Origin of the sequence: Pseudoduganella sp. OTU4001 (assembly GCF_038440195.1) — a bacterium.
GTDB lineage: Bacteria > Pseudomonadota > Gammaproteobacteria > Burkholderiales > Burkholderiaceae_D > Rugamonas.
This window is the reverse complement of sequence record NZ_JASATG010000027.1, coordinates 1-56954: the sequence shown is the minus strand read 5'-3', so window position 1 is coordinate 56954 and position 56954 is coordinate 1. Positions and strand designations below refer to the sequence as shown.

Annotated in this window: 54 protein-coding genes (1 of these 54 running past the window's edge); 21 read left to right on the top strand and 33 right to left on the bottom strand. The window is 59.5% G+C overall.

Annotation, left to right across the window (positions count from 1 at the left end):
• A protein-coding gene (locus tag AAHE99_RS20500; RefSeq protein WP_342119214.1) for an aldo/keto reductase crosses the window boundary here: on the top strand, positions 1 to 192 show its 3' portion. The gene continues 684 nt to the left of window position 1, outside the view; the window shows 192 of its 876 coding nt (coding positions 685–876); its start codon lies off the left edge, out of view; the stop codon is at positions 190 to 192.
• A gap of 50 nt (positions 193 to 242) precedes the next feature.
• Here the strand turns inward: AAHE99_RS20500 and pssA are convergent, their stop codons facing one another.
• Positions 243 to 1001 (bottom strand): CDP-diacylglycerol--serine O-phosphatidyltransferase, encoded by a 759-nt coding sequence (pssA, locus tag AAHE99_RS20495; RefSeq protein ID WP_342119223.1) that lies wholly within the window; start codon positions 999 to 1001, stop codon positions 243 to 245.
• A 127-nt stretch (positions 1002 to 1128) separates the two neighbouring features.
• Between pssA and AAHE99_RS20490 the strand changes: the two genes are divergently transcribed.
• On the top strand, positions 1129 to 2061 hold the full coding sequence (locus AAHE99_RS20490; RefSeq protein WP_342119213.1) for a CAP domain-containing protein: 933 nt from the start codon (positions 1129 to 1131) through the stop codon (positions 2059 to 2061).
• Between the two features lie 48 nt (positions 2062 to 2109).
• Positions 2110 to 2709, top strand: coding sequence for an Hpt domain-containing protein (locus AAHE99_RS20485; RefSeq protein ID WP_342119212.1), 600 nt, complete (start codon positions 2110 to 2112; stop codon positions 2707 to 2709).
• Positions 2710 to 2718: 9 nt separating this feature from the next.
• Here the strand turns inward: AAHE99_RS20485 and AAHE99_RS20480 are convergent, their stop codons facing one another.
• From AAHE99_RS20480 to rpmH, 6 genes are all read right to left on the bottom strand, one after another.
• Entirely contained in the window at positions 2719 to 2907 is a 189-nt protein-coding gene (locus AAHE99_RS20480; RefSeq protein WP_342119211.1) for a hypothetical protein, read from the bottom strand.
• Between the two features lie 206 nt (positions 2908 to 3113).
• The gene (gene mnmE, locus AAHE99_RS20475) at positions 3114 to 4493 is read right to left on the bottom strand and encodes a tRNA uridine-5-carboxymethylaminomethyl(34) synthesis GTPase MnmE (protein ID WP_342119210.1); all 1380 of its coding nucleotides are present in this window, start codon (positions 4491 to 4493) and stop codon (positions 3114 to 3116) included.
• A gap of 152 nt (positions 4494 to 4645) precedes the next feature.
• On the bottom strand, positions 4646 to 6331 hold the full coding sequence (gene yidC / locus AAHE99_RS20470) for a membrane protein insertase YidC (RefSeq protein WP_342119209.1): 1686 nt from the start codon (positions 6329 to 6331) through the stop codon (positions 4646 to 4648).
• Positions 6332 to 6339: 8 nt separating this feature from the next.
• The gene (yidD, locus tag AAHE99_RS20465; protein WP_342119208.1) at positions 6340 to 6570 is read right to left on the bottom strand and encodes a membrane protein insertion efficiency factor YidD; all 231 of its coding nucleotides are present in this window, start codon (positions 6568 to 6570) and stop codon (positions 6340 to 6342) included.
• Positions 6567 to 6977, bottom strand: coding sequence for a ribonuclease P protein component (gene rnpA / locus AAHE99_RS20460; RefSeq protein WP_342119207.1), 411 nt, complete (start codon positions 6975 to 6977; stop codon positions 6567 to 6569). The genes yidD and rnpA overlap by 4 nt, the downstream gene beginning before the upstream one ends.
• A gap of 22 nt (positions 6978 to 6999) precedes the next feature.
• A complete protein-coding gene (rpmH, locus tag AAHE99_RS20455; RefSeq protein WP_040378179.1) occupies positions 7000 to 7134 on the bottom strand; it encodes a 50S ribosomal protein L34 in 135 nt (44 codons plus the stop codon).
• A gap of 431 nt (positions 7135 to 7565) precedes the next feature.
• Here rpmH and dnaA point away from each other — a divergent pair, with 431 nt between their 5' ends.
• From dnaA to AAHE99_RS20405, 10 genes are all read left to right on the top strand, one after another.
• Positions 7566 to 8957, top strand: coding sequence for a chromosomal replication initiator protein DnaA (dnaA, locus tag AAHE99_RS20450; RefSeq protein WP_342119206.1), 1392 nt, complete (start codon positions 7566 to 7568; stop codon positions 8955 to 8957).
• A 160-nt stretch (positions 8958 to 9117) separates the two neighbouring features.
• Positions 9118 to 10224, top strand: coding sequence for a DNA polymerase III subunit beta (dnaN, locus tag AAHE99_RS20445; RefSeq protein WP_342119205.1), 1107 nt, complete (start codon positions 9118 to 9120; stop codon positions 10222 to 10224).
• 118 nt (positions 10225 to 10342) lie between these two features.
• Entirely contained in the window at positions 10343 to 12838 is a 2496-nt protein-coding gene (gene gyrB / locus AAHE99_RS20440; RefSeq protein WP_342119204.1) for a DNA topoisomerase (ATP-hydrolyzing) subunit B, read from the top strand.
• A gap of 285 nt (positions 12839 to 13123) precedes the next feature.
• Positions 13124 to 14452: a DNA (cytosine-5-)-methyltransferase gene (gene dcm, locus AAHE99_RS20435; RefSeq protein ID WP_342119203.1), complete on the top strand. Its 1329-nt coding sequence runs from the start codon at positions 13124 to 13126 to the stop codon at positions 14450 to 14452.
• A gap of 15 nt (positions 14453 to 14467) precedes the next feature.
• Positions 14468 to 16060: an ATP-binding protein gene (locus AAHE99_RS20430; RefSeq protein ID WP_342119202.1), complete on the top strand. Its 1593-nt coding sequence runs from the start codon at positions 14468 to 14470 to the stop codon at positions 16058 to 16060.
• Entirely contained in the window at positions 16061 to 18325 is a 2265-nt protein-coding gene (locus AAHE99_RS20425) for a Z1 domain-containing protein (protein ID WP_342119201.1), read from the top strand. It begins immediately after the preceding gene.
• 4 nt (positions 18326 to 18329) lie between these two features.
• Entirely contained in the window at positions 18330 to 19283 is a 954-nt protein-coding gene (locus tag AAHE99_RS20420; RefSeq protein ID WP_342119200.1) for a PD-(D/E)XK motif protein, read from the top strand.
• A 435-nt stretch (positions 19284 to 19718) separates the two neighbouring features.
• A complete protein-coding gene (locus AAHE99_RS20415; RefSeq protein ID WP_342119199.1) occupies positions 19719 to 21299 on the top strand; it encodes a TonB C-terminal domain-containing protein in 1581 nt (526 codons plus the stop codon).
• Positions 21300 to 21395: 96 nt separating this feature from the next.
• Positions 21396 to 21668 (top strand): type II toxin-antitoxin system Phd/YefM family antitoxin, encoded by a 273-nt coding sequence (locus AAHE99_RS20410; protein ID WP_342119198.1) that lies wholly within the window; start codon positions 21396 to 21398, stop codon positions 21666 to 21668.
• Complete coding sequence (locus AAHE99_RS20405; RefSeq protein ID WP_342119197.1) at positions 21665 to 21988, top strand: type II toxin-antitoxin system RelE/ParE family toxin; 324 nt, start codon at positions 21665 to 21667, stop codon at positions 21986 to 21988. Before AAHE99_RS20410 ends, AAHE99_RS20405 begins: the two co-directional genes overlap by 4 nt.
• A 131-nt stretch (positions 21989 to 22119) precedes the next feature.
• On the opposite strand, the gene AAHE99_RS20400 is transcribed toward AAHE99_RS20405, so the two are convergent.
• The 16 genes from AAHE99_RS20400 to AAHE99_RS20325 all read right to left on the bottom strand — a co-directional run bounded on the left by AAHE99_RS20400 (position 22120) and on the right by AAHE99_RS20325 (position 39934).
• Complete coding sequence (locus tag AAHE99_RS20400; RefSeq protein ID WP_342119196.1) at positions 22120 to 23652, bottom strand: hypothetical protein; 1533 nt, start codon at positions 23650 to 23652, stop codon at positions 22120 to 22122.
• Between the two features lie 234 nt (positions 23653 to 23886).
• Complete coding sequence (locus tag AAHE99_RS20395; protein ID WP_342119195.1) at positions 23887 to 24156, bottom strand: PAAR domain-containing protein; 270 nt, start codon at positions 24154 to 24156, stop codon at positions 23887 to 23889.
• Positions 24157 to 24215: 59 nt separating this feature from the next.
• A complete protein-coding gene (locus AAHE99_RS20390; protein ID WP_342119194.1) occupies positions 24216 to 25196 on the bottom strand; it encodes a T6SS immunity protein Tli4 family protein in 981 nt (326 codons plus the stop codon).
• Between the two features lie 89 nt (positions 25197 to 25285).
• Entirely contained in the window at positions 25286 to 26971 is a 1686-nt protein-coding gene (locus tag AAHE99_RS20385) for an esterase/lipase family protein (RefSeq protein ID WP_342119193.1), read from the bottom strand.
• 8 nt (positions 26972 to 26979) lie between these two features.
• Positions 26980 to 29712, bottom strand: a complete 2733-nt coding sequence (locus AAHE99_RS20380; protein WP_342119192.1) for a type VI secretion system Vgr family protein — start codon at positions 29710 to 29712, stop codon at positions 26980 to 26982.
• 93 nt (positions 29713 to 29805) lie between these two features.
• Positions 29806 to 31059, bottom strand: a complete 1254-nt coding sequence (locus tag AAHE99_RS20375; protein ID WP_342119191.1) for a hypothetical protein — start codon at positions 31057 to 31059, stop codon at positions 29806 to 29808.
• Between the two features lie 49 nt (positions 31060 to 31108).
• The gene (gene tssF / locus AAHE99_RS20370) at positions 31109 to 32785 is read right to left on the bottom strand and encodes a type VI secretion system baseplate subunit TssF (RefSeq protein WP_342119190.1); all 1677 of its coding nucleotides are present in this window, start codon (positions 32783 to 32785) and stop codon (positions 31109 to 31111) included.
• A 2-nt stretch (positions 32786 to 32787) separates the two neighbouring features.
• Entirely contained in the window at positions 32788 to 33540 is a 753-nt protein-coding gene (locus AAHE99_RS20365) for a hypothetical protein (RefSeq protein ID WP_342119189.1), read from the bottom strand.
• 143 nt (positions 33541 to 33683) lie between these two features.
• Positions 33684 to 34949, bottom strand: a complete 1266-nt coding sequence (locus AAHE99_RS20360; RefSeq protein ID WP_342119188.1) for an NAD(P)/FAD-dependent oxidoreductase — start codon at positions 34947 to 34949, stop codon at positions 33684 to 33686.
• The gene (locus tag AAHE99_RS20355) at positions 34946 to 35284 is read right to left on the bottom strand and encodes a c-type cytochrome (RefSeq protein WP_342119187.1); all 339 of its coding nucleotides are present in this window, start codon (positions 35282 to 35284) and stop codon (positions 34946 to 34948) included. Before AAHE99_RS20355 ends, AAHE99_RS20360 begins: the two co-directional genes overlap by 4 nt.
• Positions 35281 to 36057, bottom strand: coding sequence for a sulfur oxidation c-type cytochrome SoxA (gene soxA, locus AAHE99_RS20350; protein WP_342119186.1), 777 nt, complete (start codon positions 36055 to 36057; stop codon positions 35281 to 35283). Before soxA ends, AAHE99_RS20355 begins: the two co-directional genes overlap by 4 nt.
• Positions 36054 to 36377 (bottom strand): thiosulfate oxidation carrier complex protein SoxZ, encoded by a 324-nt coding sequence (gene soxZ / locus AAHE99_RS20345; protein ID WP_342119185.1) that lies wholly within the window; start codon positions 36375 to 36377, stop codon positions 36054 to 36056. Before soxZ ends, soxA begins: the two co-directional genes overlap by 4 nt.
• Before the next feature lies 1 nt (position 36378).
• Complete coding sequence (locus AAHE99_RS20340) at positions 36379 to 36822, bottom strand: SoxY-related AACIE arm protein (protein WP_342119184.1); 444 nt, start codon at positions 36820 to 36822, stop codon at positions 36379 to 36381.
• Positions 36819 to 37214 (bottom strand): sulfur oxidation c-type cytochrome SoxX, encoded by a 396-nt coding sequence (gene soxX / locus AAHE99_RS20335; RefSeq protein WP_342119183.1) that lies wholly within the window; start codon positions 37212 to 37214, stop codon positions 36819 to 36821. The genes AAHE99_RS20340 and soxX overlap by 4 nt, the downstream gene beginning before the upstream one ends.
• Positions 37215 to 37262: 48 nt before the next feature.
• Positions 37263 to 39443, bottom strand: a complete 2181-nt coding sequence (locus AAHE99_RS20330; RefSeq protein ID WP_342119182.1) for a xanthine dehydrogenase family protein molybdopterin-binding subunit — start codon at positions 39441 to 39443, stop codon at positions 37263 to 37265.
• Complete coding sequence (locus AAHE99_RS20325) at positions 39440 to 39934, bottom strand: (2Fe-2S)-binding protein (protein WP_342119181.1); 495 nt, start codon at positions 39932 to 39934, stop codon at positions 39440 to 39442. The genes AAHE99_RS20330 and AAHE99_RS20325 overlap by 4 nt, the downstream gene beginning before the upstream one ends.
• Before the next feature lie 167 nt (positions 39935 to 40101).
• On the opposite strand from AAHE99_RS20325, the gene AAHE99_RS20320 reads away from it, so the two are divergent.
• Entirely contained in the window at positions 40102 to 40704 is a 603-nt protein-coding gene (locus AAHE99_RS20320) for an OmpW/AlkL family protein (RefSeq protein ID WP_342119180.1), read from the top strand.
• Here AAHE99_RS20320 and AAHE99_RS20315 read toward each other — a convergent pair.
• Both AAHE99_RS20315 and AAHE99_RS20310 read right to left on the bottom strand, forming a co-directional pair.
• Positions 40701 to 41171, bottom strand: coding sequence for a DUF2244 domain-containing protein (locus tag AAHE99_RS20315; RefSeq protein WP_342119179.1), 471 nt, complete (start codon positions 41169 to 41171; stop codon positions 40701 to 40703). The genes AAHE99_RS20320 and AAHE99_RS20315 overlap by 4 nt on opposite strands.
• A gap of 15 nt (positions 41172 to 41186) precedes the next feature.
• On the bottom strand, positions 41187 to 42110 hold the full coding sequence (locus AAHE99_RS20310) for a LysR family transcriptional regulator (protein ID WP_342119178.1): 924 nt from the start codon (positions 42108 to 42110) through the stop codon (positions 41187 to 41189).
• A gap of 115 nt (positions 42111 to 42225) precedes the next feature.
• Between AAHE99_RS20310 and AAHE99_RS20305 the strand changes: the two genes are divergently transcribed.
• On the top strand, positions 42226 to 42957 hold the full coding sequence (locus AAHE99_RS20305; RefSeq protein ID WP_342119177.1) for a 3-oxoacyl-ACP reductase family protein: 732 nt from the start codon (positions 42226 to 42228) through the stop codon (positions 42955 to 42957).
• Positions 42954 to 43541, top strand: coding sequence for an NADPH-dependent F420 reductase (locus tag AAHE99_RS20300; protein ID WP_342119176.1), 588 nt, complete (start codon positions 42954 to 42956; stop codon positions 43539 to 43541). The genes AAHE99_RS20305 and AAHE99_RS20300 overlap by 4 nt, the downstream gene beginning before the upstream one ends.
• On the opposite strand, the gene AAHE99_RS20295 is transcribed toward AAHE99_RS20300, so the two are convergent.
• Genes AAHE99_RS20295 through AAHE99_RS20280 form a run of 4 tightly spaced genes read right to left on the bottom strand, consistent with a single transcriptional unit; the run spans position 43521 to position 49664 of the window.
• Complete coding sequence (locus AAHE99_RS20295; RefSeq protein ID WP_342119175.1) at positions 43521 to 44750, bottom strand: hybrid sensor histidine kinase/response regulator; 1230 nt, start codon at positions 44748 to 44750, stop codon at positions 43521 to 43523. The genes AAHE99_RS20300 and AAHE99_RS20295 overlap by 21 nt on opposite strands.
• Complete coding sequence (locus AAHE99_RS20290) at positions 44750 to 45355, bottom strand: chemotaxis protein CheB (RefSeq protein WP_342119174.1); 606 nt, start codon at positions 45353 to 45355, stop codon at positions 44750 to 44752. The genes AAHE99_RS20295 and AAHE99_RS20290 overlap by 1 nt, the downstream gene beginning before the upstream one ends.
• Positions 45355 to 46185: a CheR family methyltransferase gene (locus AAHE99_RS20285; RefSeq protein WP_342119173.1), complete on the bottom strand. Its 831-nt coding sequence runs from the start codon at positions 46183 to 46185 to the stop codon at positions 45355 to 45357. Before AAHE99_RS20285 ends, AAHE99_RS20290 begins: the two co-directional genes overlap by 1 nt.
• On the bottom strand, positions 46185 to 49664 hold the full coding sequence (locus AAHE99_RS20280; RefSeq protein ID WP_342119172.1) for a response regulator: 3480 nt from the start codon (positions 49662 to 49664) through the stop codon (positions 46185 to 46187). Before AAHE99_RS20280 ends, AAHE99_RS20285 begins: the two co-directional genes overlap by 1 nt.
• Positions 49665 to 49752: 88 nt before the next feature.
• Between AAHE99_RS20280 and AAHE99_RS20275 the strand changes: the two genes are divergently transcribed.
• Complete coding sequence (locus AAHE99_RS20275; protein WP_342119171.1) at positions 49753 to 50202, top strand: hypothetical protein; 450 nt, start codon at positions 49753 to 49755, stop codon at positions 50200 to 50202.
• Between the two features lies 1 nt (position 50203).
• On the opposite strand, the gene AAHE99_RS20270 is transcribed toward AAHE99_RS20275, so the two are convergent.
• Positions 50204 to 51151, bottom strand: a complete 948-nt coding sequence (locus tag AAHE99_RS20270) for a zinc-dependent alcohol dehydrogenase family protein (RefSeq protein ID WP_342119170.1) — start codon at positions 51149 to 51151, stop codon at positions 50204 to 50206.
• Positions 51152 to 51259: 108 nt separating this feature from the next.
• Here AAHE99_RS20270 and AAHE99_RS20265 point away from each other — a divergent pair, with 108 nt between their 5' ends.
• On the top strand, positions 51260 to 52144 hold the full coding sequence (locus tag AAHE99_RS20265) for a LysR family transcriptional regulator (RefSeq protein WP_342119169.1): 885 nt from the start codon (positions 51260 to 51262) through the stop codon (positions 52142 to 52144).
• Here the strand turns inward: AAHE99_RS20265 and AAHE99_RS20260 are convergent.
• Positions 52141 to 53142: an aldo/keto reductase gene (locus tag AAHE99_RS20260; RefSeq protein ID WP_342119168.1), complete on the bottom strand. Its 1002-nt coding sequence runs from the start codon at positions 53140 to 53142 to the stop codon at positions 52141 to 52143. The genes AAHE99_RS20265 and AAHE99_RS20260 overlap by 4 nt on opposite strands.
• 102 nt (positions 53143 to 53244) lie before the next feature.
• Here AAHE99_RS20260 and AAHE99_RS20255 point away from each other — a divergent pair, with 102 nt between their 5' ends.
• From AAHE99_RS20255 to AAHE99_RS20250, 3 genes are read left to right on the top strand one after another with little or no spacing between them, the layout of a single operon-like run.
• The gene (locus AAHE99_RS20255) at positions 53245 to 54138 is read left to right on the top strand and encodes a LysR family transcriptional regulator (RefSeq protein WP_342119167.1); all 894 of its coding nucleotides are present in this window, start codon (positions 53245 to 53247) and stop codon (positions 54136 to 54138) included.
• A gap of 15 nt (positions 54139 to 54153) precedes the next feature.
• Complete coding sequence (locus tag AAHE99_RS26815; protein WP_446728944.1) at positions 54154 to 54468, top strand: STY0301 family protein; 315 nt, start codon at positions 54154 to 54156, stop codon at positions 54466 to 54468.
• Complete coding sequence (locus AAHE99_RS20250) at positions 54461 to 54943, top strand: acyltransferase (protein ID WP_342119166.1); 483 nt, start codon at positions 54461 to 54463, stop codon at positions 54941 to 54943. Before AAHE99_RS26815 ends, AAHE99_RS20250 begins: the two co-directional genes overlap by 8 nt.
• A gap of 6 nt (positions 54944 to 54949) precedes the next feature.
• Here the strand turns inward: AAHE99_RS20250 and AAHE99_RS20245 are convergent, their stop codons facing one another.
• Together AAHE99_RS20245 and folE are read right to left on the bottom strand one after the other, a co-directional pair.
• Entirely contained in the window at positions 54950 to 56314 is a 1365-nt protein-coding gene (locus AAHE99_RS20245; RefSeq protein ID WP_342119165.1) for a thioredoxin family protein, read from the bottom strand.
• A 3-nt stretch (positions 56315 to 56317) separates the two neighbouring features.
• A complete protein-coding gene (gene folE, locus AAHE99_RS20240; RefSeq protein ID WP_342119164.1) occupies positions 56318 to 56884 on the bottom strand; it encodes a GTP cyclohydrolase I FolE in 567 nt (188 codons plus the stop codon).
• Between the last annotated feature and the right edge of the window lie 70 nt (positions 56885 to 56954).

The window sequence follows — 56954 nt, the reverse complement described above, 5'->3', positions numbered from 1 at the left end:
GACGAACTGAATCGTCCGTTTGCGAGCGTGGTGTTTGCTTGGATTATGCAGCTGCCATGCAAGCCGGTGCCGCTGACAGGCTCGGGGCGCATCGAGTCGATCAAGGTCGCTGTCGAAGCGACCGAGTTCCAGCTTAGCAAACCGCAGTGGTTTGAAATCCTGCGTGCAGCGCGGGGGCATGAAGTCGCCTAAAACCGGTAAACCGATGTCAGACCCAAGGGTCTGACACCGGTTTACCGGTCTTAATCCTCGTCAAACACCTGCGGCGTCGCAATCCCCCTCCAACCAGCGCGCCAAGCCAGATTCAGCGCCACGGTAAACGCGATATACACCACAAAGAACAGCACAAAGTAATAAGCCCGCAGCCACACCAGCAAGCCCACATTCAAAGCCAGCACCACCAGCGCCGCCGCACTCTTCTTCTGCTTCGAGCTCGGGAAGCGGATAGTGGAGACCATCAAACTCCCCACCACAAACAGCAGCGCCACCACCAGATAGCCCTCCAGCCGCGTATCCGGAAACTCCGGCCACGCCACCACCACCGAAGCCACGCAAGCCGCCCCCGCGGTAATCGGCATACCGACGAAATACTTCGGATCCGTACGCCCCACGTTCACATTAAAGCGCGCCAGGCGCAAAGCGCCGCAAGCCACAAAGAAGAACGAAGCAATACCCCCAATCCGCAGCAGCGTAGGATCGGCAGGCCCCATCTGCACAAAGCCGTAGCAATACAGCAGCACCGCCGGCGCGCAGCCGAAATTCATCACGTCCGCAATCGAATCCAGTTGCACGCCGAACTCCGAGCTGGTGCCCGTGGCGCGCGCCACGAAGCCATCCAGCGCATCGAAAATCCCCGCCAGCACCAGCAGGAAAGCCGCCAGGCGGTAATCCTGCGCAAAGCCGTAATGCGCGTTATCGACGGAGATCACAATGCTGGCGAAACCGCAGGCGATCGACAGCAGCGTCACCGAACTTGGTAACGCAAATTTGGCACGCTGCAGGCGCTGTTGACGTGGAGTATTCAAATTCTGGCAATGATAGAGAAAAGGTACGGCTATTTTAACCCGCCCTAAAAGAAACGCATCCCGCTGGAAATTGGCATAGAATCGGCCCATGGAGGAGTCAATCATGCGCTCGCTCATACTCATTCCGGCCGCCTCACTGGCCGCCTTGTTGGCAGCTTGCGGCGGCGGCGGCGGTGGTTCCACCACGGTCACTCCGCCCCCGGTGGCGCCCCCCATCACCGCGCCCGGCGCACCCGCCGCCACCGGCGACACCGCGCTGGACGGCTTCAATTGGTTCAACTACCGGCGCACCAGCATCGGCCTCGCAGCGCTGTCGCGCAATACGCGGCTAGACACGGCGGCCGCCGGACATTCGAATTACCTGCGCCTGAATAACACCGTGTCGCACGACCAGGTTGCTGGCAACCCCGGCTTCACCGGCGCCACGCTGCAGAACCGCATTACGGCGGCCGGCTACACGCTGTCCAACCCTTACGCATTCGGCGAAGTGATTTCCGCCGCCGGCGACAAGTCCGGCTTCTACCACGCGGAAGAACTGATCACGGCGATCTACCACCGCTTCGTGGTGCTGGAGCCGGTGTTCAAGGAAATGGGCACAGGCGCCGCAACGTCCGCCAGCAATTACACCTACTTCACCGCCGACTTTGCGGCCAGCGGCGGCTATGGTCCCGGCCTGGGGCGCGGCCGCATCGCCACCTATCCCGGCGACGGCCAGACCATGGTGGCCACCACCTTCCTGAGCGATACCGAATCGCCCGACCCGGTGCCCAACCAGAATGCGGTGGGCTACCCGGTGAGCGTGCATGCCGATATCTCGTCCAGCATCAGCGTGACAAGCTTCACCATCCGTCCGCGCAACGGCGCGGTCATGAATGCGCGCCTGCTTTCCAGCGCCACGGACTCGCACACCAAGGCGCAGGTAGCGGCCATTGTTCCGCTGACAACGCTCAGCGCCGGCACCACCTACGACGTCAGTTTCGCCGGCACGGTGGATGGCGTGAGCGTGTCGCGAAACTGGTCTTTTACGACAAAATAGAGGCCTTCCCCTAGCCCGCATCAGGACAGAGTGCTAAATTCTGTCCTGATGAGCAACCATGTTTCCAGCACGCCAATACGCCAGCGCCTCGATGTCGAGGAGGGTTTGGATCGCCTGATGGGCGAGCGTGCGCTCTACCTGCAGATCCTGCGCCGATTCGTACAGGACCACCGCGATTCCTGCGAACGCATCGACGTCCTGCTGGCGCGCAAGCTGGAAAGCAAGGCGCAGCTAACCGCGCATTCGCTGAAAGGATCGGCAGGCCTGATCGGCGCGCAGCTGGTGCACGACCAGGCGGTGCAGGTTGAAAACGCCATCGCCGCGGGCACCGACGTGGCGCCGCTGCTGCCACAACTGGACCTGCTGCTGAACGAAGCATGCGCCAGCATCGACAGCTTGTTACTTGAACATGGCGACACGATCGCACCGGGCGGCACACCGGCTATCGACCCAGCGCAATTGCGCGCACTGATCGAAGAACTGGTGGAGCTGCTGCGGGATGGCGACGGTGCGGCTATCGACCTGGTGGAGAAATCGGCGCCGGTACTGGCCGCTGCGCTGGGTGTGCCGACCTACCAGATGCTGGCGGCAGCGACACACGCTTTCGATTTCGAGACAGCGCTGGATGCGCTGGAGATGGAACTCTGATTCCTGGTATTAGCCGGTGTAGTTAGCCTCTTCGTCAAAGGCATCGGCGCATTCCTTGCCGCAGAAGCGGCGCACGGCATCCAATGGTTTTTCGCAGTACCAGCATGAGCCCTTGGGCGGCAAGGACTGGCGCACGGCGCTCGGGCGCGGGGCCGTCGCGACACTCTCACCGGGTGGGATTTCCTGTTGCGTCTCCACGATTTTCCCCCTTTACAGACAAGCCTTGGTAAAACAAGGTTACTGCATTGCCAGGACAGGAGCATGACCTGCCTCAACAAAATAATAGCAGGATTAAATCAGTGGCATAGGTGACGCAACGTGCGCCAGCGCACCAAATGAAACAAAAAAATTCCAATGGATTACGCTGGCGCGATAGGGCTTAGTTCGGCGACATCATCGCCGCATCATTTGCCGATGCAGAAGCGCGAGAAGATCACGCCCAGCAGGTCATCGGACGAGAATTCACCGGTGATGGTGGACAACTGCACCTGCGCCAGGCGCAGCTCCTCTGCAAAGAGATCCAGCGACTGGTCGGTCTGCGCGGCGTGCTGGCCGGCGTAATCGAGGTGTTTGGCGGCGTTGCGCAACGCGATCAGGTGACGTTCGCGCGCGAGGTAGAGCGACTCGCCGGTCTGCTGCCAGCCGGCGATGCGCAGCAGCTCCGCGCGCAGCAGGTCGATGCCAGTCTTCTCGTTGGCGGACAGGTAGATATGGGTGGCGTCTTCCATCGCATCGACCGATGGCTTGTGGCCGGACAGGTCGATCTTGTTCCAGATGCGCAGCACCGGCACGCCTTGCGGGAAGTTGGCGACGATGGCTTCGTCGGCGCGGGTCGGGCCGTGGTCGGCGTCCAGCAAGTGCAGGATGACGTCGGCCTTTTCAATCTCGCCCCAGGTGCGTTCGATGCCGATGCGCTCCACCACATCCACCGCTTCGTCGTGGCCGCGGATGCCGGCGGTGTCGATGATGTTGAGGGGGATGCCTTCGATCTGGATGGTCTCGCTCACCTTGTCGCGCGTGGTGCCGGCGATCGGGGTGACGATGGCGACTTCGGCGCCGGCCAGTGCGTTCAGCAGGGAGGACTTGCCGACGTTCGGCTGGCCGGCCAGCACCACGTTCAGGCCTTCGCGCAGCAGCGCGCCTTGCGAGGCTTGCTTGAACACGTGGTCGAGTGCTTCGACGATGCCTTTCAGCTGGCCGCGCGCGTCGGATTTTTCCAGGAAGTCGATTTCTTCTTCCGGGAAGTCGAGCGTAGCTTCCACCAGCATGCGCAGGTGGGTGACGCGCTCCACCAGGGCGTGGATGGTTTGCGAGAAGGCGCCGCTCAGGCTCGCGCTGGCCGACTTGGCGGCGGCTTCGGTGGAGGCGTCGATCAGGTCGGCCACGGCTTCGGCCTGGGCCAGGTCCAGCTTGTCGTTCAGGTAGGCGCGGCGGGTGAATTCGCCTGGCTCGGCGAGGCGCAGGCCGAGGTCATGGCCGGCTTCCAGCACGCGCTGCAACAGCATTTGCAGCACGATCGGGCCGCCGTGGCCCTGCAGCTCGATGACGTCTTCGCCGGTGTAGGAGTGCGGTGCCTTGAACCAGATTGCAATGCCCTGGTCGATGATGCTGCCGTCGGCCTGGGTGAAGGGGATGTAGGTTGCGTGGCGCGGTTTCAGTTCGGCGCCCTTGAACAGGGCTGCTGCCAGCGCCTGCAGGTTCTTGCCGGACGCGCGCACCACGCCGATGCCGCCGCGGCCGGGGGCGGTGGCGATTGCTGCGATGGGGGAGGAGTCGAGGTTCATTTGCTGATCTTGTTCTTTAAAACCGGTAAACCGGGGTCAGACCCCGTCTGCACCACGGCCTGTGGCTCCGGCATGCTGGGGGCCGACCCTTGGGTCGTACCCCGGTTTACCGGTTTAAAAAAAAGCCCGCGTCTGGCGCGGGCTTTTAAGAATTACTTGGCTTCGCCAGTTTCAAACTTCTTGGTAATCACCCACTGCTGCGCAATCGACAGCAGGTTGTTCACCACCCAGTACAGCACCAGGCCGGATGGGAAGAAGAAGAACATGACCGAGAATGCGATCGGCATGAACATCATCATCTTAGCCTGCATTGGATCGGCTGGCTGAGGATTCAGGCGGGTGGTGATGTACATCGAGATCGCGTACAGCACCGGCAGCACGAAGTATGGGTCTGGCTTGGTCAGGTCGTGGATCCACAGCGCCCATGGAGCACCGCGCATTTCAACCGACGCGTTCAGCACCCAGTACAGGGCGATAAACACCGGCATCTGCACCAGGATCGGCAGGCAGCCGCCGAGAGGATTGATCTTCTCGGTCTTGTACAGCTCCATCATGGCCTGGTTCATCTTCTGCGGGTCGCCTTTGTGGCGCTCGCGGATGGCGGTCATCTTTGGAGTGACGGTCTTCATCTTCGCCATGGAGCGGAAGGAAGCAGCCGACAGCGGGAAGAACAGCAGCTTGATCGCCACGGTGAAGGCGATGATGGTCCAGCCCCAGTTACCCACCACGGAGTGGATCGCATCCATCGCAGCCCACATTGGACGTGCCACGATAGCCAGCCAGCCGTAATCCTTGACCAGGTCCAGGCCTTCGGAAACCTTCTTCAGGGTGTCGGTATCTTGCGGGCCGGTGTACAGCTTGGCGTTGTTGGTCACGGTGGCGCCTGGCGCCAGGGTGCCCAGCGGCTGCACTACGCCGATCGAGTACAGGTTGTCGCCTTCCTTCTTGGTGAAGACGTCGCGCGCCAGCTTATCCTGGGGCACGAAGGCCGACACGAAGAAGTGCTGCGAGATCGCGATCCAGCCATCGCTGGCCTTCTTCACGTGGTCTGCCGGCGATTCCTTGCCTGGGTTCTCGGACATCCACTTGGCGTCCTTCTCGATGTGCTTGAACTCGTACTTCTTATACTTCGAATCCGAGGTGTACATGGTCGGCGCGATGAACGAAGGGTTCATCCACGACGAACCTTCCGGCTCCCAGCCGTCATGCTTCAGCTGCAGGTACAGCTGCGGCGACAGCGGCGCAGCGCTGGTGTTGGTGACGGCGTGCTGCACGTCCACCGTGTAGTCGCCCTTCTTGAAGGTGAAGGTCTTGGTCAGCTTGACGCCGCCCTGCTCTGCTTCCAGCACCAGCTGCACCTTGTCGCCGCCGTTCAGCATGCGCGCGCCAGGCTGCGCCACGAACGCGGTCTGGTGGGTTGGCAGGCCAGGAGCGCCTACCAGGCCGGTTTCACCCAGGTAGGTGTGCTTGCCTTCCTTACGGAACAGGACCTGGTTCTTGGCCGTGTCGGTACCGTCCTTATGCTGCAGCAGTTCCAGGCGCTGGATCACACCGCCCAGGGTGTTGATGTCGACGCGCATCACGTCGGTGGTGATGGTGACCACTTCGGTCTTGATCGGTGCAGGTGCAGCGGCCTCGCCGGCGGCAGGCGCCGCAGCGGCCACGGTGGCAGCTGCCGGCACACCGCCGGCAGTGGCGGATGCCGCAGCCACGGCTGGCTTGGCAGGAGCCGGGGCAAACATGGACGGCTTACCCGTCGATACCATCCAGTTATTCCACAGAATAACCAGCGATACGGCGAAGACGATCCACAGGATTGAGCGTTTATTGATATCCATTCGGTTCTTCAGGAGTGGTTGAAGTGCTTGGGCGGCACGGGATCGACCCCGCCCGCATTCCAGGGATGGCAGCGGCATACCCGGCGCGCGGCCAGGTAACTGCCTTTAGCCGCACCGTGTACGCGCAGGGCTTCCAGCGCATAGTTGGAGCAGCTAGGGTAAAAACGGCAACGTGGGCCCATCAGCGGGCTGATGGCCACCTGGTAGAAGCGCAGCAGGAACGAGAGCAGCGTTTTCATTTCGCCGGCCTGGTGGGCTTGTTGGCGGAGGCGAACAGGCGCGTGAGTTCCTGGCGCAGTTCGGCCTTCAGCTTGGCGTTGGTGGCCGGACCGTCCTTGCTATTCACAGGGCGCGACAAACGCACCACGCAATCGATGGACGGCAGGGAGGTAACGCGGAACAGTTCGCGCGTAACGCGCTTGATGGTGTTGCGGGTGACCGCGCGCGGTGCAAAGCGTTTGGCAACGACGATGCCCAGCCGCGCATTCGGCAGCTGATTCTGGCGGGTATAGAGCACGAAGTGCGCGCTCTTGTGCGTTGGGCGCAAACTAAAAACGGATGAAAATTCATCCGTTTTTATGATGCGCCGAGCGCGAGCGAAGTCGTGTCTGCCTTCGCCTGTCGAGCTGTTTGTGCAGCTTTCCACGCGATCAGCTTACAAGCGTGACTTATACAGCCAGACGCTTGCGGCCTTTTGCACGACGTGCGTTCAGGACTTGACGGCCGCCACGGGTAGCCATACGGGCACGGAAGCCGTGGGTGCGCTTGCGACGCACAACGGAAGGTTGGTAAGTACGTTTCATGTTGGTCTCGCTAAAAATTACAAAATCGGGACGGGAAAGGTGTCCCTAAAAATGTTGGTGCCAATGACATTTCGCGCACTGCGCCAATCTCACTGCCCGCTAAAATCCGCGCATCGTATCTGCGAAAACACGGACTACGGGCGGGGAACCCAGAATTATCAGGATTTTTGGGTCCGGTGTCAACCACCAAAACCGGGAAACCAGGGTCTGACCCACGGGTCAGGCCCGAGCCTGCGGCAGCCGCGTATATGGGTCTGACCCTTGGGTCAGACCCTGGGTTACCGGTTTGGTTGCAAAAAAGCCAACCATAGCACGCTTGTGCAAAAATTCCGGTTAACCTGTGGATAACTTCCGACTTAGCGGCTAGAATAGCGCGTTACGTGTGGCGATTCGAACGCCCTCCCACACTTTTTTGCATATAGAACGGATTCATGGAAACTTTCTGGCAGACCTGCTCCGCGCAGTTGGAGCTTGAGCTGACGCCGCAACAATTCAGTGCCTGGATTAAGCCGCTTGTGCCTCTCGACTTCGAGAACAACAAGCTGCGCGTTGCCGCGCCTAACCGGTTCAAGCTGGATTGGGTAAAAACCCAATTCGCGAGCCGCATTACGGCCCTGGCCTGCCAGTACTGGGAAACCACCATCGAGGTGCAGTTCGTGCTGGACCCACGCACCCACGCGCCGAAAAAGCCCGCCGCACCGGCTGTTGTCACCGGCCCGCTGACCGACCTGCGCCCGGAGACCCCGGCCGCCGCCGCTGCGCCAACCGCCGCCGCCGAATACTCGAACCCGAAAGGCCGCGAAAACAGCCGCATCAACCCAGACCTGACTTTCGAATCGTTCGTTACCGGTAAGGCCAACCAGCTGGCGCGTGCTGCGGCTATCCAGGTAGCGAACAACCCCGGCGTTTCCTACAACCCGCTGTTCTTCTACGGCGGCGTAGGCCTGGGTAAGACCCACTTGATCCACGCGATCGGCAACCAGGTGATGGCCGACCAGCCAGGCGCCCGCATCCGCTACATCCACGCCGAGCAGTACGTGCGCGACGTGGTGACCGCCTACCAGCGCAAAGGCTTCGACGACTTCAAGCACTATTACCACTCGCTGGACATGCTGCTGATCGACGATATTCAATTCTTCGGCGGGAAATCCCGCACGCAGGAAGAATTCTTCTACGCGTTTGAAGCGCTGATCGCAGCCAAGAAGCAGATCATCATCACCTCGGATACGTATCCGAAAGAGATCACCGGCATGGATGACCGCCTGATCTCGCGCTTCGACTCAGGCCTGACGGTGGCGATCGAGCCGCCGGAGCTGGAAATGCGCGTCGCGATCCTGCTGAAGAAAGCCAAGTCCGAAGGCGTGACCCTGAACGACGACGTCGCCTTCTTCGTCGCCAAGCACCTGCGCTCCAACGTGCGTGAGCTGGAAGGCGCGCTGCGCAAGATCCTGGCGTACTCGCGCTTCCACGGCAAGGACATCTCGATCGACATCGTGAAAGAGGCCCTGAAAGACCTGCTGTCGGTACAGAACCGCCAGATCTCGGTGGAGAACATCCAGAAGACCGTGGCCGACTTCTTCAACATCAAGGTCGCCGACATGTATTCGAAGCGCCGCCCGGCGAATATCGCCCGCCCGCGCCAGATCGCCATGTACCTGGCCAAGGAGTTGACCCAGAAATCGCTGCCGGAGATCGGCGAACTGTTTGGTGGCCGCGACCACACCACCGTGCTGCACGCGGTGCGCAAGATCGCCATGGACCGTACCAAGAACCCGGAGTGCAACCACGAATTGCACGTTTTGGAGCAGACACTGAAAGGCTAAACCGGTAACCCTGGGTCCGACCCAAGGGTCGGACCCGCCCCGCGACCGTCGCGTATTGGGGTCAGACCCTTGGGTCTGACCCCGGTTTACCGGTTCCAGACTGATATACTGTCGAGTTAACAAAAGAACTAACGTAACAACCCATTAACTGAGGATATTTATGCAACTGGTCAAAACCACCCGAGACACGCTTCTCCGGCCACTGCAGATTGTGAGTGGTATTGTCGAGCGTCGGCACACTATGCCGATTCTGGCCAATATCCTCATCCGCAAGGAAGGCGAAAGCGTCTCTTTCCTCTCCACCGACACGGAAGTCCAGATCACCACGCACGCAGACATCGGCTCGGGTGCCGACGTCACCGGCACCACCGTAGCCGCGCGTAAGCTGCTGGACATCCTGCGCGCGCTGCCGGAAGCCGGCGACGTGACCATGACCCTGCTGAACAAGCGCCTGACCGTCCAAAGCGGCAAATCGCGCTTCGCCCTGCAAACCCTGGCCGCCGAAGAATTCCCAACGGTCCAACAAGCCGACAGCTTCACCGCAAGCTTCCAGTTGCCGCAAAAGACCCTGAAGCACCTGTTCAACATGGTGCACTTCTCGATGGCGCAGCAGGACATCCGCTACTACCTGAACGGCCTGCTGCTGGTATTGGACGGCAACAAGGTTATCGCCGTAGCGACCGACGGCCACCGCCTGGCCTTCTGCCAGGTAGAGACCGACCAGAACTTCGCCCGCGAAGAAGTGATCATCCCGCGCAAGACCATCATCGAACTGCAACGCCTGCTGGAAGAATCGGACGATGCGGTATCGCTGGACATCGCCGCGAGCCAGGTCAAGCTGACCTTCGCCGACATCGAGCTGATTTCCAAGCTGGTGGAAGGCAAGTTCCCTGACTACACCCGCGTGATCCCGAAGGGTTACACCAACAACTTCACCATCGGCCGCGAAGAGCTGCTGCGTTCCCTGCAGCGCGCCGCGATCATGACCAGCGATAAGTTCAAGGGCGTACGCTGCATCATCACCCCTGGCTCGCTGAAGATTTCTTCCACCAATGCGGACCAGGAAGAAGCAGTCGAAGAACTGGAAATCGACTACGGCGGCGACAGCGTAGACATCGGCTTCAACGTGACCTACCTGCTGGACGTGCTGAACAACCTGAAGTGCGAACAAGTGAACGTAGCCCTGGGCGACAGCAACTCGTCGGCCCTGATCTCGATTCCCGAGAACGCAGACTTCAAATACGTCGTAATGCCAATGCGCATTTAAAACCGGTAAGGCTGGGTCTGACCCAAGGGTCAGACCCGCATGTGCCGAAGCCGCGTATTTGGGTCTGACCCAGGTTTACCGGTTTAAAGAAGAAATTCGTTAAAAGAGAAAGCAGTCCATGTCCGAAAGCCACAACGAACAACCAAAGGCCAAAGCAGAAGAATACGGCGCCTCCTCGATCCAGATCCTGGAAGGCCTGGAAGCAGTGCGCAAGCGTCCCGGCATGTACATCGGCGACACGTCCGACGGCACCGGCCTGCACCACCTGGTATTCGAGGTGCTGGACAACTCGATTGACGAAGCCCTGGCCGGCCACTGCTCCGAGATCCACGTCACCATCCACAGCGACAACTCGATCTCCATCACCGACAACGGCCGCGGCATTCCAGTCGGCCTGAAGATGGACGACAAACACGAGCCAAAACGCTCCGCTGCCGAAATCGTGCTGACCGAGCTGCACGCAGGCGGCAAGTTCGACCAGAACGCCTACAAAGTCTCCGGCGGCCTGCACGGCGTGGGTGTCAGCTGCGTGAACGCACTGTCCAAGCTGCTGCGCGTGACCATCCGCCGCGACGGCAAAGTGCACCAGATGGAATTCGTCAAAGGCGTCGCCCAAAACCGCGAAATCGAAATGATCGACGGCGTCGCGACCTCCCCGATCAAAGTAATCGGCGAAACCGACAAGCGCGGCACCGACGTGCACTTCTGGGCCGACGAAGAGATCTTCACCCACGTGGAATTCCACTACGAGATCCTGGCCAAGCGTATCCGCGAACTGTCCTTCCTGAACAACGGCGTCAACATCAAGCTGACCGACCAGCGCAACGGTAAGGAAGAAGTGTTTGCATTCGAAGGCGGCACCCGCGGCTTCGTTGAATACATCAACAAAGCCAAGACCGTGCTGCACCCGACCGTGTTCCAGGCCACCGGCGAACGCCAGTCCGACCAGAACACCACGATCTCTGTGGACGTGTCGATGCAATGGAACGACGCCTTCAACGAACAGGTACTCTGCTTCACCAACAACATTCCGCAGCGCGACGGCGGCACCCACCTGACCGGCCTGCGCGCGGCAATGACCCGCGTGATCAACAAGTACATCGACGAGAACGACTTCGCCAAGAAAGCCAAAGTCGAAATCAGCGGCGACGACATGCGCGAAGGCCTGACCTGCGTGCTGTCCGTAAAAGTGCCGGAGCCAAAGTTCTCGTCCCAGACCAAAGACAAGCTGGTGTCCTCCGAAGTGCGCGGCCCGGTCGAAGAGATCGTCGCCAAGACGCTGACCGACTTCCTGATGGAAAAGCCGAACGACGCCAAGATCATCTGCGGCAAGATCGTGGAAGCAGCACGCGCCCGTGAAGCGGCCCGTAAAGCCCGCGACCTGACCCGCCGCAAAGGCATCATGGACGGCCTGGGCCTGAGCGCCAAGCTGGCCGACTGCCAGGAAAAAGACCCAGCCCTGTCCGAACTGTACATCGTCGAGGGTGACTCCGCAGGCGGCTCCGCCAAGCAGGGCCGCGACCGTAAGTTCCAGGCCATCTTGCCTCTGCGCGGTAAGGTGCTGAACGTGGAGAAGGCCCGCTTCGAAAAGATGCTGTCCTCCGAGCAGATCACCACCCTGATCGCCACCCTGGGCACCAGCATCGGCGCCGACGAATTCAATATCGAAAAGCTGCGCTACCACCGCATCATCATCATGACCGACGCGGACGTCGACGGCGCCCACATCCGCACCTTGCTGCTGACCCTGTTCTACCGCCAGATGCCGCAGCTGGTCGAGCGCGGCCACATCTACATTGCACAGCCACCGCTGTACAAAGTGAAGGCCGGCCGCGATGAACGCTACCTGAAGGACGACCTCGAAGAAGCCGGCTACATGATGAACGTAGCGCTGAACACCGCCGTGCTGACCCCACGCGAAGGCGCAGACGTCATCCAGGGCGAAGCGCTGGGCGAACTGGCCCGCACCTACAACATGGCCAACGCCATCATGACCCGCCTGACCCGCGTAATCGACCGCGCCGCGCTGACCGCCATCATGACCGGCGTAACGCTGGACCTGGGCACCCTGGACAGCGCCCACGCATCGGCCAAGGCACTGGAAGCCAACATCAACGACAGCGCCGTGAAAGTCACCGTCACCACCGACGAGCTGACCGACAAGCACACCCTGCGCATCGAACGCCTGCACCACGGTAACGTCAAGGTATCCTTGATCGACGCCGACTTCGTGCAAGGCGCCGACTACAAAGTGCTGGCCGACGCCGCCGCCACCTTCACCGGCCTGATCGGCGAAGGCGCCGTGATCCGCCGCGGCGAAGGCGAGCGCACCAAGGAAAGCGCCGTGGTCGACTTCCACCACGCGATGAACTGGCTGCGCGAAGAAGCCGAACGCACCGTCAGCAAGCAGCGCTATAAGGGTCTGGGCGAGATGAATCCAGAGCAGCTGTGGGAAACCACCATGGACCCAACCGTCCGCCGCCTGCTGAAGGTGCAGATTGAAGACGCGATTGCTGCGGACCAGATCTTCACTACGCTGATGGGGGATGATGTGGAACCGCGACGGAACTTCATTGAAACCAATGCGCTGCGCGCAGGTAACATCGACGTGTAAAAGCCGATGTTCTGCAACCGAGGCGCCCGGCCATGCCGGGCGTTTTCTTTATACACGCTTGATCCAGTAACAAGCTAAACACACTGCTCTGCCATAGAGTTCGTTTGACGGCCAAACATTGCTAGGATAGCAGGTGGTTGCCTGCGTTTAAGTTTTTCATTCTGGCATTGACATTTAGCGAGTTGCACTTTAGTTTCGCCTAATCCGTAATTCGCAATCATATTATTCACACAACTGTACAAATATACAGTATAGTTGTACCAACATGCGCTACTAGGTATGTCGATGCACACCACCAAAAATACAGCTCAGACACAACAGAGCTTCCGATTTATTGACTTGTTCGCTGGACTTGGTGGATTCCATGTTGCCCTTAAAAACTTGGGTGGCGAATGCGTGTTTGCTGCCGAATGGAAGGAACATTTACGCAAACTCTACGAGACAAACCACGGGATTCTTCCAGCTGGTGATATCACACAAGTGCCTTTAGATGACATTCCGGAACATGACGTTCTAACAGCAGGATTTCCATGCCAGCCTTTTTCGAAGGCGGGGGAGCAACTTGGCTTCGAATGCACAAAGCAGGGCGATTTGTTCTTCAATGTTGTAGAGATTCTTGACGCAAAAAAGCCTCGCTATTTCATACTCGAGAATGTTCCTAACCTCCTGAAGCATGACGACGGAGAGACGTGGAAGAAAATCCAAGAGGAATTGGGGCTTGCTGGCCTTGGGTACCACATCACGGCAACAAAATTATCCCCTCACAATTTTGGCATTCCGCAAATTCGTGAACGCGTCTATATCCTCGGTTCAAAAGAGCCGCTCGTTGACTTCAAATGGCCCGACCACTTTCCTTTAGCTACTTCAATAACATCGGTACTAGATGACAACCCAAGTGACGCAAAGCGCTTGAGTCCTCAATTCCAGAAGTGTATCGAAGTTTGGGACGCCTTTATCATGGCTTGTCCAAAAGAAGTCGAACTTCCATCATTCCCTTTGTGGTCAATGGAGTGGGGGGCGACATATCCCTACGAAGAGGAGACACCTCACGCACGTGTTAAGAAGCTCGACGCTGACGGGCTTCTAGGTATGAAAGGCAGCCACGGAAAACCACTTGGGCATCTGCGCGGGCTAGATGCTCGTTGGGCTGCGTTACCTAGTCATGCACGAACCGCACAGAAAAAATTCCCGAAATGGAAGATAGATTTTATTAGGCAGAACCGAGAGTTCTATCATGAAAATAAGGAGTGGATTGATCCTTGGCTGCCAAGAATCCTTGAATTCCCATCAAGCCTGCAGAAACTCGAGTGGAATGTAAAGGGGGGCGAGCGCAACATATGGTCATATGTTTTGCAGTTTCGCGCCTCTGGCGTTCGTGTAAAACGACGCAGTACAGCGCCCAGCCTTGTTGCGATGACTGATACTCAAGTACCCGTCATCGCTTGGGAAAAGCGGTATATGACGCCACGAGAATGCGCTCGGCTGCAATGCCTCGACGGACTTGCAGAACTACCAAAATTGAATTCTCATGCTTACGAGGCTCTTGGAAATGCAGTTAACTCTAAGGTCGTGCAACTTGTGGCCTCATCTTTGCTAAAGCGCACACCAACTTAGATCAAAGGTTCTTGAATGAATGATGGTAGCACTGTAGTTAATGCTCAAATGACTGAAATTGAGATCCGCCCAGAGGTAACAATGCTCTCGGTGCTCAAACATCTGAATTACGAACCCTGGTTTGCAATTGCTGAATTTGTCGACAATTCGATTCAGAGTTATTTAGCTAATGAATCGAAACTCAAGGCTCTTCACGGTCCTGATTTCAAACTGATCGTTAAAATTACGATCTCAGGGGCGGGACAGGGCGAAATCATCATTTCTGACAACGCCGCAGGAATCGCCATTGAGGATTTTCCAAGGGCATTTCGTCCTGCTCATGTCCCGATAGACCGAACCGGTCTTTCTGAGTTCGGTATGGGAATGAAGAGTGCCGCTTGCTGGTTTGCTAATAGTTGGACAGTTCGAACGAAAGCGCTAGGTGAAAGTGTAGAACGTACGGTTCGTTTTGATATCGACGATATCGTCGAAAACAATAGGCAAAAATTGTCCGCTGAAACGCAGCAGGTAACGCTAGCGAGTGAGCATTACACAACAGTCACTTTAAGAAGACTGCATCATCCACCGAAGGGGCGCACGGTCAGCAAGATAAAAGACCATCTAGCCAGCATCTATCGCGTATTCCTTCGAAAGGGCATTCTCACTCTTCAATACAATGATGAGAACCTGCAATACCATCCACCTAAAGTTCTGTGCGCAGTTCCTTATTCGGCCGTTGGGAAAGCGGACAACAACACTGCACCAGTTGAGTGGAGGAAAGAAATTGAGCTCGACTTTGGGCAAGGCCAGCGGGTCTCCGGCTTTGTAGCGCTGCGAGAAAAGGCATCCACAACTTTCGCAGGGTTTGCACTTTTCCGCCGCGATCGCCTAATTGAAGGGAGCCACGACAATACTTATCGTCCCCCGCAAATCTTCAAACACACGACAAGCTATCCTTATCAGCGAATTTTTGGCGAGTTGCATCTCGATGGGTTCGACGTTAGTCATACTAAAGATGGATTCAGGTGGGAGGAATACGAAGATGAGTTCTTGGATTTGTTAAAGGACGAAATTCAAAAGGCCCCGCTTCGCCTATTGGATCAGGCAGAGAATTTCCGAACGCTACCGACCAAGAAAACGATCGAACAACTTGCGATCGAAGCAACCTCCGTCGTAGCCACGCACATAGAAGAGGTTGTAGCGCCTATCATTCAAGATGCCACAAGTAATCCTGTCGAGCCAGCAGAAATACCAGCAGAAATCACTGTCGACGAATCACTTACTTCGGAGAAAACGGTAACGATCGATGACGGTAAAACCATATGGATCATAACGCTTAGGACTACTGTTGCTCCATCCGACGAGAACTGGATAACCTTGGCGAAACAAGAATCGTTTGAAACTGATTGGGGAACGAGAAATAGGCGATTAACCATCGAGTTAGCTTTAGCACATCCCTTCTCAACCAAATATATTGGATCTACCAACGAAAATATCGAGCTATTTCTGCAGTTGGCAAGCGGAATTTGTATTTCCTTGATGCTAACGCAGGATTTAACCGGTGAACCTCCCCAAACTGTCTTGCATTTTCTAAATGATCTACTACGAGGCGCGATTAGCGAGACCTAAATGACTAAAGCTACGATTACTGTTCTTGAGAAAGCCATTCCACCACTTCGTTGGTTCCCTGTTGCTGGCGAGTTCACTGAAGAATTTCTTCGACGCAAGTCAGGGGACGCAAATGGGCCTAGCTATAAGGATCTTAGCGAAGGGGAGCAATGCGTTCTCGTCGAAGCACAGCGAATTTTGGGACGATGCTTGCCTCCGACTGAAACTGAGGGAAGGGAAACTGGCCTTGTCGTAGGTTATGTCCAAAGTGGCAAGACCTTATCTTTTGAGACCGTAATGTCATTGGCTCGAGATAACAATTATGGCGTTGTGATCGTATTGGCTGGAACAAAAACCAACCTTAAAGAGCAATCGGAAAAACGTCTGAAGAAAGACCTTGGCATTGATGAGGGTGCGGTTTGGTATCATGTCTCCAACCCAAATACGAGCCAGGTCCCTAATATTGTCAATCGCCTGGAAACTTGGCAGCGTAGCCCCAAGAAGCGTCGAGCAGTGCTAATAACTGTCCTGAAACAAAAGGACCATTTGGAAAACCTGCATTTGACTCTGTGTCAATTGATGTTGGATCGGATTCCCGTACTTATCATTGATGATGAGGGTGACCAAGCAAGTCTAAATACGTACTCTTCAAAAAACTCAACGAAATCTGAGTTAACAAAAGAGGAACGGAGCACGATCTATAACTGGATACGCGCAGTGCGAGACTCGCTACCTCATCACTCATATTTGCAATATACTGCAACGCCGCAAGCAAATCTCTTGCTAGCAAGGACTGACTTGCTCGACCCAAATTTTGCTGAGCTAGTGACTCCGGGCGGAGCCTATACGGGAGGGAAGGCGTTCTTCACGAATTCGGAATTAATCGAAATAATTTCGCCGGATGAAGTTCCCACCAAGCATAATCCCATTTCGACAGCGCAAAAAAGTCTTTTGAGCGCACTCAGGTACTTTCTGCTTTCGGCCTCTCAACATGCGCTAACACATGTACGCGGTAAAGACATTAACCGATCCATGATGGTTCACCCTTCACAGGCCACAACATCCCATCAGCAGTACAAAATTTGGATGGACCAAAGTCTGCGAGCACATAGAGAGTTTGTAGAACGCAATTCGAAATCTGACATGGGGGTGATTATCCATCGCTTCAAGAAAGAATACGAATCATTAAAAAAGACGTTTCCAGATATCAAGCCGTTGCCTGAACTAATAGAGGCGATGGTTGAAGATGTGTTCACGGAGCTCAATTGCGTTCAAGTCAATTCGACTGCTGATGCTGAAAAAAATATCGATTGGAAGCAAACTGCCTATTGGATATTAGTTGGTGGAAATAAACTGGACCGGGGTTACACTGTTGAAGGGCTATGCTGTACTTATATGCCGAGGCCACTTGGAAGTTCTCCTGCGGCTGACACACTGCAACAACGTGCACGCTTCTTTGGATATAAGTCTTCGTATCTTGGTCTATGCCGTGTGTTCATCCAACAAAATGTCCATCAAGCGTTTGTTGATTACGTAGAGCATGAGGAGTTTGTTAGGAAGGGGCTAGAAGACATGAGGGGAAGGCCTTTGAAAGAGTGGCGCAGAGACTTCCTACTAAACAAGATTCTGAAACCGACACGACCAAACGTTGTGGGATTACGCGTCAAGAGAATTGACTTCGATAAATGGATGGTCCCAGGAGCATTGCATCGCGACGAAGGGGCTGTTGTTGCGAATAGGTACCTGCTAGAGGAGGTTTATAATTCTTGGTGTACCAAATACGGCGCGCCAATTAATGCATCCAGTCATGATCGGTTCAAACAATCTCGAGGTGCTTCTTCGAACTTTATAATCGAAGCCGTTCCACTAAGTGCTGTGCTGGAGGATTTCCTGTTAAGGATTGAAGTAAAAGATCCGATTGATGCTGAGGAGCATGGTGCAATGTTGGTTGGCATCGCAGAGCAACTTTCCAAGAAGCCAGAACTTGTGACAGATGTTTATTTGATGAATAACTTGGCACCAAATTATCGTAAGCGCGATGCGGGGAGAGGCTGGGCGGACGGACATCCCAACGCCCCAATTAACCAATATTTCAGCCAAAGCGCTGGCTCGCTAAATGATAGCCATTTTTATTCCGCCGATCGTATCACCTTGCACTTACGCCGATTCGATCTTGGCGCTGTAATTCGCGGCGGCAACAAGGAAGCCGACATGCATAACATTACCTGGTTTGCACTAAATGTACCAAAAACGCTGAGCAAGGGCACCGTCATTGAGAGGCGTTAATAAAATGGTTGATTTTTTTAAGGCGTTTCTTGAATTGGCGCCATCGGAAGGAATGGTATTTGAAGCTATCCGACTCGGCGACGATAGAAATGATTACTTAGCTCGTACTGCAGACGGTGCACCAGTTTTTCTTATTGAGGATTCATGTCCCTCTCATTACCGGGTGAGCCGTAGTCTCCGGCATATAACAATCGACTACCAAGTACGCTGCAAGATAAAATTAGCGGGCGGCTACCGGGAGGGCGTCTTCGCGATGGTGCACTGCTCAGCCGGGTCTTCGGAATTTCACCAATTATTTGTCAAGTGCCTTGGCTCCGTCATCCGTTCTCTCCCATCTAAAAGAACGACAAATGAGATTGAATCTCAGCTTGCTAAGCTAATAGAGATTTTCTACTCGTTGAGCAATTCGAGTTCGAAACGAACAAGTGGACTCTGGGCGGAACTTTGGATTATTGCCAATAGCTCGAGCGTCACGCGTGCTCTTGAAGCTTGGCACGACTCAGCCGATGAGCGTTTTGATTTCGCTAATTCAAATATGTTAGTAGAAGTCAAATCCACAACAAAACCAATTAGAAACCACGAGTTTTCGCTGGAACAACTTTCTGTACGTGAACCGCAAAAAGGAATTGTAGCGTCTTTATTGTTGCAACCATTGACAAGTGGTAAAAGTATCTTAGATCTTGTTGATCAAATCGAACGAGCATCTAATCTTTCGTTTGAGCTCAAAAGAAAGCTTTGGAAAAATATTTCTCAAGCTCTTGGTTCCGAGTTTGAAAGAAGACTTGAAAAACGTTTTGACGTCGCATATGCTGCGAAGAATATATTGTTTTTTGACATGTCGGAAATTCCCAAACCAACACCAATAACTGATCCGAGGATCACTTCAGTTAGATTTGTTTCAAACTTAAGCGGTGTCGCTTCTTACCCAAACAGCCTCCTTCAAACGCTGTTTAACTGATTCGCAAATTGAATCGCGTATTTGAACTCAGCTGGCCTTAGTCGGATCCACCCAGATCATTCATCATTCAAAAACCAAAGGCGAAGAGATGCCAGCCCAGTAGTTCGCGGGAGTGGTAATCGATCACCAGAGCCAAAACAGCCCAGCCCTCGCGGCCAGCGCTTACGCGGCACATATCGGTCGCCCGGCGCTGGTTCGGCGCTGTCGCCGCCAACGGCAAGGCTTGAACGCGTGGCCTGAATCCGATCGGCCGCATCTCACTTGCAAACCGCGCAGCTGAAAGATGTGTTGCACCGTGCACTTGTTGAAGCCGAGCAGGGCCGCGACGGTCCGAACGCTCAATTGCCCCCGTCAATGCCGTCGAGTGTTGTTGCGCGTGCCGCTTGTCACTTGACATTTGAGCAATAGCGCCTGCCTTTGTGATAGCCTGTGCTGATGTCCTCAACATTGACTATCGGCCGGTTGAATAGCTCCCAGCGCGATCAGTGGCGACTGAGCACCGCAGTGGTGATCTCTGCCATTGTCCATGCGCTGTTGTTGAGCATTACGCTTGGCGGGCAGACCTTCGGACTCCCAGTCCTCAAATTCCCTTGGCCGGATAGGCGGATGGGAGCTAACGATCTGCAAATCCTGCTGATTCCAGCGCAGCGGACTCCGGCACCCATGTCGGCACCACAATCGGCTCCTGTCGACCAGCCCCCGCCTGCCACGGTTCCGGTGACGCTGCCAGCAGTCGACAAGCCGGCAATTGCGAGCGCTGTGGCATCTGCAACCGTGGCGGCCCCGATCGCACCACGGCCGCCGGCACCGACGCCAGCACCCAGCGTGGAATTGGCCACACCAGCGGCGAAAACGCCAGACGTCCCCCTGCCTACGGCACCAACGGCACCGCCAGTAGTATTGCCTACGGTGACCGATGCGACGCCAAAGAAGATCGAACAGGAAGCCAGGGAGCGGGCTCTTGAGCAAACCCGGCTCGAGCAGGAAAAGCAGGTCGCCGAAAAGTTGCGGCAATCCGAATTGATCGCTGAAACCCAGCGCGAGGCAACACGGCAGGAGGAACTCAGGCAAGAAGCTGCTCGCGTTGAACAGGCAGTCCGAATCGAGGCGGCGCGGGTTGAAGCCGCACGCCAGGAGCTTGCCCGTCAAGAGGCTCTGCGGCGCGAAACGCTGCGGCAGGAACAGGTCCGCCAGGAGGCCGCGCGCGCGGAACAAGCTGCGAAGGCCGAGGCAGCTCGAAAAGAGGCTGAGCGCCTTGAGTTGGCTCGCCAGGAAAACGCGCGCCGGGAAGCGCTGCAACAGGAGCAAGCAAGACAGCAGGAACGGGCGCGGCAAGAGTTGGCGCGCCAGGAACTGGAGCGAGCACAAGCAGCTCGCCTCGAGGCCGAGCGGAAGGAAGCTGCAAGACAAGAACAAGCGAAACAAGCGCAGCTTGAAGTAGCTCGCCAGGCGCAGCAGGAGGCCGCGCGACAGGAAGCCGCCAAGCAAGATGCGGCGAGATTGGAACAGGCGAAGAAAGAACAGGCGCAACTGGAGAAGGCCAAGCAGGACGCTGAACGCGAGGAGCGTTTGCGTGCAATCGGCAGGCAGCTCAATGAAGAAGCTGCCCAGCGCGAGGCGGCGTTGAAGAATCCTTCGAAGTCGCTGCTCCCTACCGTCAGTGGTCTACGCCGAGGATGGCTCTTTGGCCGAGCCGACCCGAACGCTGAACTTGTTCAGTATGCCGAGACCATCAGCAAGAAGTTCGAGATCAATATGGCGTTCGATATGGTTCGCGAGATTGTGAAACAGCGTCACGTCCCTCCAATGGTGACTATCGCGATCCGCGCAGACGGCTCGGTAGAAAAGGTGACGTTTGTGGTCTCCAGCGGCGTGCCTGCAATCGACGAAGCCATTCGGAAAGTAATTGCGAGCCATGCGCCCTTTGGCGCCTTCCCACCTGCCCTGGCACGTCAATATGACGTGATTGAGATCCGTCGCACGTGGGTATTTGATACTGCCATTCGGCTGCAGTAATTCCCGCTTTAGGGAACTGGTTCGTCTGTCCCTGATGATCTAGACTTTGGACTGAAAAAGGACCAGAATCGGTCCAATGCACCAGGAGATTCTGCCGTGAAGTATTCAACTCAAGTCAAGCCCATCAGTTACCTGAAGAGCAATGCGGCGGAAGTTATCAAAGAGCTCTCCGAATCCCGCGAACCCATGCTGATAACCCAGAATGGGGAAGCCAAGCTGGTGGTAATGGACGTCCGTTCGTATGAGGAACATCAGGAAACTCTGGCAATGCTTAAACTACTTGCTTTAGGCAAACAACAGCTGGAGAACGGCGAATATCGCGATGCGGAGGATGTGTTCTCCGAACTCGATTCGAAAGACGATCTGTGAAAATCGTACTGCTCGCTGGCGCCGAGCAGGATCTTATCGAGTTAAGACGCTACGTGCTCAAGAATTTCGGCAGGCATGCCTGGAATTCGTCATATCTGCAGATTAAGACTGCCATTCGCTCATTGCGTGACTTCCCCTTAGGCGGCGCGATTCCCGACGAAGTCTCCGAGCTGCAAATTGGCCAGTTTCGACAAGTCATAGCCGGGATGAACCGCATAGTGTATGAAGTCCTCGGCGATACCGTCTATATCCACATCATTTGCGATACCAGGCGTCAGCTGCGGTCCATCCTGGCTCGACGGTTATTGCGCGCAAAGTAGTGGCCTGATGCTTGAACGGCAATGAGCTTGCGTGACAGTCCCGACGACGCCCTGCTGCGGCTGATGGACCAACTCGAGCTAACGGGCCCAGCAAGCCATATATTTGTTTGGATAGCTGGGCCGATGTTGAACTAGCGTGAAGGCTGGCCTGCCAGAGCGAGCGATCCGCTCAACATCCCCTTCATGCCGTAATAGCCAAGCGAAGAGTAGTTGGAGAAGCCATTAGCCGGTGTACCTTCCGCACCGCCCTTGATTACGAGGCGGTAGCTGCCGGCAGCTAGCGTCAAGTTCACGAATTCCGCAGAGCGATGCACATCAAGGTTGCTATGCGCAACGACTGCGTTGGACGAGTTGTAGATTGTCGCATCCACGTCCAGCATGCGCAGGTACTCGAGCGGATCAATGCGCAGGTTCAGCGTTCCTGGCGAGGCGAGCGTAAAGGTGAAGGTATCGGTGTCGCCGGTGCGTTCGATCTGGCCGAAGCTACTGCCGGCGTCGATTGTGCCACCGGCGCCGAAGACGATGGGCTTCGAGGTCGGATTGTCATCCACCACGTAGGGCACCGACTCTTCCACCGTCATGATGTTCAGGTCATCTTCAAAGTTGGTCGCGCTGGTGTATTCGCCTTTGCTCCAGGTGAAGAGCTGGTTCGCCCAGCTGGCGCCGTACCAGTAATTGCCCATGATCGGGCACCACTGATAGGCGGGAATGCCTTCGAAGTATTCACCGCCTGGCGTACCGCGGTCGTGGTTGGCGCCCATCTGGTGGCCGACTTCGTGCGCGCCGGTCATGCCGATGCCGTAGCCGTAATCAAAGCCTGCCGATGGATTGCGGAACAGTGTGCCGGCGGATGTGGTGCCGAAGGAGTGCAATGGGGCGTATGAGCGGCCGTCGCGGTTGACGAAGTTGATCACGCCTGTGCGCAGGATGTTGGCAGCCTTGGCGGCGTTGTAGACGTTGACGTTGGTGGTCACGTTCATGTTCAGCATCGAGTACTGGTCGGAGATCGATTGCCAGGCGCGGTACATCTGTTCTTTGGTCACGCCATTCAGCAGCTCGCCTTTGCGGGTGACGGCGGTGATGTTCAGGTAGAACACCCATGGGCTGCCGGGCTTGCTTTGCAGGTTGAAGATGTCTTCGCCGTTGTAAGGGCCAATGTGGATGGCCTGGCGGTTGGCCATCGGGCTGTAGACGGGGTGGATGACGGGTGCTGCAGCGATCACTTCCTGGGTTCGGGTGTCGCGAAAGTCAGGGTCCAGGTCGGGGACGATTTTCTTGATCGGCACTTCGGTCAGCATGACCTTGCCGGAAGGGTTGGTGGTGAACTCGTAGGCTTTGGAGGTGTCGTAGTTGACCAGGTAGCCGTATAGCTTCTTCTTGTTCCCCTTCAGGATGAAGATGGAGTTCGGTGTGTCTAACGCGGTGCCGGAGATCGATAGCGCGTCGCCTTGCTCAAAGTAGTCGGTGATCTTGGCGGCGATCAGCTTGCCGGCGATCGAGTGTGCGACCATGGAGCGGGCATTCGCGTGTTGCGCGGCGAAGCCTTTCTTGACCGAGTCGACGGTGCCTATTTCGATACTGTTTGCAGGGGGTGCTTCTTGTGCCAGTGCGGAGGAGGAGAACAGCGTGGCCAGGAGGATTGTTAGTGTTTTACGTGTGGACATATCGCTTCCCAAAAGATTTTTGCTTCGGTTAATGAACGATAGTTACGCAAGCCGCGCGTAAAGCGGGGCCTATCCGGCGTTCGGGGTCCGGATGAGAGACGCTAACACGTTGGGGTGGGAGATCTTTTGCTGGTTTGCTGACGAGTAGGTTATAAATCAGCACACCTGTGGATATACAAGTATTGCTGCCATCTTTGGTGCCACTTGCGCCAGCTAATCAATGCAAAGCAGGCGTTACGAAGTAGCCGAAAAATTCTGAACGGTCGAAATCAATCGCGCCCCGCAACTGGTTTTATCACCGTCATACGCAACGGACTTGCCGTTGACGGTGTGGCTCGCATTCCCCGACGCTATCGTGCACGATTGATGCCCTTGAATTGGACATAAGCATTTATCACCGACGAGAGCCACCGGGCGCCCTGAAACAAGGAATTGAGGCGCACTACTTTCGAGAACTGTCCCACCATGTGATGTTGGATCACCTATGCGAATGACGTTTGGCATCTTGATCTCCTAGTGGCACACAGGCAGGCGGCGGCTGGGCTATTCAGCCGCTACGCTGATCATTTATCGTGAACAAGACGCGGCCTAATCGAACCGAGGACCTTGTCCCAAAGATAAATGGCTTCGTCATCAGATATGCTCGGCAGTGTTCCGCCAATCTTGTTATCGTGTACGCCCGTATGGAGCTGCACGTCGAGCACTGGGAGAAAAGGATTTTTCGGCTCCCCTTGACTCATGTAGGCAAACTCATGGGACTCCTCTTCGTGCGTTTGCGAAGGCTTTCTCGCTGCAATTTCAAAGCCATCCCAGCCGCCGATCCGACGTGGCCCTTCTCTTAAGAACTTGATTCGCTTGTACCAATGTCCATGGCCACCTTTGATCGCGTCCTTCTCAGCAGCCCTAATACGGGGTTCCAGTGCGTCCGACTCGATGCGAATGTCCTTCTTAGTCATCTGGATCGACATATGCACATCATCAAATTCCTTCAAGCGAATCCCAAGTGAAACTGCTTCAACCATGTAGTTAGCAGGCTCACCTAAGAATGCGCCATCAATACAAATTCCGTCCTCGGCAGGAATGTCCTCCTCACTTCGATACCTAAGCAAAGATGCAATTTCCTTCGCCTTGCGTACCGCCTCATAGGCGTCTTCTTTTCCGTAAGCCTCGTACTCCTGCAGAAACAGATCATTGCCGGCACTGACAAAGGACTGAATGTTATATGCCGCCGTATCTCCACGCCCAATTGAAAAGACTAATTTTTGGTTCGGACCTATCCCCTCCATCACTGTTCCGAGAAGCGATGACTTGGATTTCAGCTCACCTAATGCAAGCCATCTTCTCTCCTCAACAGCCCTTACCGCTTCCTCAATAGCGGCGTGCAGGTTGGCGCCCTCGGAAGGCCGTCTCGAGATCTCAACCGGAACCCTTGCTGGGCCGTACACGACTTCGGCCGTTTCTGGAATATCGACGATAAAACGTCCAATGCATACTTTTTTTGTTTTGCTGAAGACATTGCTTAGTCTGTTTTCCTTGCTCAACATGCCACCCTCCGATTGGAATGCAACTATCGAAGAAAAAATCAAGGTGACCGCTACGCAGACTTTGATCACACTTGCAGAGGTACGCCGACTCACGGTTCATTCCAATCCATGGTTAGCGCAATCTTTACGATACTGAACAACGTCGACAGAACAGCCTTTGTGTCGCTGTAACTGGCTTGGTGCTCATATCCTGTCTGCCTAAAAATTCCCTTGAATTTGCCATTTACAAATTGATGATCGGCAGACTTTGCAGGAACAGTTTCATCGCCAGGGCCGCTCGACTTACCAAGAAAAACCTTCACGCTTTGGTGCACACCAGGCACCGCCTCCGGATCCTCTAAAATCAGCTTTCCTTGTTGACTGTCGGAACGGATCACGAGCTTTTCCCAATGAGCTGGAACCCGTGTTGAATCAAAGTTCCAAGTTATCGACTCCCAGGAATGGCGACGAGCATCTGCTCCATAGTGCGCAAAGCTCTGCGGATGGTAAGTGGCGGCAATGGCCAAATGGAATGCCTTTGCGCGCTCAAGTCTCTGGCAGCTCATCTTGAAACTGGATACATCGCTTCTTGCTGGATTCAACCATTCGTCACGAAGCAGTCCGAACCACCTATCCTTCAATTGATAAATTTCGCGATAGGGATCCCCGGCTTTGGGAAAACTTTCGAGTACCACTCCATTAGCCATCACCTTCAACCATCCATTGCCGTATTCACAGCTTGGTAATAATTGCAGGCCGCCGATTGAGTTCCCCAAAACGGCCGTCACTTCGGAGCCAAAGTTTCCGAGAATTTTAGGAGCAGGTGAAAGCCCAAAGGGCCCTTCCTCAAAGCCACAACGCATGCGCTTGTATGCCGCAGGCGCGCCTACAGCTGGCAATACTCCATGTACGGTTCCAAGAATTTTCTCGCCCATGTTTCCCATCTCAGGGTGGACAAGTGCTCGACCAACTAGACCACCCATAGAATGCGTGACGAGGATGACCTTCTTACATTGAAGCCCCTGCGCAGAGTACTTATCGATTAAGTTCTGTATTCTTTTTGCGAGCAAGGTGGCAGAGCTATCTGCCGGATGCAGCCAGTTGTAACCCATCGCATGGACGGGAAACAAACAACCTTTCACTGCCTTCTTCAGATCTTCATCTGTCAACGGAGTCAGCTTTGGGCTCTCGGTAGCGCCCCATTGCGTTGGATCGACGTCAACTACTCTCGTCAGCCCTCCCGCCGCTATTGGGCCATTCAGATCCTGTTCACAGGTTTCCAAAATGTGCCGGTAACTTGAGAAATAGATTTCTCCCCAACCTCGCTCGAGAGCCTTCTCCTCTTTAGATCTGGCCGAATGTTGCGTCGGTGGATCGTCAACAAGCAGTAGCGAATCTCCCGATGGAATTTTTACTCGGACGCGGCCGTTAGCTTGGCGTTCTTGCGCTGTCTCGGAATTGTTGCCCGTCGGAGCCTCGCCCTCATCGTACGAATCAACTTCCGTTGTGAGTGGGTCAAGCTGCAACTGCCTCATAGCCGGATCAGCGCTTATTAGTCCCAATGCTTCTGTAATCCGGTCCGGGCGCCAAGCTATGTTGTTCTTTCGATTCAATTGCCGCTGACGCTCCCGAGACATTCTTAAATTGCTTCCCATAATCCCGGGTAAAAACACAATTGGAAGCACACGCTTTGGCGGCACACGTAATGTTTGCGGGATCTTGTCTTCCTTAGGTGTCGCATAGCCTGTAGCCATGACTTGGCCAGCTTTGACTTTTGGAGGCAGCGGGGAGTTCATTCGGCAACCTAATCGATAAGTTCAATTTCGTACTGAGCGAATGCCACCTTAGTTCTGAACCTCTCCGTAAGCCCTTGCTCGTCTGTCACACCCTCATACGACTTTCCATCCTCCACCTTGATTCGATATCTGCGGTTCGCCAGTGGCTCCTCGGTCTTCAGATCAAGCACTTGAACCTGCTGGTCATGCGTTACTTCGGTGTTCGGAACATTGAATTTTTCTGGAGTGCCGTCACCGGCCGACAAATGATCGAATTTGGAAGATCTTATTGTGTGCGAACCACTGCTCTGCTGGGTGATCTTTCCACCACCATAATCAGCCTGCGTGCCTTGAGCGATCAACTTAATGGCCGGCGAATGGAGTTCAATCTGCTCGTTGGCGACTAGTTTGATCTTCTTCGATGCAGTGATCTCTATACTGTCGTTTTGAGATCGAATCTTGATGTCACCTCCGGCAGCAACCAGCTTTATACCGATCTTGCAGGCGAGGACGCTAATGCCTTGGGCAGCCCTCGCAAATAGGCTCCCGCCTGCACCAAAATTGGTGTCTCTACCGCTGCTTGAATGCAGATCCAATTTCGAAGCCAGGACAATCGTCTCAGATGCTCCTGCGACTATCCCACTGCTAGAAGAAATCGCCACAACCTTTTCATGGCTGCCTTCACGCCACCTTTCCAGGCTCGTCACCATGCCACCTAACGAATCTTCAGCACCACCATCCTCGGACGACCTCTCTGCAACCTGCGCCAAATGTCGATGAACTCCGTGAGCCAGTTTCGCAGCACTCAAACACGGCCCAGCGTCCAGGACTTCGCTTTTCGTACTTTCGAACGAAGCCGACGCAATTAACACTCCACTCTCACCTCGCAGACTAGCCGCCAACTGAGTTGCGAGCTCAATTCCTTCCCCACGTTTTCCTCCAATGCCATCCGATCGTTCATGCGTAATGAAGCCCATGCTTAGCTTTGATGATCCATGATCGCTTCCAATCTGCACACTGATTTCGCCTTTAGTATCATCGAAGCGAAGTCGATTACCTTGGCTACCGCCAATTTCCTTGCTCCTTAAGCCAGAAAGAAATCGATTTCCAGGCAGTCCCCCAGCATTGCTTAGTGCCGGCGGCTTCCCCTGCTCGTTAAACACTTGGCCAACAATAATCGGCCTATCCGGATCTCCAGACAGGAACGCAACCAGCACTTCCGCTCCCACCCGCGGTAAATGTATTCCGCCACACTGATATGTGCTCCCCGGTCCGCTTCCGGCCCAATTAGTTGCCACTCGAATCCAGGAGGAGTCCGTATCGCTCTCAGATGCGCCCGCTCCTTGCGCATGTTCGTGGTCAGAGTCACGAGTTGTACGGAATCGTACTTTTACCCTGCCGAGTTCATCGCAGTGGACTTCATCATCGCCAGCCCCTACAACAATTGCACTTTGCATTGGGACATTGGGAATATCTAACCGCGCGTCGTACGAAGGTGTGATCTGAATATCCCTTCGCACAGCGGTAAAGGCAATCTCATTTCGTGTCAAATATCGCCCCCGACTTTCCGCTGCAAGTGCTCCTCCCTCAATCCAGCGATTGTGCGCAAAAAGACCGAAAACTCTCTTCGCAAGCTCCTTGCTCAAATTGTTGGAAAGAGAAGCGTGCATCGATGTCACGACAAAATCGCAATCGCTGCCAGAATGGCTATCAATCTCTGGATGGCCCTCCAGTGTGAAGTACTCCCCCACGCACATCTCTCGCACGCTACCCTTACCGTAGAAGCATTTGGCGTCGAGGTCGTGACGATTCATTGCCAGCTGGCCCAATTGGCAAAGGTCATCGTAATCGTCGCCCGCATGCGGCGATAAGACCTGGTAATCATCCAGACTGGCGGCCATTTGATTTCCAGTCTCGCCCTGGTTCGAGTTGCCTTGGGCGGTGGCGAACATGAGGCCAGGGGTTTGTGGCCGTTTGTAATCCCAACTGAAGCGCGTAACGCTGGCGGGCTGCAAAGTGCGGACCGCGCACCAGGAAGTGATCGAGTCGCGCTCCTCAGTGCCATCGTCGCGGTGATAGCGCACTACGCCGGCCGCGTTTGGCGGCAGGCTGTCCGGGTGGTTGAACAGGACCATCGTATGCGATGGCGAGTTGCTTTGATCAGCGCGGAAGTACCATGCAATGCCACGGCGTTTCAGCAGCCGTTTGATAAAAGCAGCGTCGGATTCGTTGTACTGCATGGTGAATTCGCGCTGCGGGTATTGCTGGTGGCCGAACAGGTCGTCCTTCTCGTAGCGGAAGCAAGTGCCGATGATCGGATTGGTCGTGCGCCATTCATCCAGAATGACTTCGACAATCTCCACTTCGTTCTTGTTGCGGAACACGCGCGTGTTGGTGCGCTTTTCCATGATGGACAGCGCATCGCGCATCACCAGCTGGTAACTGGCCAGGCCGCCGTCGCTGTCGCCGGCGCGGGCTTCTGTGACGATGCCGCAGATACTGCGCAGGTCGCCGCGGTCGGTCACGATATCGACCGCAACGGGCAACGCGATCAGCTCCTTCAGCGGGATGAACGCGTCGAGCGAAACGCACAGGATGCGGTACTCCAGGCTTCCGCAAATGGATTCTGTACCCTGCACATGCTGCGGTAGCAGTACATCTTCCAGCATCTGCGTAGGATGCGCGAGGCGTAAGCGCAACGGGCGGTTATCTGTGATCAGATCCTTATCTTGCAGGAAGAAGCTAAGCAGGGCGTTGTCCACGGCAGGCTCCGTTCGTCTGGGTGACGCGAGAGCCTATGGTGGCATGCGTAAAGATTGCCGACGTTGAGGTAAAGCAAACTCTGTCGACGTGCGTCAGCCCCGCTTCACGAATCCAAGCATAGATTCGATATAGGCTCGGCCACGCGGCTCCTCCGGAAGCGCCAGATAGAGTGCAGCTTTCACTTGCGATTCATCCATCTCCAGCGCTGTGCCAGCTTGAAGTGCTGCTTCCCATGCAGAATAGACCTCCATCCCGGTGATCTCATAACCCACACCCTGCGCGATGTATGAGAGTGCTGCCAAGCTGGCGGCAAGCGCGAATTCAGGCTGCCTTTGGGCAAAGTCGCGCCCCGCGCGGATCAACGTTCGCGGATCGGTTGGGCTTTGCTTGACCAGCTCTATTGCCAGATCGTAGAGGCCAGCATCTTTGGCGGCAGCAAACCACTTTCCTTCCTGCCCAGGTTTGCTGGCCGCCAGGTCACGCAGAATGGTCTCGCTATCCATCGCTGGGTATTTCTTGCGGATGGAGCGGAAGATAGCCAGGTTAGTGGTGCCGTCTGCCGCTGCGATTGCGTAGCGCGCATAGGCTTCTTCAGTATGGCCGGTATCGAGCATGACGGACTCGCAGAAGGCAGCGATATGTCCGGGATCCCAACTCGAACGCTCGGTGGCTTCGGCGTACTGGATCGACTTCGCAACATCGCCCTTGGCGAGCCATGCTTTAGCTCCCCAACGACGTTCGTGCCACCAATTGAGCCTCGACGATTCTAGTAGGTCCAGCAGTTCGTCATATCGCTTGGCTGCGTACAAGGCGCTCAGGCACAGTGTGCTTGCCTTGAAGTAGCTGTAACGCTCCTTTGGTGCATTCAAGTCATCCTTTAGCCCTGGGATGAATTTATCGGCCCAACGCGACGCCATTTCCTGAGTCGCGCACAGCTCACCCCAATAGTCGGCCAAGACGTCGAGGTAGCCCATATCGTCGTCTTCCAACGCTTTCCATAAGCGCTCCAGCCAGCGTTGGCGAGTCTGGTCGCCGACTTTTGGTTTGGCGATTATGGGAACGAGCGTCGCGATCGCGTGACGCACTGCGGAACCCATGGCGCCGGAAGAACTGTCGACCTGGCCCAGGGCTGGTGACAGCTTTTCCAACAACAGGATTGCGCCTTCGCTTGCCAGCTCCGGGTCGGGGCGGACAAATTGCTTAATTTCGGCTAACGCCTCTTTGAGGCGGGAAATCGGCAAATCGGATTTCCATCCAAAGCCGTTACGACGAAATCGCTTGGCGAACTCCCAAGTATGACTTGCATCTTTCATTTGCAATTTTGACCGTGGCGAAAGGGCGATCATACCTCAGCCAGTCCTAGCGGATGCGGAGCTACCGGAACCAAAGGAATAGTCAGGCCAGCCTACGTGAACCAACGCGTGGACTGGTTTGGCACAACACTTGGCCATCCCCATTGGCGACGCGTAGTTGTGCGAAGCGGTTTTCGCGAAGCTTATCGGCCAGCGCGCGGGCCAACAGTTCGGCCAGGGTGTGGATGCTGTGTTCCCGCAATGCCGGTTCGTCGACGATCAGGGTGAATTCTGTGCCGTGCATGTGCATGCGGCCCATCGGGTGTTGCAGCCAGGTGGTGGATGGTTTGGCGACCAGGCCTTTCAGGCATGCGGTGTATTTGCAGCCGTGCAGCTGTAATAAATTACAGAGCGACGGCAGGGAGGTCGCTTCGCTGAAGAACGCTTCGCATAGGAAGCCTGGGTCGGATATGTGGCTGCTGGCTCCGGGGGCGTGCAGGAACTGGATGGGGAAGTTGCCGACGCTGACTTCGGATATGAGCTCGCACGGCTGGTGGAGGATTTCGCTGTTGGTGCATTTGAGCTGCGCGGTCACGCTTCCGGTTTCCATCTTGACTGGGCGCTGCTCACGGTCTACGAACTTGAGGGCGAAGCCTTCCTGATGCTCGATCTGCCAGTAGGGTCCTGGCGCCGTGTGTTCCGTGCCGCGGAAGGGTGGGAAGGTCTTATCGCCGTCCTTGTTCAGGGCGGCTACGTGTTCAACGCTGTAGATATCGCAGCCTGGCTTCATTGGTGTGAGTGGATAGGCTTCGCTACGGCCATCCAGGCGGATCGCTTCGGCTGACTGCGGGAAGATGTTGATCACAGGTGTGCAGGCTAGCTGGAAGTTCCTTGCGCTGGCCTGGCGGATGTATGGTGTGCAGGCGGGAAGCACGATGTGCAGGGTGATTTTGCTGCAGCCTTGTGGGCACAGGGCTGATATGGCTGCCAGGTCCAGGTCAATGAAGCTGAATTTTTCGGGTAGCTGGAAGAGCTCCGTCAGGAGACGTTGGCTTTGCGGGCCGGGTTGGTGCGGGAGGAGGGATTCCTCTTCCGTGTAACCGGCTGGGGTGAAGGGGGATTGGTCCAGCAGGAGCCAGGTCGTATTGACCTCAAGGCAGACGCACAGGCTTCGCATGAGAATAGCGTCAAGCAGTGCAGAGCGTAGTTCCGGGGTGCCGTCTATGAAGATGCGCAGCTTTGGTCGGGCGGGCTTGTCGAAGGATGCGCTGCCGGCGGTGGATTCAATCGTGATGATCAGGGCTGAGGTGGCATTGCTCGGCAAGCGTAGCGTGGTGGGGAGGTTGATTGTTGACTGGAATTTGGCGCTGCTTACTGCGAATGGCGTGACGCTGGTGTTGTAGGCGGTGGTGAATTTGTGCTCGCCTGCGCGGAGGACTGAGCCTCGCGGCAGTTCGCTGACGGTGCTGATTTCGTTCGCGCGTGCTGACGATGTGTCGATCTGAACTATGCCGCGTGATGGAATGGTTTGGAGGTAATGGGGTTGGAGGGTTTGCAGCAGGGCGCGGTGGAAGTCGCCTCGGTTCTCTTCAATCGACTGCTGCATGGATGCGTTGAGCAGGGCAACCGATTGCAGCAGGCGTTCCACTTCGGGGTCGGTGCTGGCGTCCGGGCCCAGTTCGAGGGCGGCTGCGGTTTCTGGGTGGTCTTCGGCGTATTGGCGGGTGGCGTGGCGCAGGCGGCCAAGCTCTAGCTCGTAGTGGTGCAGCAGTTTGTCCATGGTCAGCTCCGGAGGTTGATGACGATCTTGATGCCAACTTCACGTTCGAATCGGGCCAGGCGGTAGATCCATAGGTAGGTGTGCACGACCATGCGGGAGAAGGCGTGCATGGCCATTGGTGTGGTGATGAGGGCGCAGAGTGCGAGGCTGGAGCTGGATTTGTCGTAGCGGATGGTGGATGCGAGGATTGGGGCGCCGGCGATGACTGCGGCGGTCATTGACCATCCGTCGATGCGGGTTGGGCCGGTGGCGTGGCGGCCAACGTAGGTCAGCAAGGTGCTGATGGAGCGGGTGGTGATGACGTTGTCTTTCAGCTCGTCGGAGAGGAAGGATTCGAAGCGGCAGCCGGTGTCTTTATCTGTGGCGGTGTTCCAGATGCGGATCGCTGCGAGCACTGCGCAGGCGAACGTCAGGATAGTGGCGGTGGTCTGCCATGCAGGTGGCGGCAGTGCGTATGCGGAGAGCACGATGACGGGGGCGACCAGCATGCATAGCGGGACGAGGTAGATGAAGATGAGGGTGACGAGGGCGGTGTCCATCAATCGCTCGGGGTTGCCGCTACGGGATGCGAGGCGCCAGAGGTAGATCACGCCGGCGAAGTGGGCGACAGCCAGGCATAGCTGCAGGCGCAGGCCGGTCTGGTTGAGGGAGATCGGCATTGCGAACAGCGAGAGCAGCAGGATTGATGTGCCCCAGGACAGGGCGGAGAAGTGCCAAAGGTTTGGTCCGGCCTGCGCGGTGGGTCGTTTTAGCATGATGTCACCATTAGTCAAGGCTAGCCCGACCAATGGTGGCACTTACGAGCACAGCAGCGTTTGCGCTAAAACAAGGTTACTGCTGGCTGCTGGTGGGAAAGAAATGTCCACTTTTGTTCCTGACCCCATAACGGACAAAAGATTCAGGAGAGCATGTCGGACCAGATGTTCTGGGCCCAGCTGGTGGCGTAGTGGCCTTCGAGTTCGGTGGGGCCGGGGCTGACGCCGCCGCTGCCGGGGATGACTAGCAGCGTTTTCTTTTCTGCGTTGTAGGCGTGCACGCTGGCTACGTGGATCACGTCTTTGTCGCTGATGAAGCTGTAGCAGGTGTTCGTCAGCATGGGGACTTGCTCGGGGACGCGGCCGCTTAATAAGTCGACTATGGCGGCGGCGCAGACTTTGCCGTGCTGGTTGGCCATGTGACCGGATTTTGGCATCAACGGTGAGACCTGGATGGCGTCGCCGATTACGTGGATGTTCTTTGCCTGCGTCGATTCGAACGTGAGGAAGTCGACTTCGCACCAGCGTTTGTTCATGTTGGCGAGGCCTGTCTGTGCGGCGATGGCGCCGGCGCGCTGGGGTGGGACGATGTTCAGTACGTCGGCTTTTACTTTGTCGCCAAGTTCGGAGATGGCAGTGCGGGTGGCGACGTCTACTTCCGTTGTCTTGAAGCTGGGGCGGTATTCGATGATGCTGGCATAGCGGTCTTTCCAGACCTTTTTGAATAGGGGGCCTTTGCTGACCACGTCTTCGTTGGCGTCGAGCAGGAGCACTTTGGATTTCGGCTTGTGCTGGCTAAAGTAGTGGGCGATCTGGCATACGCGTTCGTATGGGCCGGGTGGGCAGCGGTAGGGGGCGAGTGGGACGCTCATGGCGTACACGCCGCCGTCTGGCATGGCTTCGAGCTGGGCGCGCAGGGCTGTGGTTTGGGGGCCGGCTTTCCAGGCGTGGAGGATTTTGTCTTGGGCGCCGGCGACGTCCATGCCGCCTACTTCGTTCCATAGGAATTCAACGCCGGGGCTCAGGACCAGGCGGTCGTAGTTGAGGACTTCTCCGCTTAGTAGTTTGACGGTGCGCTTGTCGGGGTCGATGCTGGAGGCGCTGTCGTGCACGATCTTGACGCCGTGCTTGCGTTGCAGCTCGTCGTAGCTGCGGGTGAGCTCTTGCAGTTTGCGGGAGCCGCCCAGCACGAGGTTGGATAAGGGGCAGCTGATGAACTGGGCGTTGGGTTCGATCAGGGTGACGTTGATGCTGCCTTGGCTCCACATGCGGATGTATTTGGCGGCTGTGGCGCCGCCGTAACCGCCGCCTACCACTACTACGTGGGGTTTGGCCTGGCCGCCGATGGTGGCGCAGCCGGTGGTTGCGGCGAGGATGGCGGTGGCTTGCAGGAAGTCGCGGCGGTTCATTTGGCGTCTCCTTTACTTTGGGCGGCGAAGTAGGCTGCCAGCGCTTCGAGCTGTTCGTCGGTGTAGCCTTTGGTGAGCTGGGTCATGATCGTGGCCGGGCGCTTGGCGGTCTTGAAGTCTTTGAGCGCTGTCAGGAGCTGGTCTTTGGGCTGGCCGGCGAGCGGGGGCAGCGCGTTGCCTTGCGTGGCGCCGTTGGTGCCGTGGCAGCCGGTGCAGGTGGCGGCGAGGCGGGCGCCAGCTGGAATGGCGCCGGCTGCGGTGGCGGGGAGCGCGACGGACAGTGCGAGCAGCAGCGCTGCGGCTTGCGTAGCGGGTATTGCGGCTGGTGTCTTCATGGCCTTACTCCTGGGGTTTCGATGGACATGCCTTTGGCGCGCTGGGCGAGGTAGGCTTCGAGGTCTACCAGGTCGGGCGCGCCGTAGGGTGGGACTTCGGCTCTTACTCCGTTCATGCAGTTGCGCAGGCGGCGTTGCAGGCTGCCTACGCTTTGCCATTCAAGGCGGTAGATGGGGTAGGCGTTGGCGTGGCCTTGGGGGATCAGGGCGCCGGCCAGTCGTTTGCCGTCGTTGTTGTCGTGGCATTGGGCGCAGCTGAGGTTTAGTTGGCCGATGCGGGTGGTGAAGAGTTTTTGGCCGCGGGCGGCGGCCTGGCGGGTCTGGGCGTCGGTCGCGGGTTGCATGGGGAGGCCGCGGCTTTGCAGGCCGATGTAGGCTTCCAGGGCGAGCAGGTCTTCTGACTCGGGCTTCAGCGCTGGGGCTTGCTGGGCGCTTGCGCGGCACTGGTTGATTTGGTCGCTTAGGGTGATGACTTTGCCGGCGGAGCGCGAGAAGCGGGGGAAGCTGGCGGCTTTGCCGCGCATGGATTGTTTGGCGTCGCTGTGGCAGGTGGCGCAGGATTTGCCGTTGCCGCCCGGCGGGGCGGCAGCCCAGAGTGTCTCGCCGTTGGCGACCCAGAGCATGGCGGGGTTTTGGGTGTCGTCGCGCTGCATGGCTTGCGTGGCGGGGCTCATGTAGTCGGCGCCGGACTTGCGGGCGGGCGCGTCGGGGGCGCCTGCCGCGAGGGCAATGGCGGTGGCAAGCGTCAGCAGGAGCGCGATGAGGGGCTTCATGGCGTTACCGTGAGTTGCTTTCGTTCGGTTTGGGTGAAGCCGTTGTCGCCGGTCCAGGTGAATTCGAGCGTGGCGCTTTCCGTGGCCTTCACGTGGAAGGCGAGGTAGGGGTTGGCGCTCGTGGCGGGGTGGAGGTCGGCGGTGAGTACTGGCTTGCCGGCGTACTTGCATTCGAAGCGGCGGATGATGTTGCGGTCAACTGGCTTGCCGTCGGGGCCGGGGCGGTAGCCGGTTTCCATGGGGTGGGCGATCAGGGCGCGCACTTCAATTATCTCGCCGGGCTTGGCGCTTGCGGGCATGTGGATCAGGGCGGTGGCCATCTTAGATGCCCTCGCCTTCTACGCAGGCGGCCAAGGTGACGATGACGTCGACTGTCTGTTGCCACCATTGGCCGTCGCTGGTGCGGGCTACGGCGGTGAGCTTCTGGCTGGTGGCGAGGCGGATGCGAGTGCTGATTTCTGCTTTGCCGGATAGTGGCGTTAGCTGGAAGCGGGCTACGTCGGGCAAGGGGTTCTTTTCGTTGAAGATGGCGATGTCGGTGACGTGGTCTTGCTCGGTCATGGGGCTGTCGACTCTTACCGTGATCGGGACTGCGTTGCCGTTGTCGATCAACTTGGCGATGTCGATGTGGACGCGGGCGTTTGCTGGCTTGGCGTTCTTTGTGTAGGTGGCGATGGTTGCGGCCATTTCGTCGGGGGTGGCTGCTGCTGGGCGGGCGATGACCAGGAGCGGTAGCGCGGCCAGGAGTTGGCGGCGGGTGGTCATTTGGTGGCCTCGCGTAATGTGGCCAGGTAGGCTACGACGTCTTCTACTTGTTGGGTGGTGAGGATGGGCTTGTCGCGGTAGGTCTCGGCTACGCGTTGCAGGCCGGTTGTTTTGTGGTACGAGGGCATGATGGTGCTGGGGTTTATTGCGCTGCTGTCGGTTATTCGTTGGCGGAGCTGGGTTTCGGTTAGGCGGCTGCCGATGCCTGCGAGGTCGGGGGCTAGGTTGCCTTGGAATTTTTCCTCGGGGATGGGGGCGGTGTGGCAGAGGAGGCAGAGGCCTAGCTGGCGGTTGGCGACGATTTCGCGGCCGCGTTGGGGGTTGCCGGCGGCGGAGGCTTGTTGGGTTAGGAGGGCTGCTAGCAAAAACCCGTAAACCAGTGTCAGACCCAAGGGTCTGACACTGTCTGCGCGACGGCCGGGGGGCATTTCGCTTTTCCTTTAGGCTTTCTTGAGGCTGTGGTTCTTTAGCGGGAGGTCGCGGATTCGTTTGCCTGTTGCGGCGAAAATGGCGTTCAGGACTGCGGGGGCGGCGACGGCAATTGTCGGTTCGCCTACTCCGCCCCAGAAGCCGCCGCTCGGTATGACGATCGTTTCGACCTTGGGCATGTCTTCCATCTTCATCACTTGGTAGGTGTCGAAGTTGGTTTGTTCGGCGGCGCCATCCTTAATCGTGATCTCGCCGTACAGGGCTGCGCTCAGGCCGTAGACGAAACTGCCTTCTACTTGTGCTTCGATCTGCTGCGGATTCACGGCGTGGCCGGGGTCGGTGGCGGCGACGATGCGGTGGATCTTCAGCTTGCCGTCTTTGTTCACCGAGACTTCTGCTACTGCTGCTACGTAGCTGCCGAAGCCCATTGTCTGGGCGATGCCGCGGTAGATGCCTTTCTTCGGTGGCTTGGACCAGCCGGCCTTCTCTGCTACTGCGTTCAGGACTGCCAGGTGCTTGGGGCTGTCCTTCATCAGCTTGCGGCGCAACGCCAGCGGGTCTTGCTTGGTGGCGTGCGCTACTTCGTCGAGGAAGCATTCGAGGTAGATGGCGTTCTGGTTCAGGTTCACGCCGCGCCAGAAGCCGGGCGGTACCGCCGGGTTGCGCATGGCGTGGTCGATCAGCAGGTTGGGGAAGGTGTAGCCGATCGAGGCTTCGGGGCCGGGTGGGTTCAGGCCCTGGAATACTGCGGGGTCTTTGCCGTCCTTGACGTTTTGCGGGAACAGCGCGGCCAGGATCGATTGGCCGGCGATGCGCATGTGGAGGCCGGTGATCTCGCCTTTGGCGTCCAGGCCGGCCGTCAGCTTGCATTGGGTGACAGGGTGGTAGCGGCCGTGCTGCATGTCTTCTTCGCGGGTCCAGATCAATTTGATCGGGGTGCCGGGCATTTCCTTGGCGATCTTCACTACCTGGGTCACCCAGTCGTGCGTGGCGCCGCGTCGGCCGAACCCGCCGCCGAGGTGTAGCTTGGTCACGTCGCACTTGGTTTGCGGCAGGCCGGCGGCTTCGCTGGTGGCGGCCAAGGCGGCTTCGCCGTTCTGGGTTGGGGTCCAGACGTCGCAGCGCTCGGGCGTCCACACGGCGGTGGCGTTCATCACCTCCATCGTGGCGTGGTTCTGGTGGGGGTAGCTGTAGACGGCTTCGATCTTGCGGTGGGCACTGGCCAGGGCGGCTTTGGCGTCGCCGTTGCTGTTGCCTACGGCGGCGTCGGGGGCATCCAGGCCGGCCTTGATCCAGGCGGCAGTATCCTTGCTATTCATGCCGGCGTTGGGGCCTTTGTCCCATTCGATCGGCAGCGCGTCCAGCGCGGTGCGGGCGCGCCACCAGGTGTCGGCTACCACGGCGACTGCGCTGTCGCCTACCTGCAGTACTTTCTTCACGCCGGGTTTGTTGGCGATGGCTGCGGCGTCAAAGCTCTTTACCTTGCCGCCGAAGTGCGGGCAGTCCTTGATCGCGGCGTTCAGCATGCCGGGCAGCTTGAAGTCCATGCCGTAGATTTGCTTGCCGGTGGTCTTGTCGACCGTATCCAGGCGTGCCATGCGTTTGCCGGCCAGCTTCCAGTCTTTGGGGTCTTTCAGCTTGATGTCGGCGGCGGCGGGGGCTTGCAGTTTGCCGGCGGCGTCGGCCACCTTACCGAAGGTCAGCGTGCGGCCGCTTGGGGTGTGGGTGATCACGCTCTTCGCGACCGTGCATTCGGCGGCGGGCACGCCCCACTGCGCGGCGGCGGCTTGCACCAGCATCATGCGGGCTGCGGCGCCGCCTTTGCGGACGTAATCATGCGATTCGCGGACGCCGCGGCTGCCGCCGGTGGAGAAGCTGCCCCAGGCGCGGTTGCGTGCGAGCTGGCGGCCGGGCGATGGGTATTCGGTCGTGACCTTGGCCCAGTCGCCTTCCAGTTCCTCTACTACCAGCTGTGCCAGGCCGGTCAGCGTGCCCTGGCCCATTTCGGAGCGGGCGATGCGCACTACGATGGTGTCGTCGGGTTTGACGACGACCCAGGCATTGATCTCTGGCGCGTCAGCGGCGGCGGCCTGCTGCTGCGCTTCGGCGAAGGGGATGTGGAAGCCGAACATCAGGCCGGCAGTGGCGCCCAGGGAGCGGCCGAGGAAAGCGCGGCGGGTGATCGCGTTCATGCTTTGCTCCCTTCTACGATGTCCAGGCCAGCCAGCTTGGTGTCGCCGCCTTTGGCGATCACGTGGATGGCTTTGCGCACGCGGTTATAGGTGCCGCAGCGGCAGATGTTGGTCATCGCGGCGTCGATATCGGCGTCGGTGGGATTCTTCTTTTGCTTCAGCAGTGCGGCGGCGGCCATGATCATGCCGGACTGGCAGAAGCCGCATTGCGGCACATCCAGCGCGGCCCAGGCTTTCTGCACCGGGTGGCTGCCGTCCTTGCTCAGGCCTTCGATGGTGACGATCTTCTGCTTTTCAGTCACGGTGGAGGCAGGACGCACGCAGCTGCGCGTCGGTTCGCCGTCAATGTGCACGGTGCAGGCGCCGCATTGCGCTACGCCGCAGCCGTATTTGGTACCGGTAAGGCCTAGCTGTTCACGGATCACCCACAGCAGCGGGGTGTCTTCTTCGGCCTCGAACTCGCGTACCTGGCCATTGACGTTCAATTTCATTTCCTGCCTCCGAATAATGGGTGGGATGTGAATCGCGTGATCTTACTCCCGTTTTGGCTGTCTTGTATTCATTCGGGCAATTTTGACTTAGGTCAAAGATTTTGCTGCGTCGCGTCAATAGACTTTCATGTACCAAATCTCAATGACCACATGAAAGAGGTAGTGAAATGAAGAAAGCGATTCTGGCAGTTATCCTGGGCGGCCTGGCTCTCAACGCAATGGCGGCGGACACGGGCTGGCAGGTGCGCGCGCGTGCTGTGCATATCAATCCGGCGGACAAGTCGGATCCGGTGGGCGGCGTTGGTGCGTCGGACCGCATCGGCGTCAGCGACAAGACCATTCCGGAAGTGGACATCTCCTACTTCGTGACCCCGAACATCTCGGCCGAGCTGGTGCTGACTTACCCGCAGAAACATGACGTCTACCTGGATGGCAAGACCGTCGGCACCTTCAAGCACCTGCCGCCGACGCTGCTGGCGCAGTACCACTTCTCGCCTTCCTCGCAAATCAGCCCGTACGTTGGCCTGGGCGTGAACTGGACGACCTTCTCCAAGAACAATATCCTGGGCGGCGCGGGTAGCCTGGAGCACGATAGCTTTGGCCTGGCTGCACAGGCGGGCGTGGACTTCAAGCTGGATAAGAACTGGTCGCTGAACCTGGATATCAAGAAGGTGCAGATCCGCAGCGATGTGCTGATCTCCGGCGCCAAGGCTTCCAAGGTCAAGGTTGATCCAGTGCTGCTGGGCGTTGGCGTGGGCTACCGCTTCTAATTATTGAACAGGCCGCCCTGCACTTCCGCGCGCAGCTCCTGGGCCAGCGCGCGGCGGCGCGGGTCGGTGGCGAAGTAGCCAATATCGACGGCTACGCCTTTGGATTCGAGGTGGATCAGATCGCTGGGGTGGGCGGGCATTTGCAGGCGCAGGAAGTAGAGTTCCAGCTGCGTGGCGCTCATTTTGCCGGCGGAGACCTGCTCCACCAGCAGCTTACCGTTGGCGAGGACGATGTGCTCGTAATCCGTCGCGTGGCGCGCGTAGTGCAGGAAGGCGGCGGCCACCGCGGTCATCTCCAGCACGGTGAAGAGCAGCACCTGCCACAGCCCCACCATCACAAAGCCTGTCGCGACCGCGAACGAGAACAGGCACATCAAGCCATAAGCCATCCCCATCTGCTGGGGCGACAATGAGCAATTGCGCCGCAGAAGCCATTCCCTGCGTTCCCTGAGCAAGTCCCGGTTCATGGGGATATTTTATGCCTATGTTGCCAAAAAGCGTTGCGCAATCTGCATGGCCTGGAACTGTTCTGTCACAAAATCCACAAAAGCGCGTGTTTTGCCTGGAAGTAGCTTCTGGCTGGTGAAGTAGAGAGAGATTGGTCCAGCATCGGCATGCCAACCTGGCAACACGCGCACCAGCGCGCCGCTTTCCAGGTGGCGCAGAACGTTCGGCATCGCCATCAGGCCGATGCCCATGCCCATCAAGACGCCCTGCACGATCGCATCAGGGTCGCTGGCGGACATACATGGCCGCTGTTCGGCGACTTGCTCGGCGCCGGCCTTATTACGCAGTGTGCGCTGGCGCAGGCGGCCCGTCACGCTGGAACGCATGACCACGCCCTCGTAATCGATCAAGTCGGACGGCTGGCGCGGCGCCTTCCTGCCGCGCAAGAAGGCCGGTGTGGCTACGGCAACGATGTGGATGCGCGCCAGTTCGCGTGCAATTACGCCAGGCCGCAGCTCGATGCCGCCGCCAATGGCGGCGTCAAAGCCTTCAGTCACCAGGTCAACCTGGCGGTTCTCCAGGTACCAGTCAGTTACCACTGAGGGAAAGCGGGCGTTAAATTCGGGCATTAGCGGCAACAGGAAATCGCGGGCAAAGCCAGGCGCGGCACTCAGCTTGAGCGTGCCGGCAGGCTGGCCGGCCGTGTTGCTGATATCGGCAATCGCTGACTGGATGCTGTCCAGGCCGCCGGAAACCGTGCCCAGGAAGCGCTCGCCGGCTTCGGTGAGGGTAAGGCCGCGTGTGCTGCGTTGGAACAGCTGCACGCCAAGGTTGCGCTCCAGCTGCGCCACGTTGCGGCTCACGGCGGCCGCTGTCAGCCCAAGACGCCGGGCGGCGGCTGAGAAGCTGGATGCTTCGGCACTGCGCACAAAGCTTTCAAGGTTGGAGAGGGTTTCCATCGCGGGTCTTTCAACGTTTGCTTGAAATAGATTATAGCCAGTCGCTACTACCGTTATGGAAGTGCGGGAACCATACTGGACTCATCGCACAACCACTCCTCGAAAGGAAAACATCATGGGCAACAAGATCGCAATCGTTACCGGCGGCAGCCGCTCCATCGGCGCTGCCATCGCCAAGCGCCTGGCGGCGGATGGCGCCACCGTGGCAATCACTTACAACGCTTCGCCTGAGAAGGCGCAGCAAGTCGTAGCGGAAATCGAGGCCAAGGGCGGCCGCGCCATTGCGCTGCAAGCCGATGCGGGCAATCCGGACGCCGTGCGTGCGGCTGTCGCGCAGGTGGCACGGCAGTTTGGCAAGGTCGATATCCTGGTCAATAACGCTGGCATCAGCGTACTGGGGAATGCACAGGACATCGCCTTTGAAGACTTCCAGCGCATCCTGGCGGTGAATGTGACCGGTGTTTTTGTCGCTACGCAGGAAGCCTTGAAGCATATGGGCCAGGGCGGCCGCATCATCCATATCGGCAGCTCGATGGTGCAGTATGCGGCCTTCCCCACCGCCTCCGCGTACACGCTGACCAAGGGCGCAGTGACGGGCTTTACGCGCGGCCTTGTGCGCGATCTTGGACCGCGCGGCATCACGGTCAACACCGTGCATCCCGGCCCTACCGACAGCGATATGAATCCTGCCGATGGTGCGGTAGCGGACTTCGTCAAGCCAGGCATCGCACTCGGTCGCTACGGCCAGGGTAGCGATATTGCGGCGGCGGTGGCTTACCTGGCTAGCGATGATGCAGCGTTCGTCAGCGGCGCGGAGCTGATGGTGGATGGAGGATTTACGGCATGAATACCATCTCGATCATTGGCGCTGGCTCCATCGGCAGCGCAATTGCACGGCTGCTCACCGGCGCCGGCCTGGAAGTGAAGATCGCCAATAGCCGCGGGCCTTCCTCGCTGGCGGGGCTGGTCGCCGAGCTGGGGCCGCGTGCAAGCGCCGCTACGGCGGCTGAGGCGGCGCGAGCGGATATCGTGTTTCTTTCCGTGCCATGGTCGCGCATAGCGAGCGCGGTGGAGGGCCTGGGCGATTGGGGCGGCCGCATTGTGGTCGATACCAATAATCCCATCGAGGCACCGGCCTTTAAGCCGTTTGACCTGGGTGGCCGGGCCTCGAGCGAGGTGGTAGCGGGTCTGCTGCCGGGAGCGCGCGTGGTGAAGGCTTTCAACCATCTGCCGCCGGCGCTGCTGGCGCAGGCAGATGGTGGGCAGCGTGTGCTGTTCTTCTCCGGTGAGGACGCCGGCGCCAAACAGGATGTAGCGCAGCTGATCGAACGCCTGGGGCTCTTCGGCATCGATCTCGGCGGAGTGGAGGGTGGGAAGCTGGCGCAATTCCCCGGCGGCCCGCTGCCGGCGCTAAACCTGTTGAAGGTCTGAAATGTCGCAATTCGTTCCTGCCGGATCGCCGGACCGCCCCAGACGCGACAATTCTTGCTCGCGGGGAAGGGTGAAGATGAAGGTGCTGCCGGCATGGGGCTGGCTGCGGACGGTCAGGGTGCCGCCGTGGGCTTCGGCGAGCTGGCGGGAGATGTAGAGGCCGAGGCCAAGGCCGGAGGGGACGTTGTCTACCTTGCCGCGCTCGAAGGGTTCGAAGATCTTGGGCAGCATTTCTTCGGCAATGCCGTCGCCCTGGTCGATCACTTCGATGCGGGCGCTTTCACTGTCGGCGTGCAGGCGGACGTCGATCGGCTTGCCGCCGCCATAGCGCAACGCATTGGTGATCAGGTTGACGATCACCTGCTCGATGCGGAATTCGTCCCAGCAGCCGGCCACGGGCTGCACAATCGTGAGCCGCAGTTCGCTGTGCATGTCGGCTGCCTGGTGCGACAGGTCGCCGACTACACGCTGTAACAGCGCTTCCAGGTCCACGGCGGCGGGGCGGATCGAGAGCTTGCCGCTGCGGATGCGCGAGACGTCGAGCATGTCGTCTATCAGCCGCACCATGGCGTGGATCTGGCGCATGTCGCGTGCCACCATGCGTTCCAACTGCGCGGGGGCAAAGTGGTCCATGTTGCCGCGCTCGAGCTGCAGCTTGCGCATCTGCGCTTCCAGGTAGAGGGTATTCAAGGGCGTGCGCAGCTCGTGGGCGACCATCGACATGAACTGGTCGCGCACTTTCAGCGCATGTTCCAGCTCTTGGCGCACGGTGTCCAGCTCGCGTACGGTGGCATCACGCTGTTCAACGATCTGGCGCACCTCCTGCTTTTGCCGGTATAGGTCGACGAAGACGTTGACCTTGCTTTTTACTGCGTCTGGGTCCAGGGGTTTGTAGAGGAAGTCGACGGCGCCGGCCTCGTAGCCTTTGAAGGCGTAATTCAGCTCCTTGCCGGCGGCGCTCACGAACACGATGGGGATGTGGCGGGTCTTGCCTGTGCCGCGCATCAGCTCCGCCAGTTCGAAGCCGTCCATGCCGGGCATCTGCACGTCGATGATCGCGAGGGCGAACTCGCGCTCCAGCAGCAGGGCCAGGGCCTCTTCGCCGTTGCGGGCCTGGTACACCACGCGGTCGTCGGCACGCACCAGGGCGTTCAAGGCGCGCAGGTTCTCCGGCAGGTCGTCTACCAGCAGGACGTTGGCGGTCTCCATCAGGCTTTCTCCAGCATTAGCAGCACTTGCTTGATCTTCTCCAGCGGCAGCACCAGGTCGGGCTTGCGGGCGCGGATCGCTTCCAGCGGCATCACGTCCACGTCGGCTTCTTCCGGGTCCTGCACCACGGTCATGCCGCCTGCCCTGCCGATGGCGGCCATGCCCGCTGCGCCGTCTTCATTGGCGCCCGTCAGCAGGATCCCAACCAGTCCGGCGCCATACACATCGGCCGCGGTCTCCATGGTGATGTCGATGGCCGGCCGGGCGAAGTGCAGCGGCGCGTCGCAGCTGATTGAGAAGCTGCGGTCGTTCTCGATCAGCAGGTGGTAGCCGGCTGGTGCAAAGTAGAGAGTACCCGGAATGATATCTTCCTTGTCGCCCGCTTCGCGCACAGGTATCTGCACGCGCTGCTGGAACACGTCCACCAGCTGGTTATGACGACCACTTCTTACATGCAGTACGACGACTATTGGTAGACGGTAGCCGCGCGGCACTGCCGGCAGCACGGTCAGCAGGGCATTCACGCCGCCGGCCGACGCGCCGATCACCACCGCCTCCGCCGTGCGGCCGCGTAATGCCTGCTCGAGCGAAGGAAAAGTGTCCATTATTTTTTCCTGAACAGGCGTTCGCGCTTGGCCAGCGCGTCAAAGCGTGGGCCGTAGCTGGAAAAGTCGATGCTCTCTTTGCTGCCCAGCCCAAGGAAGCCGCGGTGGCACAGCGATTCGTGGAACAGGCCAAGCGCCCTTTCCTGCAGCTTCTTGTTGAAGTAGATCATCACGTTGCGGCAGCTGACGAACTGGGTTTCCGCGAACACGGAGTCGGTAGCCAGGCTATGGTCGGCGAACGTGACGTTCTCGCACAGCGTGCGGTCGAACAAGGCGGCGTTGTAGGCGGCCGTGTAGTAGTCGGAGAAGGCGCGCTTGCCGCCGGCCGCCTGGTAATTGGCGGTGTAGGTGCGCATGTTCTCAAGCGGGAAAACGCCTTTGCGGGCTTTTTCCAGCGACTCCGGGTTGATGTCGGTGGCGTAGATGATGCTGCGCTCCAGCAGGCCTTCTTCCTTCAGCAGGATCGCCAGCGAGTACACCTCTTCGCCGGTGCTGCAGCCGGCTACCCATATCTTCAGCGAGGGGTAGGTGCCGAGCACCGGTATCACATGCTCGCGCAGGGCGACGAAGTAGCTTGGGTCGCGGAACATTTCCGTGACGGGGATGGTAATGAATTGCAGCAGCTGGCTGAAGGCATGCGGTTCGTGCAGCACGCGCGATTGCAGCTGGGAGATGGTGCTGCAGCCCATTTCGCTCATGGCGTGCAGCACGCGGCGTTTCTGCGAGGCGCCGGTGTAGTCGCGGAAGTCGTAGCTGTACTTGAGGAAGATAGCTTCCATCAGCATGCGCAGTTCGATCTCGACACTGCTGATCTGGGCGCTGTCGTTCATCACACCGTATCCAGGGCTGGCATCCAAACCCGCAGCAGCGAGTACAGGCGGGACAGGTCAATCGGCTTGGCTAGGTAGTCGTTGGCGCCGGCGGCCAGGCATTGTTCCTGGTCATCCTTCATGGCTTTGGCGGTAATGGCGATCACTGGCAGGCGCGTGAAGCGCGGGTCGGCGCGCAGGCGGCGCGTGGCTTCCAGGCCGTCCATGCCGGGCATCATGATGTCCATCAGCACCAGGTCGATTTCCGGCACGGCATCCAGCTTCTCCAGTGCTTCGTGGCCGTTGCGGGCGATTTCCACGGCGGCGCCTTTCTGTTCAATGGCGCTGGTCAGGGCGAAGATATTGCGTACATCGTCGTCCACCAGCAGGATGCGGCGGCCTTCGAATACCTTGTCGCGGCTGCGCACTGCCTTGAGCATGGTTTGCCGTTCGCTGGAGAGCTGGGATTCGACCTTGTGCAGGAACAGGGTGACTTCGTCCAGCAGGCGCTCGGGCGAGCGGGCGCCTTTGATGATGATGGAGCGGGAGTACTTGGACAGCTCGGCTTCCTCGGCGCGCGTCATGCTGCGGCCAGTATAGACGATCACCGGGGGGAAGCTGGCGATCTCCTGCTGCGACATTTTTTGCAGCAGCTCGCTGCCCTGCATGTCGGGCAGCTTAAGATCAATAATCATGCAGTCGAACACGGTGGCGTGCAGCTGCTGCAGGGCTTCAGCGCCGCTGGCGACGGGGGTGATGGCGATGTCTTCGTCTTCGATCAGCTTGACCATGCTGTCGCGCTGCCTTGCGTCGTCTTCCACCAGCAGGATGTGCTTGATCTTTTGCGTGAAGCGGCGCTCCAGGCGGTCGAATACGGCCAGCAGGTCTTCGCGTTTGGCGGGCTTGCGGGCGTAGCCGACGGCGCCCATGTGCAGGGCTGCTTCTCCGCCTTCGGCGCCGCTGATCACATGCACGGGAATGTGGCGGGTTTGCGGGTTGTCTTTCATTACCTGCAGCACGGAAAGGCCGGAGCGGTCGGGCAGGCGGATGTCGAGCAGCACGGCTTGCGGCTGGTATTCCTCGGCCAGGCGCAGGCCTTCCTCGGCTGTCATCGCCACCAGGGCGCGGTAGCTGGATTCGTGCGCGAGGTCGTACAGGATGCGGGCGAAGCCGGGATCGTCTTCGATGATCAGCACCATGCGTTCAGGCGGCGGTGCTGCGTTGCGGTCGTCGGCGAACGACTGCGCCGGCGAGGGCGCAGCTGCTGGGGCGGGGGCGGACGCCGGGGCCGGCACGGGCGCAGGGGCAGACGCGACGGGTGGAGCGGCGCTGGCGGCTGCGGCCGGCGGTGTGGCGTTCGCCCATTGCGTCGGCAATACCAGGGTAAACGTGCTGCCCTGCCCTGCGATGCTGGCCAGTTCGATCTCGCCGCCCAGCAGCCGCGCCAGGTCGCGCGAGATCGACAAGCCCAGGCCGGTGCCGCCAAAACGTCGGCTGGCCGTGCCATCTCCCTGCTGGAAGGCGTCGAATATGGTGTCGCGCTGTTCGTCCCGTACGCCGACGCCGGTATCGATCACCGCAAAGCGCAGCAGGCCCGCCTCGCCGGGCGACACGCGCAGGATCACTTTGCCGCGGTCGGTGAACTTGATTGCGTTCGACAGCAGGTTCTTGAGGATCTGCTCCAGCCGCTGGCGATCCGTGAACACGGTTTCCGGCATGCCGGGCGCCAGGTCGATCACGAAATCCAGCTGCTTTTCCTGCGCCAGCGGCTGGAAGACGTGGCCCAGGCCCTCGATCATGGGCTCCAGCGGCACGTCTTCCGGCGCCAGTTCCAGCTTGCCCGCCTCCACCTTGGAGATGTCGAGGATGTCGTTGATCAGCGTCAGCAAATCATTGCCGGCGGTGTAGATGGTCTGGGCAAAGCGCACCTGTTCTTCGCTCAGGTTGCCCTGCGCGTTCTCGGCCAGCAGCTTGGCCAGGATCAGCAAACTATTGAGCGGCGTACGCAGCTCGTGCGACATATTCGCCAGGAACTGCGATTTGTACTCGCTGGCCTTTTCCAGGTCGAAGGCGCGCGCCTCGACTTCAATGCGCGCCGCCGCCAGCGCCGCATTGCGCTGGTCCAGCATCGCCGCCTGCGAGGCCAGCTTCTCGTTGCTCTGCTCCAGCTCCACCTTTTGCATTTCCAGGCTGGCCTGCGACCGTTCCAGCGCGCGCGATTGCTCTTCCAGTTCCTCGTTCGCAGTGCGCAGCTCCTCCTGCTGCACCTGCAACTCCTCGTTCAGCGCCTGGGTTTCCGCCAGCGCTTCCGCCAGGCGCTGGCGTGACAGCGTCGCTTCGATGGCGTTGCCCACATTGCCCGCCACCAATTCCAGGAAATCCAGCTCGCGCTGCCCTACATTGCGCATGAAGCCCAGCTCCACCACGCCGTTCACGCGGATGTCGCTATACACCGGCTGCAGCACCAACTGCTGCGGCTCGCCATCGCCAAGCGAAGAAGACACTTTGATATAGCCGGGCGGCAGCTGCGCCAGGTGCACGGCCCGCCGCGAGCGTGCGGCCTGGCCCACCAGGCCTTCACCCTGCATCAGCAGGCGTCCCCTATCCTCGTCTTCGTAGGAAAAGCCATACGTGGCAGTGCGCAGCAGGGCGCCGTCCGGCTGCAGCACATAGAACGAGGCCACCGCCACGTCCAGGTACTGCGCCATGAACTGCAGCAGCGTGGACGACAGCTGCGGCAGCGCCATCTGACCGAGGCCCTGCTCCGCCAGCTGGCTCTGGCCCTGGCGCAGCCAGTTCTGGTGCTGCAGCTGGTAGGCGTGCGTGTGCTGCTCCTGCAGCGCGTCGCGGTAGGTTTCGGACAATTGCAGCAGATCGCGCCGGCCCTGCCACGCCAGCCAGCTGGCGGCTGCCAGGCTCACGGCCAGGAATACGGCGATGGTCCAGAAAGCCATAGCGCGTGCGGCCTGGCGGCGCTCCTCGCGCAGCCGCTCCTGGTGGCTGAGGAAATTGCGGAACTGCTCGCGCAGTTCGTCGAAAGGTATCCTGGCGGCGCCCGACTTCACCAGCGGCAGGACGTCCCCCTGCTGGCGGCGGGTCGCAATCAGCTGGTCCGCCACCCGCAGCCATTCCTTGTGCTGGTTACTTACGTGGCGCAGGCGCTCCAGCTGCTGCGGATCGCTCGCCACCAGTTCGGCCAGCGCATCGGTCGCGGCATCGAAGCGCGGGCGCGCGGCCAGGAAAGGGGTGAGGAAGGCATCGTCGCCGGTCAGCAGGAAACCGCGCATGCCACTTTCCATATCGACCGAAAGTCTGCGCAACTCCTGCGCGCTGCTGATGGCGCGCTCGGTGGATTCGGCGGCGCTCCAGGTGCTCATCAGGTAGCCGAACAAGGCGACGAAGATGGCGGCAGCAGCAAACCCTCCCAACAGCGGCGTTTTCACGTTGCGCGTCAGGATGCGGCGGAACCCTACATCGTCGATAGTCGAACTACGTGGCATGCAGGCAGTGTATCCCAGCCGAGATGCTTGCGCGGCAATCGTGCGCGGGGGCTATAATTGCTTGCAAACCAATCACCTTCTATCGCCCATGCGCAAGATCCTGACCCTGGCGCCTGTCCTGCTGCTGGCTGGCTGCACCAACGATTCGGCCACCTTCTATGCGGACTCGACGCGTGAACACACGCTGACGGTGCGCCGCCAGCAGGAGTTCTTCTGGAAGGAAGATGCCCAGTACACGCTGATGGCGGCGCGCCTGCCGGACTGCCAGCGCGCGATCCCGCTGGGCGAGATGCCGCTGGAGGACCTGGACTTCGAACTGTTCGCCAGCGGCGATAACGTCTGGAGCCTGCGCGCCGGCAAGTACGTCTGGCAGATCGAGACCCAGAACTGCACCCTGGTCGCGGAAGGCGGCGATACCGTCGCTTCCGGCCAGAAACTGGGCACCTTCGCAGCGGCGGGCAAGAAGGTCAAAATGAGCTTCGACGCCGAGCCGGCGCCCGCGCCACAGCCAGCAGCGCCGGCGCCAGCCGGCCAGTAACTTACACCAGGTCGACCACAACTTTTCCCATTGCATTACCCGATGCCAGATGCGCATGCGCCGCGTTGGCATCGGCCAGCGCAAAGCGCTGCGGATCGAGCCGTACCGTGAGCTGGCCGGCATCAGCCAGGCGTGCAGCTTCGCGCAGGATCGCGCCGTGGGCTGCGCGCCCCTGACCGCTCAGCAGCGGCAGCAAGGTGAACACCCCGGAATAGGTAGCGGCACGGAACGACAGCGGCGCCAGGGCATGCGTGCCCCAGCCCAGGCAACTCACCACATGGCCGCCATACTGCCGCACCGCCTTGAAGGACGCGTCCAGCACCGCCCCGCCCAGCGTGTCGTAGACGATATCGAATTCGCCGCCCTCGGCATTCTCGATGAAATGCGCACCAAGCTGCTCGATCAGTTCACGCTGCGCAGGCCGGCCGGTCGCGTACACCCGCGCCCCGCGCGCCAGCGCCAGCTGGATCGCCGCCCGCCCCACGCCGCCCGCGCCGCCCTGCACCAGCACTTTCTGGCCGGCGGATACGCGCGCACGGTCCACCAGACCCTCCCAGGCGGTGATGAAGACCAGCGGCAGCACTGCCGCTTCGCGCAGGCTCAGTGCCTGCGGTGCATGCGCCAGCAAATCCGCGTCCACCGCGGCGTATTCGGCCAGCGAGCCTTGCACGCCGCCCACTCCGCCGGTCATGCCGAACACGCGGTCGCCGGGCGCAAACCCGGTCACGCCCGAGCCAATAGCTTCCACCTCGCCCGCCATGTCGATACCCAGCACCGCCGGCAGTGGCATACGCGCATGGTCAGCGCGTCCGGCTGCGATCTTGAGGTCGAGCGGGTTGACGCCGCTGGCATGCACGCGCACCAGCACCTGCCCGGGCCCGGGCACCGGTTTCGACAGCTCGCCAAGGGTCAGCGCCTGGCCGGCTGCGTGGAGGATCATTGCTTTCATATGGACTCCTGTTGATTGCTTGGATGGAGGCCAGTGTAGGCGTGGCCGGGCGGCGGAAAAATAGGGCCGGTCTGCAAACAGAATCCACGAATTGTGGATAATGGCGCCATGGATAAACTGGATGCCCTGCGCGTCTTCTGCGCAGTCGTGGAATCGGGCGGCTTTTCGCGCGCGGCGGAAAAGCTGGGCATCTCCACGTCCTCCGTCACGGCCCAGGTCAGCGCGCTGGAAGCCCACTTCCACGTCAAGCTGCTGAACCGCACCACGCGCAGCATGTCCCTGACCGGCGAAGGCCGCGAATGCTACGAACAGGCGCAGCGCATGCTGGCCGATATGGAGGAACTGGAAGCCAGCCTGCAAGGCGCGGCCCAGCAGCCGCGCGGCACGCTGCGGGTGAACATGCCCGGACTGGTGTCGCGGCTGTATGTGGCGCCGGCACTGCCGCGCTTCCTCGCGCAGCATCCCGGCATTGCGCTGCAGGCCAGCGCCAGCGACCGCATGGTGGATATGGTGGAAGAGGGCTACGACGTGCTGCTGCGACTGGGCGAGATCAGCGATGCGCGCCTGGTCGCGCGCCCGCTGCTGCCGACGCACTACATCTGCTGCGCAGCGCCGGCTTTCGTGGAGCGCCACGGCGCACCGGCTACACCGCAGGAGCTGGCGCGCTTCGACTGCCTGCACTTCATCCTGCCGCGTGCGCGCCGCCTGCGCGAATGGCAGTTTGCCGATGGCCTGGCGTTGACGCCGCCTTCGCGCGCCTCCTTCGACCACGTGGACTCGCTGCTGGAAGCCTGCAAGGCCGGCGCCGGCATCGGCCAGTTCCTGTCCCTGTCGGTGCAGGCGGAATTGCGCAGCGGGGCGCTGGTGCCCTTGCTCACCGGGCACCAGGCGCCCGGCCCCACGCTCACCGCCCTCTACCAGCAGCGGCACCAGCGCGCGGCCAAGGTGCAGGCCTTTGTCGACTTCCTGGCCGAGGTCTTCGCCCAGGCTTAAGCCGCCTTCTCGCTATCCAGGTGCCCCAGCTGGTAGTCGTTATAGCGGCCACCGGCTGCCGCGCCTTGCGGCACGATCAGGTCCAGCGCCTGCAGGTCGGATTGCAGCAGCATCGCGTCCACCGCGCCCAGCGCTTCCTGCAAACGCTGGCGGGTGCGGGCGCCGACCAGGGGCACGATATCGGTGCCCTGCGCCATCACCCAGGCAATCGCCAGCTGCGCCATGCTGATGCCCTTGGCCTGCGCCACGGCGCGCATGCGTTCCACCAGTTCCAGGTTGTGCTTCAGGTTCTCGCCCTGGAAGCGCGGTGAGTACTGGCCGCGGAAGTCCTTCTCACCCTCGCGCTGCGCGCTCCAGTGGCCGCTGATCAAGCCGCGCGACAGCACGCCGTAGGCGGTAATGCCGACGCCCAGTTCGCGCGCGGTCTGCAGCAGGCCGTTCTCGATGCCGCGCGAGATCATCGAATATTCGATCTGCACGTCCACGATCGGGTGCACGGCATGCGCGCGGCGCAGCGTCTCGGCATTCACTTCCGACAGGCCGATATGGCGCACATGGCCCTTGCGCACCAGCTCCGCGATGGCGCCCACGGTGTCTTCAATCGGGGTGGCCGGGTCGACGCGCGACGGGCGGTAGATGTCGATATAGTCGGTGCCCAGGCGGCGCAGCGAGTAGGCGGCGAAGTTGGCCACCGACTGCGGGCGCGCGTCGTAGCCGATAAAGCCGCCATCCACGTCGCGCACCGCGCCGAACTTCACGCTCACCTGCACCTGCCCGCGCGGCACGCTGCGCAGCGCCTCGCCCAGCAGCATTTCATTGTGGCCCATGCCGTAGAAATCGCCGGTGTCGAGCAGGGTGATGCCGGCGTCCAGCGCGGCGGCGATGGTGGCCAGGCTCTCGCTGCGGTCGGCCGGGCCGTACAGGTCCGACATGCCCATCAGGCCCAGGCCAAGCTGGGAGGTTTGCGGGCCGGCGTTGCCAAGTTTGCGGGTTTCCATCTTCAGTTCTCCAGGTGGGGTTTCGATGGAATCCATTGTGCTATTATCGAATACGGCAATAAATGCCGCTATTGCTACATCTTTATTCGACAAAAGATAACAATGGACCAGCTCAAATCGATGCAGGTCTTCCTGGCGGTGGCCGACAGCAAGAGCTTCACCCAGGCCGCCGAACAGCTCGACCTGCCCCGCCCCACCGTCACCAATGCCGTGCAGGCCATCGAGCAGCAGCTCGGCGTGCGCCTGCTCCAGCGCACCACGCGCAAGGTCAGCCTGACCGTGGAAGGGCTGCTCTACGTCGAGCGCTGCCGCGCCCTGCTGAACGAGCTGGAAGACATCAACGCCCTGTTCCTCACCAATGGCCGCAAGCCCTCCGGCACCATCCGCGTCGACCTGCCCGAGCGCATTGCGCGCCTCACGGTGATCCCGGCACTGCCGGATTTCTTCCAGCGCTACCCGGAAATCAAGGTGCGCGTCGGCGCCAACGACCGCATGGCCGACCTGGTGGGCGAAGGCATCGATTGCGCGGTACGCGCGGGGGTGCTGCGCGACTCCACCCTGATCGCCAAGCCGCTCGGCGCGCTGGAACAGGTCAACGTCGCCTCGCCCGCCTACCTTGCGGCGCACGGCACCCCGCACACGCTGGAAGACCTGCGCGAGCACTGGGCGGTCAACTACTTCTCCAGCCAGACCGGGCGCGACCTGCCGTGGGAATACGTGGTGGATGGCGAAGTGCGCACGCTGTCCGTGCGCAGCCGCGTTTCAGTGGGAAGTTCGGAAGCCTACCTGGGCGCCTGCCTGGCCGGCATCGGCCTGGCCCAGATCCCGCGCCCCGGCATCGAACCGCTGCTGGCCAGCGGCGAACTGGTGGAAGTACTGCCGCAGTGGCGCCCGGCGCCGCTGCCCCTGTCGATCATCTACTCCCACCAGCGCCACCTGTCGCCGCGCGTGCGCGTGTTCGTGGACTGGCTGGTGGAAGTCCTGAAGACATCATGATTTGATCCGCCTCAAATTACGCACGCGCGGCTTCATGGCTGGACTGGTTATGACGGGAAAGCGCCACATAAATTTTACTTTGCGCAGTTTAGCGATGGTCCGCCTGCCCGGCAGGCGATTCTCTTGAGTGACAGGGAATCACGCTCCGGCCGGAACAAGGTCTTGCATTACGATTTCCTGGCGTCGCAAGAACCTTGGCTTATCGCCGGCGACGCGCTCATGCCGACTGACGCTGGACCATGTCCGCAACTTCGAGACGGTAAAGGACGTCAGTTGCAGGGAATGACGGTGCTATCATGCGATTTTTGCCCACCGCTACAACATGACTGACAACCGATCCCCAGCTTTCGTCCACGCCTTGGCGGATTGCCAATGCACGCAAATCGGCGCGGGCAGCCGCGTATGGCAATTCACGGTGGTACTGGCCGGCGCGCGCATCGGCAGCAACTGCAATATCAACAGCCACTGTTTCATTGAAAACGACGTGGTGGTGGGCGACAACGTCACCGTCAAATGCGGCGTCTACCTGTGGGATGGGCTGCGCGTGGGGAACGACGTTTTCATCGGCCCCAATGTCACCTTCACCAACGACAAGAAGCCGCGCTCCAAGGTGTATCCGGATGCCTTCCTGCCGACGGTGCTGGGGGATGGCGCCTCGATCGGCGCCGGTGCGGTGATCCTGCCCGGCCTGACCATCGGCCGCCGCGCCATGATCGGCGCCGGCGCGGTCGTCACGCGGGACGTGCCGGATGGCGGCGTGGTGTACGGCGATGCCGCCCGCCTGCGCCATATCGACGCAGGCTAAGCTTCCTTAACGCGTACCGGCCTGCAGCACGGCAGCCAGCGGCAAGCTGGCTGGCAGCTTGGCCAGCAGCTTCTGCGCCTGCGACAGGTTGCGCTGCTGGAAGGCGTCCGGCACGTTGCCGAAGTCCTGCGCCAGCGCGGCCGCCGCGGCTTCAATGCGCGCGGTGTCGGCCGGCGTGGTGTCGATCACGGCCAGCAGGTAGGTCACGCCCCACTGGATGCGGGTGGACGGACCGACGGCGGCGCGCCAGGCTTTCTCGTACCAGTCCAGCATGCCCGGCAGGTCGCCGCGGCGCTTGGCCGAGGAAGCAAGGCTCAGCATGAAGTAATAAGGCGAGTGCGAAGCGGCCAGTTCGGCCTGTAGCAGCGCTTCCGCTTCGGCCGCCAGGCCGGCGTCGTTCAATGCGCTGACAGCGGTGTTGACCAGCGTGTGGCGGCCGTACTTGTCGTCCACCAGGGCCAGCGCCTGTTCGGCACGGGTGCGCACCAGTTGCGGCAGGCTGGCGTCCACGTGGCCCATGCGCGCCATGCGCATTTGCAGGCGCACGGCGGTCAGGCGGTCGGGCGCGGACAGCCACATGTCTTCCGCCCATACCTGCGCGGCCTTGGCCATCGCGGCAGCCAGTTCGGCGTGGCGGGCAGGCGCGGCGCGCACCAGCTGGTGGCCGCTGTTGCCGAAGATGTCCATATTGGCGCGCGCCACGCGCGCATCTGCCAGCACGGACAGCAGGAATGCCGGCGAGGAAGCATCGGCCACGCGGCCGGCCTGCGCCACCAGCGCGTGCAGGCGCAGGCGCGCGGCAGCGTCTTCCACCTGGCGCGCGGCGGCCGGCGCTTCGCCGGCAACGGCGGCGGTAGCCAGCTGAGCCAGCGTGGCCAGGGTCACGCCCAGATCGCGGCCTTGCAGCAGCACGCCCTCGTCGGTGTCCCACGAGTAGTTCGAGAGCAGCGTCCATTCGGACGGCGCCAGGGTGCGCGTGCCATCCAGCGCGGCGGCCATCGATTCGCTGGCCGATTTGCCGGCAAAGCGCGCCGCCATCAGGGCCTCGCCAAACAGTTCGCCATCGAGCTCGCACGGCAGGCGCGTGATCTCGCTGCCGTCAGGGCGGTACATCACCATGGTCGGGTAGCTGCGCAGCTTCAGGCGCGCGGCCAGCGCCTGCGCGTTCGGGCTGTCGCCATCGAGCTGGACCGCCACCATGCTTTGCAGCTTGGCGGGGAATTCTTCACGGCCGAAGATTTCGTATTTGACCCGGTTGCACGGCGGGCACCATACGGCGCCCCAGTACAGGAACAGGGGACGGCCCGCATCGCGCGCCGCTGCCAGGGCGGCGTCGAAGCCGCCTTCAAACCACTCGATCGCGTCCGCCATCGCTTAGGACTCGCGCGCCAGGGCCAGGAATTCGGTGCGCATGGCCAGGTTAGGCTGCAGCTCGCCAAGCATGGCGGAGGTGACAGTCTCCTCGCCCGCGGTGCGGATGCCGCGCGACTCCATGCACAGGTGGCGGCACTTGACCACCACGCCCACAGCCTTCGGATCCAGCACGGTCATCAGCGCTTCGGCGATCTGCATGGTCATGCGCTCCTGCACCTGCAGGCGCTTGGAGAACACGTCGACCAGGCGGGTCAGCTTGGACAGGCCGACGATCTTGCCATTCGGGACATAGCCCACGGTGGCCTTGCCGAAGAACGGCGCCAGGTGGTGTTCGCAATGGCTGTACACGGGGATGTTCTTCACGACGATCAGCTCGTTGTACTGCTCGGCGCCATCTTCGAACGCCTTCAGCACTTCGGCCGGGTCCTGGCCGTAGCCGGACACCCAATGCTTCCACGCCTTGTGCACGCGGTGCGGGGTTTCCAGCAGGCCCGGACGGTCCGGGTCTTCGCCCAGGTGTTCCAGCAGGCGGCGCCAGTCGGCTTCGGTGAATACTTCTTTCGTCATGATTGCAAGACCGTGTAGGTGGAATCTAATCCACCAGTATACAGCGAATTAAAAGTCGGGGGGGGGGGGT

Bases quoted from the DNA above. Each gene is read 5' to 3' on its own strand.
- AAHE99_RS20490 (WP_342119213.1), top strand. From the start codon at position 1,129: ATGCGCTCGCTCATACTCATTCCGGCCGCCTCACTGGCCGCCTTGTTG.
- AAHE99_RS20485 (WP_342119212.1), top strand. From the start codon at position 2,110: ATGAGCAACCATGTTTCCAGCACGCCAATACGCCAGCGCCTCGATGTC.
- mnmE (WP_342119210.1), bottom strand. From the start codon at position 4,493: ATGAACCTCGACTCCTCCCCCATCGCAGCAATCGCCACCGCCCCCGGC.
- yidC (WP_342119209.1), bottom strand. From the start codon at position 6,331: ATGGATATCAATAAACGCTCAATCCTGTGGATCGTCTTCGCCGTATCG.
- yidD (WP_342119208.1), bottom strand. From the start codon at position 6,570: ATGAAAACGCTGCTCTCGTTCCTGCTGCGCTTCTACCAGGTGGCCATC.
- rpmH (WP_040378179.1), bottom strand. From the start codon at position 7,134: ATGAAACGTACTTACCAACCTTCCGTTGTGCGTCGCAAGCGCACCCAC.
- dnaA (WP_342119206.1), top strand. From the start codon at position 7,566: ATGGAAACTTTCTGGCAGACCTGCTCCGCGCAGTTGGAGCTTGAGCTG.
- dnaN (WP_342119205.1), top strand. From the start codon at position 9,118: ATGCAACTGGTCAAAACCACCCGAGACACGCTTCTCCGGCCACTGCAG.
- gyrB (WP_342119204.1), top strand. From the start codon at position 10,343: ATGTCCGAAAGCCACAACGAACAACCAAAGGCCAAAGCAGAAGAATAC.
- dcm (WP_342119203.1), top strand. From the start codon at position 13,124: ATGCACACCACCAAAAATACAGCTCAGACACAACAGAGCTTCCGATTT.
- AAHE99_RS20430 (WP_342119202.1), top strand. From the start codon at position 14,468: ATGAATGATGGTAGCACTGTAGTTAATGCTCAAATGACTGAAATTGAG.
- AAHE99_RS20425 (WP_342119201.1), top strand. From the start codon at position 16,061: ATGACTAAAGCTACGATTACTGTTCTTGAGAAAGCCATTCCACCACTT.
- AAHE99_RS20420 (WP_342119200.1), top strand. From the start codon at position 18,330: ATGGTTGATTTTTTTAAGGCGTTTCTTGAATTGGCGCCATCGGAAGGA.
- AAHE99_RS20415 (WP_342119199.1), top strand. From the start codon at position 19,719: ATGTCCTCAACATTGACTATCGGCCGGTTGAATAGCTCCCAGCGCGAT.
- AAHE99_RS20400 (WP_342119196.1), bottom strand. From the start codon at position 23,652: ATGTCCACACGTAAAACACTAACAATCCTCCTGGCCACGCTGTTCTCC.
- AAHE99_RS20395 (WP_342119195.1), bottom strand. From the start codon at position 24,156: ATGCCAAACGTCATTCGCATAGGTGATCCAACATCACATGGTGGGACA.
- AAHE99_RS20390 (WP_342119194.1), bottom strand. From the start codon at position 25,196: ATGTTGAGCAAGGAAAACAGACTAAGCAATGTCTTCAGCAAAACAAAA.
- AAHE99_RS20385 (WP_342119193.1), bottom strand. From the start codon at position 26,971: ATGAACTCCCCGCTGCCTCCAAAAGTCAAAGCTGGCCAAGTCATGGCT.
- AAHE99_RS20375 (WP_342119191.1), bottom strand. From the start codon at position 31,059: ATGATCGCCCTTTCGCCACGGTCAAAATTGCAAATGAAAGATGCAAGT.
- tssF (WP_342119190.1), bottom strand. From the start codon at position 32,785: ATGGACAAACTGCTGCACCACTACGAGCTAGAGCTTGGCCGCCTGCGC.
- AAHE99_RS20365 (WP_342119189.1), bottom strand. From the start codon at position 33,540: ATGCTAAAACGACCCACCGCGCAGGCCGGACCAAACCTTTGGCACTTC.
- AAHE99_RS20360 (WP_342119188.1), bottom strand. From the start codon at position 34,949: ATGAACCGCCGCGACTTCCTGCAAGCCACCGCCATCCTCGCCGCAACC.
- AAHE99_RS20355 (WP_342119187.1), bottom strand. From the start codon at position 35,284: ATGAAGACACCAGCCGCAATACCCGCTACGCAAGCCGCAGCGCTGCTG.
- soxA (WP_342119186.1), bottom strand. From the start codon at position 36,057: ATGAAGCCCCTCATCGCGCTCCTGCTGACGCTTGCCACCGCCATTGCC.
- soxZ (WP_342119185.1), bottom strand. From the start codon at position 36,377: ATGGCCACCGCCCTGATCCACATGCCCGCAAGCGCCAAGCCCGGCGAG.
- AAHE99_RS20340 (WP_342119184.1), bottom strand. From the start codon at position 36,822: ATGACCACCCGCCGCCAACTCCTGGCCGCGCTACCGCTCCTGGTCATC.
- AAHE99_RS20330 (WP_342119182.1), bottom strand. From the start codon at position 39,443: ATGAACGCGATCACCCGCCGCGCTTTCCTCGGCCGCTCCCTGGGCGCC.
- AAHE99_RS20325 (WP_342119181.1), bottom strand. From the start codon at position 39,934: ATGAAATTGAACGTCAATGGCCAGGTACGCGAGTTCGAGGCCGAAGAA.
- AAHE99_RS20320 (WP_342119180.1), top strand. From the start codon at position 40,102: ATGAAGAAAGCGATTCTGGCAGTTATCCTGGGCGGCCTGGCTCTCAAC.
- AAHE99_RS20315 (WP_342119179.1), bottom strand. From the start codon at position 41,171: ATGAACCGGGACTTGCTCAGGGAACGCAGGGAATGGCTTCTGCGGCGC.
- AAHE99_RS20310 (WP_342119178.1), bottom strand. From the start codon at position 42,110: ATGGAAACCCTCTCCAACCTTGAAAGCTTTGTGCGCAGTGCCGAAGCA.
- AAHE99_RS20305 (WP_342119177.1), top strand. From the start codon at position 42,226: ATGGGCAACAAGATCGCAATCGTTACCGGCGGCAGCCGCTCCATCGGC.
- AAHE99_RS20300 (WP_342119176.1), top strand. From the start codon at position 42,954: ATGAATACCATCTCGATCATTGGCGCTGGCTCCATCGGCAGCGCAATT.
- AAHE99_RS20295 (WP_342119175.1), bottom strand. From the start codon at position 44,750: ATGGAGACCGCCAACGTCCTGCTGGTAGACGACCTGCCGGAGAACCTG.
- AAHE99_RS20290 (WP_342119174.1), bottom strand. From the start codon at position 45,355: ATGGACACTTTTCCTTCGCTCGAGCAGGCATTACGCGGCCGCACGGCG.
- AAHE99_RS20285 (WP_342119173.1), bottom strand. From the start codon at position 46,185: ATGAACGACAGCGCCCAGATCAGCAGTGTCGAGATCGAACTGCGCATG.
- AAHE99_RS20280 (WP_342119172.1), bottom strand. From the start codon at position 49,664: ATGCCACGTAGTTCGACTATCGACGATGTAGGGTTCCGCCGCATCCTG.
- AAHE99_RS20275 (WP_342119171.1), top strand. From the start codon at position 49,753: ATGCGCAAGATCCTGACCCTGGCGCCTGTCCTGCTGCTGGCTGGCTGC.
- AAHE99_RS20270 (WP_342119170.1), bottom strand. From the start codon at position 51,151: ATGAAAGCAATGATCCTCCACGCAGCCGGCCAGGCGCTGACCCTTGGC.
- AAHE99_RS20265 (WP_342119169.1), top strand. From the start codon at position 51,260: ATGGATAAACTGGATGCCCTGCGCGTCTTCTGCGCAGTCGTGGAATCG.
- AAHE99_RS20260 (WP_342119168.1), bottom strand. From the start codon at position 53,142: ATGGAAACCCGCAAACTTGGCAACGCCGGCCCGCAAACCTCCCAGCTT.
- AAHE99_RS20255 (WP_342119167.1), top strand. From the start codon at position 53,245: ATGGACCAGCTCAAATCGATGCAGGTCTTCCTGGCGGTGGCCGACAGC.
- AAHE99_RS20250 (WP_342119166.1), top strand. From the start codon at position 54,461: ATGACTGACAACCGATCCCCAGCTTTCGTCCACGCCTTGGCGGATTGC.
- AAHE99_RS20245 (WP_342119165.1), bottom strand. From the start codon at position 56,314: ATGGCGGACGCGATCGAGTGGTTTGAAGGCGGCTTCGACGCCGCCCTG.
- folE (WP_342119164.1), bottom strand. From the start codon at position 56,884: ATGACGAAAGAAGTATTCACCGAAGCCGACTGGCGCCGCCTGCTGGAA.